Annotated in this window: 50 protein-coding genes (1 of these 50 running past the window's edge); 30 read left to right on the top strand and 20 right to left on the bottom strand. The window is 72.3% G+C overall.

Features of this window, described 5'->3' with window-relative positions; genetic code table 11:
• From ACZ6C1_RS21715 to ACZ6C1_RS21695, 5 genes are all read left to right on the top strand, one after another.
• Positions 1-870, top strand: partial view of a flavin-containing monooxygenase gene (locus ACZ6C1_RS21715; protein ID WP_469242827.1) — the 3' portion only. Its footprint begins 636 nt before the window's first position; the window shows 870 of its 1,506 coding nt (coding positions 637-1,506); its start codon lies beyond the left edge, outside the window; it ends in the stop codon at positions 868-870.
• Positions 867-1,805: an alpha/beta fold hydrolase gene (locus ACZ6C1_RS21710; RefSeq protein ID WP_469242826.1), complete on the top strand. Its 939-nt coding sequence runs from the start codon at positions 867-869 to the stop codon at positions 1,803-1,805. Before ACZ6C1_RS21715 ends, ACZ6C1_RS21710 begins: the two co-directional genes overlap by 4 nt.
• Positions 1,802-2,692 (top strand): SDR family oxidoreductase, encoded by an 891-nt coding sequence (locus ACZ6C1_RS21705; protein WP_469242825.1) that lies wholly within the window; start codon positions 1,802-1,804, stop codon positions 2,690-2,692. Before ACZ6C1_RS21710 ends, ACZ6C1_RS21705 begins: the two co-directional genes overlap by 4 nt.
• A gap of 116 nt (positions 2,693-2,808) precedes the next feature.
• Positions 2,809-3,003 (top strand): hypothetical protein, encoded by a 195-nt coding sequence (locus tag ACZ6C1_RS21700; RefSeq protein ID WP_469242824.1) that lies wholly within the window; start codon positions 2,809-2,811, stop codon positions 3,001-3,003.
• A gap of 234 nt (positions 3,004-3,237) precedes the next feature.
• Positions 3,238-4,080, top strand: coding sequence for an alpha/beta fold hydrolase (locus ACZ6C1_RS21695; RefSeq protein WP_469242823.1), 843 nt, complete (start codon positions 3,238-3,240; stop codon positions 4,078-4,080).
• A 92-nt stretch (positions 4,081-4,172) separates the two neighbouring features.
• Here ACZ6C1_RS21695 and ACZ6C1_RS21690 read toward each other — a convergent pair whose 3' ends face one another.
• Positions 4,173-7,577: a S41 family peptidase gene (locus ACZ6C1_RS21690; RefSeq protein WP_469242822.1), complete on the bottom strand. Its 3,405-nt coding sequence runs from the start codon at positions 7,575-7,577 to the stop codon at positions 4,173-4,175.
• A 141-nt stretch (positions 7,578-7,718) separates the two neighbouring features.
• Between ACZ6C1_RS21690 and ACZ6C1_RS21685 the strand changes: the two genes are divergently transcribed.
• Both ACZ6C1_RS21685 and ACZ6C1_RS21680 read left to right on the top strand, forming a co-directional pair.
• Positions 7,719-8,291, top strand: a complete 573-nt coding sequence (locus ACZ6C1_RS21685) for a TetR/AcrR family transcriptional regulator (protein ID WP_469242821.1) — start codon at positions 7,719-7,721, stop codon at positions 8,289-8,291.
• 157 nt (positions 8,292-8,448) lie between these two features.
• Positions 8,449-10,617, top strand: a complete 2,169-nt coding sequence (locus tag ACZ6C1_RS21680; protein ID WP_469242820.1) for an MMPL family transporter — start codon at positions 8,449-8,451, stop codon at positions 10,615-10,617.
• 126 nt (positions 10,618-10,743) lie between these two features.
• On the opposite strand, the gene ACZ6C1_RS21675 is transcribed toward ACZ6C1_RS21680, so the two are convergent.
• On the bottom strand, positions 10,744-11,100 hold the full coding sequence (locus ACZ6C1_RS21675; protein ID WP_469242819.1) for an SsgA family sporulation/cell division regulator: 357 nt from the start codon (positions 11,098-11,100) through the stop codon (positions 10,744-10,746).
• A 159-nt stretch (positions 11,101-11,259) separates the two neighbouring features.
• On the opposite strand from ACZ6C1_RS21675, the gene ACZ6C1_RS21670 reads away from it, so the two are divergent.
• From ACZ6C1_RS21670 to ACZ6C1_RS21655, 4 genes are read left to right on the top strand one after another with little or no spacing between them, the layout of a single operon-like run.
• The gene (locus tag ACZ6C1_RS21670) at positions 11,260-12,300 is read left to right on the top strand and encodes an energy-coupling factor ABC transporter permease (RefSeq protein WP_469242818.1); all 1,041 of its coding nucleotides are present in this window, start codon (positions 11,260-11,262) and stop codon (positions 12,298-12,300) included.
• A gap of 1 nt (position 12,301) precedes the next feature.
• A complete protein-coding gene (gene cbiQ, locus ACZ6C1_RS21665) occupies positions 12,302-13,063 on the top strand; it encodes a cobalt ECF transporter T component CbiQ (RefSeq protein ID WP_469242817.1) in 762 nt (253 codons plus the stop codon).
• Positions 13,051-13,833 (top strand): energy-coupling factor ABC transporter ATP-binding protein, encoded by a 783-nt coding sequence (locus ACZ6C1_RS21660; RefSeq protein ID WP_469242816.1) that lies wholly within the window; start codon positions 13,051-13,053, stop codon positions 13,831-13,833. The genes cbiQ and ACZ6C1_RS21660 overlap by 13 nt, the downstream gene beginning before the upstream one ends.
• A gap of 37 nt (positions 13,834-13,870) precedes the next feature.
• Positions 13,871-15,046, top strand: a complete 1,176-nt coding sequence (locus ACZ6C1_RS21655) for a serine hydrolase domain-containing protein (RefSeq protein WP_469242815.1) — start codon at positions 13,871-13,873, stop codon at positions 15,044-15,046.
• A gap of 18 nt (positions 15,047-15,064) precedes the next feature.
• Here the strand turns inward: ACZ6C1_RS21655 and ACZ6C1_RS21650 are convergent, their stop codons facing one another.
• From ACZ6C1_RS21650 to ACZ6C1_RS21600, 11 genes are all read right to left on the bottom strand, one after another.
• Complete coding sequence (locus ACZ6C1_RS21650; protein ID WP_469242814.1) at positions 15,065-15,490, bottom strand: hypothetical protein; 426 nt, start codon at positions 15,488-15,490, stop codon at positions 15,065-15,067.
• A gap of 130 nt (positions 15,491-15,620) precedes the next feature.
• A complete protein-coding gene (locus tag ACZ6C1_RS21645; RefSeq protein ID WP_469242813.1) occupies positions 15,621-16,238 on the bottom strand; it encodes a hypothetical protein in 618 nt (205 codons plus the stop codon).
• Positions 16,235-17,551, bottom strand: coding sequence for a DUF7224 domain-containing protein (locus ACZ6C1_RS21640; RefSeq protein ID WP_469242812.1), 1,317 nt, complete (start codon positions 17,549-17,551; stop codon positions 16,235-16,237). The genes ACZ6C1_RS21645 and ACZ6C1_RS21640 overlap by 4 nt, the downstream gene beginning before the upstream one ends.
• Positions 17,551-18,342, bottom strand: a complete 792-nt coding sequence (locus tag ACZ6C1_RS21635; protein ID WP_469242811.1) for an ATP-binding cassette domain-containing protein — start codon at positions 18,340-18,342, stop codon at positions 17,551-17,553. The genes ACZ6C1_RS21640 and ACZ6C1_RS21635 overlap by 1 nt, the downstream gene beginning before the upstream one ends.
• An 11-nt stretch (positions 18,343-18,353) precedes the next feature.
• Positions 18,354-18,776: a hypothetical protein gene (locus tag ACZ6C1_RS21630; protein WP_469242810.1), complete on the bottom strand. Its 423-nt coding sequence runs from the start codon at positions 18,774-18,776 to the stop codon at positions 18,354-18,356.
• Positions 18,777-18,923: 147 nt separating this feature from the next.
• A complete protein-coding gene (locus tag ACZ6C1_RS21625) occupies positions 18,924-19,775 on the bottom strand; it encodes an EamA family transporter (RefSeq protein ID WP_469242809.1) in 852 nt (283 codons plus the stop codon).
• Complete coding sequence (locus ACZ6C1_RS21620) at positions 19,772-20,290, bottom strand: YbaK/EbsC family protein (protein ID WP_469242808.1); 519 nt, start codon at positions 20,288-20,290, stop codon at positions 19,772-19,774. The genes ACZ6C1_RS21625 and ACZ6C1_RS21620 overlap by 4 nt, the downstream gene beginning before the upstream one ends.
• A 9-nt stretch (positions 20,291-20,299) precedes the next feature.
• Positions 20,300-21,937 carry a penicillin-binding transpeptidase domain-containing protein gene (locus ACZ6C1_RS21615; RefSeq protein ID WP_469242807.1) on the bottom strand — a complete coding sequence of 546 codons (1,638 nt, stop codon included), beginning with the start codon at positions 21,935-21,937 and terminating at the stop codon, positions 20,300-20,302.
• 1,182 nt (positions 21,938-23,119) lie between these two features.
• Positions 23,120-23,272 (bottom strand): hypothetical protein, encoded by a 153-nt coding sequence (locus tag ACZ6C1_RS21610; protein ID WP_469243002.1) that lies wholly within the window; start codon positions 23,270-23,272, stop codon positions 23,120-23,122.
• 38 nt (positions 23,273-23,310) lie between these two features.
• Positions 23,311-23,778, bottom strand: coding sequence for a hypothetical protein (locus ACZ6C1_RS21605; RefSeq protein WP_469242806.1), 468 nt, complete (start codon positions 23,776-23,778; stop codon positions 23,311-23,313).
• Between the two features lie 493 nt (positions 23,779-24,271).
• Positions 24,272-26,005, bottom strand: coding sequence for a dolichyl-phosphate-mannose--protein mannosyltransferase (locus ACZ6C1_RS21600; RefSeq protein ID WP_469242805.1), 1,734 nt, complete (start codon positions 26,003-26,005; stop codon positions 24,272-24,274).
• Between the two features lie 52 nt (positions 26,006-26,057).
• Between ACZ6C1_RS21600 and rsmI the strand changes: the two genes are divergently transcribed.
• The 7 genes from rsmI to ACZ6C1_RS21565 all read left to right on the top strand — a co-directional run bounded on the left by rsmI (position 26,058) and on the right by ACZ6C1_RS21565 (position 33,400).
• Positions 26,058-26,957, top strand: coding sequence for a 16S rRNA (cytidine(1402)-2'-O)-methyltransferase (rsmI, locus tag ACZ6C1_RS21595; protein WP_469242804.1), 900 nt, complete (start codon positions 26,058-26,060; stop codon positions 26,955-26,957).
• A gap of 127 nt (positions 26,958-27,084) precedes the next feature.
• Positions 27,085-27,495, top strand: a complete 411-nt coding sequence (locus ACZ6C1_RS21590) for a hypothetical protein (protein WP_469242803.1) — start codon at positions 27,085-27,087, stop codon at positions 27,493-27,495.
• Between the two features lie 28 nt (positions 27,496-27,523).
• On the top strand, positions 27,524-28,393 hold the full coding sequence (locus ACZ6C1_RS21585; protein WP_469242802.1) for a TatD family hydrolase: 870 nt from the start codon (positions 27,524-27,526) through the stop codon (positions 28,391-28,393).
• A 308-nt stretch (positions 28,394-28,701) separates the two neighbouring features.
• Positions 28,702-30,300, top strand: coding sequence for a ubiquitin-like domain-containing protein (locus ACZ6C1_RS21580; RefSeq protein WP_469242990.1), 1,599 nt, complete (start codon positions 28,702-28,704; stop codon positions 30,298-30,300).
• Positions 30,297-31,160: a 16S rRNA (adenine(1518)-N(6)/adenine(1519)-N(6))-dimethyltransferase RsmA gene (gene rsmA, locus ACZ6C1_RS21575; protein ID WP_469242801.1), complete on the top strand. Its 864-nt coding sequence runs from the start codon at positions 30,297-30,299 to the stop codon at positions 31,158-31,160. Before ACZ6C1_RS21580 ends, rsmA begins: the two co-directional genes overlap by 4 nt.
• Positions 31,157-32,062: a 4-(cytidine 5'-diphospho)-2-C-methyl-D-erythritol kinase gene (locus tag ACZ6C1_RS21570; RefSeq protein WP_469242800.1), complete on the top strand. Its 906-nt coding sequence runs from the start codon at positions 31,157-31,159 to the stop codon at positions 32,060-32,062. Before rsmA ends, ACZ6C1_RS21570 begins: the two co-directional genes overlap by 4 nt.
• 48 nt (positions 32,063-32,110) lie before the next feature.
• Positions 32,111-33,400 carry an acyltransferase family protein gene (locus ACZ6C1_RS21565; RefSeq protein WP_469242799.1) on the top strand — a complete coding sequence of 430 codons (1,290 nt, stop codon included), beginning with the start codon at positions 32,111-32,113 and terminating at the stop codon, positions 33,398-33,400.
• 247 nt (positions 33,401-33,647) lie between these two features.
• Here the strand turns inward: ACZ6C1_RS21565 and ACZ6C1_RS21560 are convergent, their stop codons facing one another.
• Entirely contained in the window at positions 33,648-34,304 is a 657-nt protein-coding gene (locus tag ACZ6C1_RS21560; protein ID WP_469242798.1) for a lipoprotein, read from the bottom strand.
• A 102-nt stretch (positions 34,305-34,406) separates the two neighbouring features.
• On the opposite strand from ACZ6C1_RS21560, the gene ACZ6C1_RS21555 reads away from it, so the two are divergent.
• The 10 genes from ACZ6C1_RS21555 to ACZ6C1_RS21510 all read left to right on the top strand — a co-directional run bounded on the left by ACZ6C1_RS21555 (position 34,407) and on the right by ACZ6C1_RS21510 (position 48,624).
• Positions 34,407-36,209 carry an ABC-F family ATP-binding cassette domain-containing protein gene (locus ACZ6C1_RS21555; protein WP_469242797.1) on the top strand — a complete coding sequence of 601 codons (1,803 nt, stop codon included), beginning with the start codon at positions 34,407-34,409 and terminating at the stop codon, positions 36,207-36,209.
• A gap of 245 nt (positions 36,210-36,454) precedes the next feature.
• Positions 36,455-38,371, top strand: coding sequence for an outer membrane protein assembly factor BamB family protein (locus tag ACZ6C1_RS21550; RefSeq protein WP_469242795.1), 1,917 nt, complete (start codon positions 36,455-36,457; stop codon positions 38,369-38,371).
• A 16-nt stretch (positions 38,372-38,387) separates the two neighbouring features.
• Positions 38,388-39,911: an outer membrane protein assembly factor BamB family protein gene (locus ACZ6C1_RS21545; RefSeq protein WP_469242793.1), complete on the top strand. Its 1,524-nt coding sequence runs from the start codon at positions 38,388-38,390 to the stop codon at positions 39,909-39,911.
• 16 nt (positions 39,912-39,927) lie between these two features.
• The gene (locus tag ACZ6C1_RS21540; RefSeq protein WP_469242791.1) at positions 39,928-41,460 is read left to right on the top strand and encodes an outer membrane protein assembly factor BamB family protein; all 1,533 of its coding nucleotides are present in this window, start codon (positions 39,928-39,930) and stop codon (positions 41,458-41,460) included.
• 56 nt (positions 41,461-41,516) lie between these two features.
• A complete protein-coding gene (locus tag ACZ6C1_RS21535) occupies positions 41,517-43,298 on the top strand; it encodes an outer membrane protein assembly factor BamB family protein (RefSeq protein ID WP_469242789.1) in 1,782 nt (593 codons plus the stop codon).
• A 240-nt stretch (positions 43,299-43,538) separates the two neighbouring features.
• Entirely contained in the window at positions 43,539-44,246 is a 708-nt protein-coding gene (locus tag ACZ6C1_RS21530; protein ID WP_469242787.1) for a response regulator transcription factor, read from the top strand.
• A 199-nt stretch (positions 44,247-44,445) separates the two neighbouring features.
• A complete protein-coding gene (galT, locus tag ACZ6C1_RS21525) occupies positions 44,446-45,489 on the top strand; it encodes a galactose-1-phosphate uridylyltransferase (RefSeq protein WP_469242989.1) in 1,044 nt (347 codons plus the stop codon).
• Complete coding sequence (gene galE, locus ACZ6C1_RS21520) at positions 45,486-46,457, top strand: UDP-glucose 4-epimerase GalE (protein ID WP_469242785.1); 972 nt, start codon at positions 45,486-45,488, stop codon at positions 46,455-46,457. The genes galT and galE overlap by 4 nt, the downstream gene beginning before the upstream one ends.
• Entirely contained in the window at positions 46,454-47,596 is a 1,143-nt protein-coding gene (gene galK, locus ACZ6C1_RS21515) for a galactokinase (protein ID WP_469242784.1), read from the top strand. Before galE ends, galK begins: the two co-directional genes overlap by 4 nt.
• A 242-nt stretch (positions 47,597-47,838) precedes the next feature.
• Positions 47,839-48,624 (top strand): LuxR C-terminal-related transcriptional regulator, encoded by a 786-nt coding sequence (locus ACZ6C1_RS21510; RefSeq protein ID WP_469242782.1) that lies wholly within the window; start codon positions 47,839-47,841, stop codon positions 48,622-48,624.
• Here the strand turns inward: ACZ6C1_RS21510 and tamR are convergent.
• Positions 48,583-49,080: a MarR family transcriptional regulator TamR gene (gene tamR, locus ACZ6C1_RS21505; RefSeq protein ID WP_073757514.1), complete on the bottom strand. Its 498-nt coding sequence runs from the start codon at positions 49,078-49,080 to the stop codon at positions 48,583-48,585. The two genes, ACZ6C1_RS21510 and tamR, sit on opposite strands and share 42 nt — an antisense overlap.
• A gap of 131 nt (positions 49,081-49,211) precedes the next feature.
• On the opposite strand from tamR, the gene ACZ6C1_RS21500 reads away from it, so the two are divergent.
• Positions 49,212-50,066, top strand: coding sequence for a trans-aconitate 2-methyltransferase (locus tag ACZ6C1_RS21500; protein WP_469242780.1), 855 nt, complete (start codon positions 49,212-49,214; stop codon positions 50,064-50,066).
• 76 nt (positions 50,067-50,142) lie between these two features.
• On the opposite strand, the gene ACZ6C1_RS21495 is transcribed toward ACZ6C1_RS21500, so the two are convergent.
• Both ACZ6C1_RS21495 and ACZ6C1_RS21490 read right to left on the bottom strand, forming a co-directional pair.
• Positions 50,143-50,820: a TetR family transcriptional regulator gene (locus tag ACZ6C1_RS21495; RefSeq protein WP_469242778.1), complete on the bottom strand. Its 678-nt coding sequence runs from the start codon at positions 50,818-50,820 to the stop codon at positions 50,143-50,145.
• A complete protein-coding gene (locus tag ACZ6C1_RS21490; protein WP_469242776.1) occupies positions 50,817-51,803 on the bottom strand; it encodes an acyl-CoA desaturase in 987 nt (328 codons plus the stop codon). The genes ACZ6C1_RS21495 and ACZ6C1_RS21490 overlap by 4 nt, the downstream gene beginning before the upstream one ends.
• A 212-nt stretch (positions 51,804-52,015) precedes the next feature.
• Here ACZ6C1_RS21490 and ppc point away from each other — a divergent pair, with 212 nt between their 5' ends.
• On the top strand, positions 52,016-54,745 hold the full coding sequence (gene ppc, locus ACZ6C1_RS21485) for a phosphoenolpyruvate carboxylase (RefSeq protein WP_469242774.1): 2,730 nt from the start codon (positions 52,016-52,018) through the stop codon (positions 54,743-54,745).
• 78 nt (positions 54,746-54,823) lie between these two features.
• Here the strand turns inward: ppc and ACZ6C1_RS21480 are convergent, their stop codons facing one another.
• The 3 genes from ACZ6C1_RS21480 to pth all read right to left on the bottom strand — a co-directional run bounded on the left by ACZ6C1_RS21480 (position 54,824) and on the right by pth (position 56,831).
• A complete protein-coding gene (locus ACZ6C1_RS21480) occupies positions 54,824-55,549 on the bottom strand; it encodes a hypothetical protein (protein ID WP_469242772.1) in 726 nt (241 codons plus the stop codon).
• 157 nt (positions 55,550-55,706) lie between these two features.
• Positions 55,707-56,174, bottom strand: a complete 468-nt coding sequence (locus tag ACZ6C1_RS21475; protein WP_469242770.1) for a hypothetical protein — start codon at positions 56,172-56,174, stop codon at positions 55,707-55,709.
• A 54-nt stretch (positions 56,175-56,228) separates the two neighbouring features.
• Positions 56,229-56,831, bottom strand: coding sequence for an aminoacyl-tRNA hydrolase (gene pth, locus ACZ6C1_RS21470; RefSeq protein ID WP_469242768.1), 603 nt, complete (start codon positions 56,829-56,831; stop codon positions 56,229-56,231).
• Between the last annotated feature and the right edge of the window lie 184 nt (positions 56,832-57,015).

Here is a 57,015-nt window from a genome sequence, read left to right as displayed (position 1 = left end):
CGGATGGACCGGCCCATCAGCGCCGCCGAGCGGTGGCTGCACCGGCAGTTGCCGTTCACCGGGACGGCTCGGCGCGGACTGCTCTGGGGAATCCGCGAGTTGCAGGTCAGCGCGTTCACCAAGCGGCCGAACGAACTGCGGCTGGTCGAGGCGATCGCGAAGGCCAACATGGCCCGGGCGATCAAGGACCCCGCCCTGCGGGCCAGGCTGACGCCCTCGTACCGCATCGGCTGCAAGCGGATCCTGCTGTCCAGCGAGTACTACCCGGCCCTGGCGAAGCCCAATGTGGACGTCGTCGCCTCCGGTCTGGCGGAGGTACGCGGATCGACCGTCGTCGCCGCCGACGGGACGCAGGCCGAGGTCGACGCGATCATCTTCGGCACCGGATTCCACGTCACCGACATGCCGATCGCCGAGCGCGTGGTGGGCGCGGAGGGCATCACGCTCGCCGAGGCGTGGAAGGACGGCATGGAGTCGCTGCGCGGCGCGACCGCCGCGGGGTTTCCCAACTGGATGACGATCATCGGGCCGAACACCGGCCTCGGCAACTCCTCCATGATCCTGATGATCGAGTCCCAGCTTAACTACCTGGCCGACTACCTTCGGCAGCTCAACCTGCTCGGCGAGCGCGCCGCCCTCGCCGCCCGGCCCTCGGCGGTCGCCGCGTGGAACCGGCGCGTACAGGCCCGGATGGAGCGGACGGTGTGGAAGGCGGGCGGCTGCGACAGCTGGTACCTGGACGCCAACGGGCGCAACACCACGCTGTGGCCCGGCACGACGTCCGAATTCCGGCGGGCGACACGGTCGGTGGACCTGTCCGAGTACGAGGTCGTCCGGGCACGCTCGCTGTCGAAGGGGGCCGCGGCATGAGGATCGTCCCCGCCGTCTCCGCCGACGGATCCACGCTGCACGTCGAGGTGTACGGGCCCGAGGGCGCCCCCGCGGTCGTCCTGGCCCATGGCTGGACCTGCTCGACGGAGTTCTGGGCCGCCCAGATACGGGACCTGTCCGCCGACCACCGGGTGATCGTCTACGACCAGCGCGGCCACGGGCGCACGCCCGCCGTGGGGCGGTCCGGGTACTCGGCGGACGCCCTCGCCGACGACCTGGAGGCCGTGCTGGCCGCCACGCTGGAGCCGGGCGAGAAGGCGGTGCTCGCCGGGCACTCCATGGGCGGGATGACCCTCATGGCGGCCGCCGGGCGGCCGGGGCTGCGCGAGCACGCGGCGGCCGTCCTGCTGTGCAGCACGGGCCCCTCCCGGCTGGTCGCCGAGTCGCTGGTGCTGCCGCTGCGGGCCGGGCGGCTGCGGACCCGGCTGACCCGTGCCGTCCTGGGTGCCCGGGCGCCCCTCGGGCCGGTGACTCCCGTGTCGAAGGCCATCCTCAAGTACGCCACCATGGGCCCCGGTTCGGCGGCCGAGCGGGTCGCGGAGTGCGCCCGGATCGTGCACGCCTGCCCGCGCGCGGTGCGCGTGGCATGGTCGCACGTGCTGGCCGGGCTCGATGTCGAGGCGGGCGTACGGGAGTTGGCCGCTCCGACGGCGGTGATCGTCGGTACGGCCGACCGGCTCACACCGCCCGTGCACGCGCGGGCGCTGGCCGCCGCCCTGCCCGACTGCGTGGGGCTGGAGGAACTGGCGGGCGTCGGACACATGACACCGGTGGAGGCGCCGGAGATCGTGACGGCCCGCATCCGCGCCCTGATGGCGGCGTACGTCCATACCGGGCAGAACACCGGGCCGAACGCCGGGCGGAAGACCGCGCGGGACACCGGGCACGTCACCGAGCAGGAGGAAGTCGCATGAGCAGGGTGAGTCTGGAGGGGCAGGTCGCCGTCATCACCGGTGGCGCGCGCGGCGTCGGCGAACTGCTCGCGCGCAAGCTGTCCGCACGCGGCGCGAAGATCGCGCTGCTGGGCCTGGAGCCGGAGCTGCTGAAGGAGGTTTCCGGGCGGCTGCACACCGAGAGCGACTGGTGGCACGTCGACGTCACGGACCACGAGGCGATGGCGCAGGTCGCCGGCGAGGTGAAGGAACGCTTCGGCAAGGTGGACATCGTCGTGGCCAACGCGGGCGTCGCGGCGGGCGGTCCGTTCGTGGACTCCGACCCGGTCGCGTGGCGGCGGGTCATCGAGGTCAACCTGATCGGCGGCGCGGTGACCGGGCGGGCGTTCCTGCCGGTGCTGACGGAGAGCCGGGGGTACTTCCTCCAGATCGCGTCGCTGGCGGCGATCACGCCCGCGCCGATGATGACCGCGTACTGCGCGTCCAAGTCGGGCGTGGAGGCGTTCGCCCACAGCCTGCGCGCCGAGGTCGGTCACAAGGGCGTCCGGGTCGGCGTGGGGTACCTGTCGTGGACCGACACCGACATGGTGCGCGGCGCCGACGAGGACGACGTGATGCGGGAGTTGCGGCAGCGGCTGCCCTGGCCGTCGAACCGTACGTATCCGCTGGGGCCGGCGGTCGACCGGATCGTCGCCGGGATCGAGCGGCGCTCGGCACACGTGTACGCGCAGTGGTGGCTGAGGGGCATGCAGTCGGTGCGCGGGTACCTGCCGGGGCTCATCGCCACCGTGGGCCGGCGCGAGATGCGGCGCTTCGAGCCCCGGCTGGCGAGTGTGCGGAAGGGCCTCGTCGGTGCGGGTGGCGCGGCCGACGAGCTGGCGCGCACGGGGAGGGTGCACACAGAGTGACTGAACCGTCACTGCTTGATCGAAATGCGCGCTATGTCCGGGCATGCCAGGCTGGTCGAGGCCGGGAGCCGATCACGGTTCCCGGAGTCCCCCACACTCTTTCAGGAGAGACTTCGATGGGTATCGCAGACCAGTTCAACGACAAGGCGCAGGAGATGAAGGACCAGGCCAAGCGCCGGGCCCAGGACGCGAAGCGCGAGGCGCAGGAGCGTACGCAGAAGGGCCAGCAGAAGGGCCGCCAGTCGCGTGACGAGCGGCGACAGGGCCTGCAGGACGAGCAGGGCGTGCCGCGGGACCCGATGGACGTCTGACGCCACGGCCACGGTGAGGGCGCACCCGGGACGCCGGGTGCGCCTTCGCGCGTTCCGCCGGTCGGGCGCCTGCTTTCGGCGCGCGGGCCTCTCCGTACGTCCCCCGTGGGTCTCCTCGCACCTTCCGGTGTATGCGGAGGGAGCCGTACCGGTGGTGCGGATGATCTTGTGCTGGGTAGGGTCCGTCACCGGGCGCCCGGCACGGGGCCGCGCACGCCGGAATGGGGAAGACCGATGCAGCCGACTTTCGTCCTGGTCCACGGGGCGTTCGCCAACTCCTTCTCGTTCGCGCCGCTCCAGGCCGAACTCGGGCTCCTCGGGCACCGTTCGGTCGCGGTCGACCTGCCGGGACACGGGTTCGGGGCGACCTACCCGCTCGCCTACCAGGCGCCGCAGGACCTGGACGGGCTCGCCACCGCCCCCGGGGCGATCAAGGGCGTCACGCTCGCGGACAACGCCGCCCACCTGATCGGAGTCCTGGAGCGGGCCAAGCGCAACGGCCCCGTGATCCTGGTGTCCCACAGCCGCGGCGGCGCCACGGCCACGGCCGCCGCCAACGCCCGCCCCGACCTGATCGACCGCCTCGTCTACGTCTCGGCCTGGTGCCCGGTCCGGCTCGACGTCGGCGACTACTACGCCGAACCGGAGATGGCCACGGTCGACGTCGCCGCCCTCGCTCCGGCGATGGCCGGCAACCCGGCCGAACTCGGCCTGCTGCGGACCAACTTCCGCACCGCCGAACCGGCCGTCCTCGCGGTGTTCAAGGAGGCGTTCTTCGCCGACGGCACCGACGACGAGTTCCTGGCCTTCCTGAACACCTTCCAGCCCGACGAGAACCTGGACGCCGGCACCTCCGCCGACCGGGCGCAGGCCGCGACCTGGGGCCGCATCCCGAGGACGTACGTCCGGCTGGCCGACGACCGGAGCCTGCCGCTCGCGCTCCAGGACCGGCTGATCCGCGAGGGCGACGAGCTGACGCCGGACAACCCGTACGACGTCCGCACCCTCGAAGGCAGCCACCTGCGGTGGCTGGTCCACCCGGAGCCGGCGGCCCGGCTCCTGGCCGACCTCGTGTAGGACGCGCGCAGACCTCGTGCAGGTGCGCGCCGACCTCGTGCAGGACGCGCGCCGGCTCGCCGGTCGCGCCTCGTGCGCGCCCCCGGCCCCCGTCAGGAGCCCGGCCGGGGTGGCAGCTTCGGGCGGGCCAGGGAGGGGACCTGGGAGTAGTCCGGGGGGCGGGAGGCGGGGTGGGTGGACAGCAGGTCGAGCGCGACCTCCACCGCGTCCGCGAGCTGGCGGTGGCGGCCCTCCGCCCAGTCGAGCGGGGTGCGGAGGATCTCGATGTCCGGGGCCACGCCGTGGTTCTCGACGGACCAGCCGTACTCGTCGAACCAGGCCGCGTTCATCGGCACCGTGATCACCGTGCCGTCGCCCAGCCGGTGGCGGCCCGTCATGCCGACGACACCGCCCCAGGTGCGCTGTCCGACCACGGGGCCGAGGCCCAGGAGTTTGAACGCGGCCGTGATCATGTCACCGTCCGACGCCGTGGCCTCGTCCGCGAGGGCGACGACCGGGCCGCGCGGGGCGTTCGAGGCGTACGAGACGGGCTGCGCGCCGCGCGTGAGGTCCCAGCCCAGGATCCGGCGGGTGAGCTTCTCCACGACGAGCTCGCTGATGTGCCCGCCCGCGTTGCCCCGGACGTCGACGATCAGGGCGGGCCGCGCCACCTCCATCCGCAGGTCCCGGTTGAACTGGGCCCAGCCCGAGCCGCCCATGTCCGGGATGTGCAGGTACCCGCACGTGCCGCCGCTGAGCTCCCGCACCACCTCCCGGCGCTTGGCGACCCAGTCCTGGTAGCGCAGCGGCCGCTCGTCGACCAGCGGCACCACGGCCACCCGCCGCGGGCGTCCCTCGCCCCCGGCGGGGCGGAACGTCAGCTCGACGGTCGTCCCGCCCGCCCCGGCCAGGAGCGGGTACGGCCCCGCCACCGGGTCCACCGGGCGGCCGTCCACATGGGTGAGGACCGCGCCCTCCCGGATGCCGGTGCCCGCCAGGGGTGAGCGCGCCTTGGAGTCGGACGACTCACCGGGCAGGATCCGCTTCACCGCCCACCCGCCGTCCCTGGGGACGAAGTTGGCGCCCAGCAGCCCCTGGGCGCGCTGGTAGTGCGGCGGGCCCTCGTTGCGGCGCGCGGGTGTGACGTAGGCGTGCGAGGTGCCCAGCTCGCCGAGCACCTCCCGCAGCAGGTCGGCGAACTCGTCGGGCGAGGCGACCCGTTCGACCAGCGGGCGGTACTGGTCGAGGACGGCGTCCCAGTCGATGCCGCTCATGCCCGGGTCCCAGAAGTAGGCGCGGATGATCCGACCTGCCTCGTCGTACGCCTGGCGCCACTCGGAGCCGGGGTCCACCTCGTGCAGGATCCGGCGGGAGTCGACGTACACCGTGGTGTCGCTGTCGCCGGTCTCGGTCGCCGGTACCGCCCGCAGGTCGCCCTCGTCGACCACGACGAGCCGTGTCCCGTCGCCGCTGACGGCGTACCAGTCCAGGTGGTCGACCAGTTCGGTCCTGCGGGCCTTGGCGAGGTTGAAGTGTTCGAGGGTGGGCCGCCCGGAGGTGTCGGCCGGGTTGACGAACGTCTCACCGAGCGCGCCCGAGATCGGCCACCGCAGCCAGACCAGTCCGCCGCCGCTCACCGGGTGCAGGGACGAGTACTTGGAGGCGGCGACCGGGAAGGGTGTCACCCGGTTCTCCAGGCCCTCGAACTCGACGACCACCGTCCCGTCGCCCTCCGCCGCCTCCTCCGCGAGGTCCAGTCCGCCCGCCGCGGGCCGCCCCTCGGGCGACAGCGCGAAGGGGGAGGGCGTGGTGGAGGCGAGGGGCACGAGGTAGGGGCGGCAGCCGAGCGGGAAGGACAGGTCGCCGGTGTGCACGTCGTACACCGGGTCGAAGCCCCGCCAGGAGAGGAAGGCGAGATAGCGGCCGTCCCGGGTGAAGACGGGGCTCTCGTCCTCGAAGCGGCCGTTGGTGACGTCCACGATCGTCCGGTCCTTGATCCGGGCGATCTTGATCTGGCGCAGCGACCGGCCGATGCCCGGGTGCGACCAGGTCAGCCAGGCGCCGTCGGGGGAGAAGGCCATGTCCCGGACGGGCCCGTTGATCGAGCGGGTCAGCTCCGTCAGCCCGCCGGTCGGCTGCGTCCCGGGTGTCTCCGGCACCTCCGGCACCTTCAGCACCTTCGGCGTCTCCGGTGTCTCTGCTGTTTCTGCAGTCTCCGGTGTCTCCGGCGCCTCCGCTGCCTCCGGCTCCTCGGGTTCCTCCGTGTCCACGGAGCCGGGCTCCTCCTCCGAGACGTCGAGGAGCAGCAGCCGTCCGTCGTTCGACGCGATCGCCAGCCGCTCGCCCTCCGGGTCGGCCACCATCTCCGTGACGTGCCCCAGTTCGCCCGCCGCGAGCCGCCTCGGCGGCCGCTCGCCGCTCGCCCGCGGCAGGTGGGCCACCTCGATGGCCTCCTCGCCCTCGGCGTCGGTGACGTACGCGATCCGTCCGCTGCTGCCGAGCATCTCCGGCAGCCGTACCCGTACGCCCGGGGTGTCGGCGATCGTCCGGGCGGGCCCGTCCCGGTGCGTGAGCCAGTACAGGCTGCCGCGTACGGAGACGGCGCTGGCCCGGCCCGTCTCGTCCACCGACACGGCGTCCACGTTGTTCGCCGCGGGCACCTGGTACGTGCGCCGCCCGGCGCGCGGGCCGCCGAGCCGCACCGCCAGCTTGCGCGGCACCGAGTCGGGGGTCAGGGCGTCCACGATCCACAGGTCGCCCGCGCACTGGTAGACCACACGGCGCCCGTCGGAGGAGGCGTGCCGGGCGTAGAAGGCGTCGTGGTCGGTGTGCCGCCGCAGGTCGGTGCCGCCCGGGAGGCACGAGTAGAGGTTGCCGACGCCCTCGTGGTCGGAGAGGAAGGCGATCCGGCCGTCCACGAACATGGCGCAGTCCAGGTGACCGCCGATGTCCGGCAGCAGCCGCTCCCCGTGCAGCCACAGCCGTCCCGTCGCCCCGCCCCGGTACCGCTTCCACGCGGCGGGCTCGTGCGGCGGCTTGCCGGTCAGCAGCAGGGTGAGGTGCTTCCCGGCGACGTCGGCGACCGCGATGTCGGAGACCGGCCCCCAGGGCAGCCGGCCGCCGGGCGAGCCGTCGACCGGGACTTTGTACGCCCACGAGTAGTGCGAGAACGGCTGACCGTGCGAGGCGACGGCCAGGATCTCGCCGTCCGGCGTCCACCCGCACACGCGCGTGTCGAGCGATCCCCAGTAGGTCAGCCGGCGGGCGGGGCCGCCGTCGACCGGCGCCAGATGGATCTCCGGGTCCAGGCTGCGCCAGGTCGTGTACGCGATGTGCCGTCCGTCCGGTGAGAAGCGCGGGTGTCCGACGCGTGTCCGGTCGACCGTCACGCGCCAGGCCCGCCCGGGCGGGTCGCCCTCCGCGACCAGGGGGGCGACCCACAGGTCGTCCTCGGCCGCGAAGCACAGCAGGCCGTCGTGGAGGTGGGGATAGCGGAGGTATGCGCCGTCGCTGCTCACACAGTCATGCTTTCCGCGCCGAGGGGGCCCGGCAACCCGATCACGTGACCCAACCCACGTACGAAACGGTTTCGTTTCGCAGTGCCCCTGCCCTACGCTGTCGGTGTACGAAACCGTTTCGTCTCGATGGGAGGGGGAGGCATGGCACGCGGCAGGCTCACCCCGGAGCGCGAGGCCGAGCTGTACGAAGCCGTGCTCGACCTGCTCCGCGAGGTCGGTTACGACGCCCTCACCATGGACGCCGTCGCCGCCCGCACCCACTCCAGCAAGGCCACCCTCTACCGCCAGTGGGGGAGCAAGCCCGAGCTGGTCGCCCACGCCCTGCGGCACAACAAGCCGGTCGACATCGCCGCGATCGACACCGGCTCACTGCGCGGCGACTTCCACGAGATCCTCGCGCGTTCCGACGACTGCCAGATGGAGCGGGACTCCGCGCTCATGCGGGGCCTCGCCCATGCCGTCCACGACAACCCCGACCTGCTCCAGGCCCTGCGCGACCTGCTCGTCGAACCCGAGATGACCGGGCTCGGCGAGGTGCTGGGCCGCGCCGTGCGGCGCGGTGAGGTCGCCGTGGACAACCCGGCGCTGAGGCTCGTCCCGCACATGTTCATCGGCGCCTTCGTCGCCCGGCCCCTCATCGAGGACCGGCCGGTCGACCAGGCCTTCCTCACCGAATACGTCGACGCCGTGGTCCTCCCCGCCCTGGGCGTCTGACTCTCCACCGCACCACCAGTGCCACCCGGTACACCACGTACCACCGCGTACCACCGCGTACCACCACGCACGACCCAGCACCACCTGACACGTACCGCTCACGCTGTCGGGCCGACTCCCCATGTCCTTGTCCCACCCATCACCGGGAGACGCCCCCGTGGCAACGTTCCTCTACCGACTCGGCAGATCCGCCTTCCGGCGCCGCCATCTCGTGGCCCTCATATGGGTCGCGCTGCTGGTGCTCGCCGGTGTCGGCGCCGCCTCCGCGCCCGTCGCGACGTCCAGCTCCTTCTCCATACCGGGTACGGAGGCCCAGAAGGCCTTCGACCTGCTGGAGGACCGCTTCCCGGCCGCCGGGGCCGACGGTGCCACCGCCCGCGTCGTCTTCAAGGCCCCCGCGGGCCAGAAGATGACCGACCCGGCCAACAAGGCCACGGTCGGCAAGGCCGTCGGTGAGCTGAAGAGCGGCTCCGACCAGGTCGCGAACGTCACCGACCCGTACACCGTCCAGGCGGTCTCGCGGGACGGCAGCACCGCCTACGTACAGGTGTCCTACAAGGTCAACGGCATGGAGCTGACCGACGCGACACGCGAGGCGCTGAAGGAGACCGGCGAGGAGGCCCGCGGGAGCGGGCTCACCGTGGAGATCGGCGGTGACGCGCTCCAGACGGTCCCGGAGACCGGGGCGGGCGAGATCATCGGTGTGATCGTCGCGGGCATCGTCCTCGTCATCACCTTCGGTTCCCTGGTCGCGGCCGGACTGCCGCTGCTGACCGCGATCATCGGCGTCGGCATCGGCGTCTCCACGATCGCGGCGCTGGCCTCCGCCCTGGACCTCGGCTCCACCACCTCCACCCTCGCGATGATGATCGGCCTCGCGGTCGGCATCGACTACGCGCTGTTCATCGTCTCCCGCTACCGCGCCGAGCTGGCCGAGGGCCGCGAGCGGGAGGAAGCGGCCGGACGGGCCGTCGGCACGGCCGGCTCCGCCGTCGTCTTCGCCGGCCTCACCGTGGTCATCGCCCTGGTGGGTCTCGCCGTCGTCAACATTCCGATGCTGACGAAGATGGGTGTCGCGGCGGCCGGTACGGTCCTGATCGCCGTCCTCATCGCCCTCACCCTCATCCCGGCGCTCCTCGGCTACGCGGGCAAGCGCGTCATCGGCCGCAAGGCCCGCAAGAACCCGCAGCCCGCGGGTGAGGCCAAGCCCAACATGGGCACCCGCTGGGCTCGCTTCGTGCTGCGGCGCCCGGTCGCCGTGCTGCTCGTCGGCGTCCTCGGTCTCGGGGCGATCGCCGTCCCGGCGGCGTCGCTGGAGATGGGCCTGCCCGACGACGGCGCCCAGCCGACCTCCACCACCCAGCGCCGCGCCTACGACCTGCTGTCGGACGGTTTCGGACCGGGCTCCAACGGCCCGCTGATGGTGGTCGTGGACGGCGACAAGGCCGCCGCGGACCGTACCGTCACCGACATCAAGGGCCTGGACGGGGTCGCCGCCGTCACCCCGCCCACCCCCAACAAGGCGGGCGACACCTCGATCATCACCGTCGTGCCGAAGGACCGCCCCTCCTCCGTGGAGACGGAGAACCTGGTCCACTCGATCCGGGACACCACCGGTGACGACGTGCTGGTCACCGGCGCCACCGCGATGAACATCGACTTCTCGCAGAAGATGAACGACGCGCTGCTGCCCTACCTGGCGCTCGTCGTCGGCCTCGCCTTCCTGCTGCTGATGGTGGTCTTCCGGTCGGTGCTGGTGCCGCTCAAGGCCGCGCTCGGCTTCCTGCTGTCGGTGGTCGCCGCGCTCGGCGCGGTCGTGGCCGTCTTCCAGTGGGGCTGGCTCGGCTCGCTGTTCGGCGTCGAGCAGACCGGCCCGATCATGAGCATGATGCCGATCTTCATGGTGGGAGTCGTCTTCGGCCTCGCGATGGACTACGAGGTCTTCCTCGTCACCCGGATGCGTGAGGCGTACGTCCACGGAGAGCGGCCCGGCGAAGCGATCGTGACCGGTTTCCGGCACGGGGCCCGGGTCGTCACGGCCGCCGCGGTGATCATGATCGCGGTGTTCGCGGGCTTCATCGGCTCCAGCGAGCAGATGGTGAAGATGATCGGCTTCGGACTCGCGGTCGCCGTCTTCTTCGACGCGTTCGTCGTCCGCATGGCGATCGTCCCGGCCGTGCTCGCCCTGCTGGGCGGCAAGGCCTGGTGGCTGCCGCGCTGGCTGGACCGCGCGCTGCCGAACGTGGACGTCGAGGGCGAGGGCCTGCGCAAGGAACTGGCGACCGACGCCCCTGAGGGCGGTGAGCGGGAGCTCGTCCGCGTCTGATCACAGCGGACCCCGGGGCGGCCCCTTGAGCGGAGGGGCCGCCCCGGTCACGTTTCCCGGCCGGATGCCGTCCCGCGAAAGGCCGCCGTCGCGCCACGCCGCCGCTGCGGCGCGCCCCACCCGGCCTCACCCGGTGACGGTCGACGAGGCGGCGGTGTACGTACGCCGGAGGAAACGCACGAGCGCCGAGGAGTCGAACTGCACCACGGCCACGCCTTCCGGCGCGTGGAACTCCACGATCGTCTGCACGCGGCCGCACGGCCAGACGCCGATGTCACCGTCACGGGCGGGGACGCGCAGGCCCGTCTCCAGCAGGGCGCGCGGGAAGCTCCACTCGGTGCCGCCCGGGAAGCAGAGCTGTACGACGGGCTCCGGGGCGGCGGGCTGGTAGCGGATCGCGACGGGGACGGGGCGGGAGAGAGGACCGTCGGTCACGATCAGGGCCTTGGTGTGGACTACGACACCTTCCTCAGCGGGGTACATGGCCGACTCCTCACGCTCGCCTCATTTGTCTCTAATGTCCCACCATTCCGCGGTGTGCGCCCCCGCCCTCTTCTGTGATGTGGACGCTCTTGCAAGTCGTTCGCAAAAGGACCCATCATCGAAGCCGTTCCTGTCCGCCTGTCCGAAAGCGGTCCCCGCATGCATGTCCCCGACGGATTCATCAACGCGCCGGTCTCCGCGGCCGCCGGTCTCGTCGCCGCCGGCGCCGTCGCGGCCGGCCTGCGAGGGGCGCGGCGGGAGCTGGACGAGAGGACCGCGCCGCTCGCCGGGCTGGTCGCGGCGTTCATCTTCGCCGTGCAGATGCTGAACTTCCCGGTGGCGGCCGGAACCAGCGGCCACCTCCTCGGCGGCGCGCTCGCCGCGATACTCGTCGGGCCCCACACGGGGGTGCTGTGCATCGCGGTGGTCCTGCTGATGCAGGGCGTCCTGTTCGCGGACGGCGGGCTCACCGCGCTCGGCGTCAACATCACCGTCATGGGCGCGGTCACCGTCCTGGTGGCGTACGGGCTCTTCCGCGGCCTGGTGAAGGTCCTGCCGCGCACCCGCCGGTCGGTGACCGTCGCGTCGTTCGTCGCCTCGCTGGTGTCCGTACCGGCCGCGGCCGCCGCGTTCACGGCGATCTACGCGATCGGCGGCACCACCGACGTACCCCTTCCCAAGGTCCTCACCGCCATGGTGGGCGTGCACGTCCTGATCGGCATCGGCGAGGCGGTGATCACCACGGCGACCGTCGGCGCCGTCATCGCCGTCCGGCCCGACCTGGTGTACGGGGCACGCGGCCTGACCGCGCCGCTCAAGCTGCGGGTGGGCGGCGAGCTGGTCGACGCGGCCCCGGCGCCCGTGGCACCGGTCGCCGCGCGGTCCACCACGAAGGTCTGGGCCACCGGCCTCGCCGCCGCGCTCGTCCTGGCCGGATTCGTCTCCTTCTACGCCTCCGCGAGCCCCGACGGCCTGGAGAAGGTCGCCGCCGACCAGGGCATCGACAAGAAGGTCGAGGAGCACGCCACCGCCGACTCGCCGCTCGCCGACTACGGCGTCAGCGGCCTCACCGACGCCCGCCTGTCCGGGGGGCTGGCGGGCACCATCGGCGTGGGTGCGACGGTCCTGGCCGGCACGGGCGTCTTCTGGGCGGTACGCCGACGCCGTACGGACGACGTCCGTACGGAGGAAACCGTCTGACATGGGCGCCGGTCACGCGCACAAGCTCTACCGGCACGGGCACTCGCCCGTGCACCGGCTGCCACCGCACTGCAAGCTCGCCGCCGTCTTCTGCTTCGTCGTGGTCGTCGTCTCCACGCCCCGCGAGGCGGTGTGGGCCTTCGCCGCCTACGCCGTGCTCCTCGGCGCGGTCGCGGCGGTGGCGCGGGTGTCGCCGGGCTTCGTGCTGCGGCGCCTGGTGATCGAGGTGCCGTTCGTCGCGTTCGCGTTCCTCATGCCGTTCGTCGTGCCGGGCGAGCAGACCCAGGTCCTCGGCGTCTCCGTCTCGGTGCCCGGCCTGTGGGACGCCTGGAACGTGCTGGCCAAGGGCACCCTGGGCGTGGCCGCGTCCGTGCTGCTCGCCGCCACCACCGAGCTGCGCGCCCTGCTGCTGGGCCTGCAGCGGCTGAAACTGCCGCCCCTCCTCGTCCAGATCGCCTCGTTCATGATCCGGTACGGCGACGTCATCACCGACGAGATGCGGCGCATGTCGATCGCCCGGCGCTCGCGCGGCTTCGAGGCGAGGGGCGTACGGCACTGGGGGGTGCTCGCGAAGTCGGCGGGCGCCCTGTTCATCCGCTCCTACGAGCGCGGCGAGCGCGTCCACCTGGCGATGGTGAGCCGTGGGTACGCCGGAACCATGCCGGTCTTCGAGGAGGCCACCGCGTCCCGGGCGCAGTGGTCCTCGGCCGCCGCCCTCCCGCTCACCGCCCTGCTCATCTGTCTCCTGGGATGGACCCTATGAGTCTCAGTTTCGTTCCGTCGCTCGACGTCCGCGGCCTCGCGTACGCCTACCCCGACGGCCACCAGGCGCTGTTCGGTGTCGACCTGACCGTCGAGCGTGGTGAACGGGTCGCGCTGCTCGGCCCCAACGGCGCCGGGAAGACCACCCTGGTGCTCCACCTCAACGGCATCCTCACCGGCGGCGCCGGGACGGTGACCGTCGCCGGGCTGCCCGTCGCCAAGGCCAACCTTGCGGAGATCCGCCGCCGCGTCGGCATCGTCTTCCAGGACCCGGACGACCAGCTGTTCATGCCGACCGTCCGCGAGGACGTCGCCTTCGGCCCGGCGGCGGCAGGGCTGCGCGGGCCCGAGCTGGAGGCGGTCGTGCACAAGGCCCTCGCCCGGGTCGGCATGGAGGGTTACGCCGACCGGCCCCCGCACCACCTGTCCTTCGGCCAGCGGCGGCGGGTCGCGGTGGCGACCGTCCTCGCGATGGAGCCCGAGATCCTCGTCCTCGACGAGCCCTCGTCCAACCTCGACCCCGCCTCGCGCCGCGAACTCGCCGACATCCTCCGCTCGCTGGACGTCACCGTCCTGATGGTCACCCACGACCTGCCGTACGCCCTCGAACTGTGCCCGCGCGCGGTGGTGCTCAGCGAGGGCGTCATCACGGCGGACGGCCCCACCGGTGATCTCCTCGCGGACGAGGACCTGATGCGCGGGCACCGCCTGGAGCTGCCCTTCGGTTTCGACCCCACCGCAAGGCCCACCCGGAAGCCGGTCACGCGGTAGCGCGTTGCACCATGGGGTGAACGATCGGGTGAGGAGCGTGGGAGCGGTGGACGTCGAGGGCATCCAGGGCACGGTGCAGGCGGGTTTCGAGCCGGTCAGGGACGCGTTCCTGCGCAACTTCCAGCAGCGGGGCGAGCGGGGCGCGGCGGTGGCCGTCTACCGGGACGGCCGCAAGGTCGTCGACCTGTGGGCGGGCACGCGTGACGTGGACGGCACCGCCCCGTGGGCCGTGGACACCGCCCAGGTGGTCCGCTCGGCCACGAAGGGCGTCGCCGCCGCCGTACCGCTGCTGCTGCACCAGCGCGGGCAGCTCGACCTGGACGCCCCGGTCGGCACGTACTGGCCGGAGTTCAAGGCGGCGGGCAAGGAACGGGCGCTGGTGCGCCACCTGCTGTCGCACCAGGCGGGCGTCCCGGCCCTGGACCGCCCGCTGACCCTCGCGGAGGCCACCGACCTCACCGTGGCGTCGGACGCCGTCGCCGCCCAGGCCCCCGCGTGGGAGCCGGGCACCGACCACGGCTACCACGCGCACACCTACGGTTTCCTGCTGAGCGCCCTCGTCCAGCGCGTCACCGGCCGCTCCATGGGCCGCTGGGTCGCCGAGGAGATCGCCCGCCCGCTCGGCCTCGACCTGTGGGTCGGCCTCCCGGACGACGAGGCCCACCGGGTCGGCCGCATCGGACCGGTCGAGGAACCGGCGGACGGCGGGGCGCTCAGGCTCCGCCCCAAGCGCTCGGTCGCCGACGCCTACGCCGACCCCGGCTCGCTCACCCGCCGCGCCTTCGGCGTCATCGACCCGGCCCCCGACGAGAACGACCCGGCCTACCGCGCCGCCGAACTCCCCGCCTCCGCGGGCATATCCACCGCCCGCGCCCTCGCCCGCTTCTACGCGGCGACGCTCGGACCCGTGGACGGGCACCGCCTGTTCGCACCGGCCACCCTCGCGATGGCCCGCACCGACGAGTCCGTCGGCCCCGACCGGATCCTGGTGGTCGGCACCCGCTTCGGCCTCGGCTACATGCTGCACGGGCCGGCGTCCCCGCTGCTCGGTCCCGGCTCCTTCGGTCACCCCGGCCGGGGCGGCTCGCTCGGCTTCGCCGACCCGGAGTCGGGCATCGCCCTGGGGTACGTCACCAACGGCATGCGCAAGGGCGTCACGGCGGACCCCCGGGCCCAGGCGCTGGTGCGGGCGGTCAAGTCGGCTGTCGCGTAGACCTCTGTCGCGTGGGCGTCACCGCACCGGCGTCTGCTGACCCGTCAGCAGACCGAGCAGGTGGTCCATCTCGCCGCGCCAGATGCGGTGCACGTTCATCCGCGTCGGCTGCTGCTGCCCCGGCAGCAGGACGCGGAAGGAGCTCCACACGGCGTTGCGCCGCACGTCGCCGATCATCGCGCCCACCTGGGCGTGGGGCAGCGCGAACGCTATCTCCCGCGGGCGGTTGCTCATCCGGCTCGCCTTGTGGAAGACGACCGCCTGCTCGGTCACGGTGATGAAGTAGTAGGTCAGGAACGCCTGCCCGATCAGTCCCAGCATGCTCATCAGCCAGACACTGGGCCCCGCGACGGCCTGGATGGTGACGATCGGCCGGTCGGTCGGATTGGCCTCGGCCAGGGCCTGGGCCACTTGCTGCTGGATGGTCGCCTTCTTGATGGCCATGGGCCCTCCCCTGGATGCGGAATGCATGCCCCCGCTTCTCGGGGGCACCGCAGGATACCCAGGCCCGGGCGGGGCGGTTCCTCCGGTCACACCCGGCCCGGACTCCGGCGGTCCGCGCCCGCCCCGGACCTCACCGCTGCTCCGCCCGCTCCGTCCGGCGCGGCGCCCCGGTCGTGGCCGCCACCGCGCCGAGGAGCCACAGGGCCACGGCCACGGCGGCGGCCGACGCGTTGGCTCCGGGCTGGAGGGACCAGGCCCACGGTTCGGGAGTGTTGTCGAACCGCACGCCCAGCAGGAGCGTGGGGCCCAGCATGCCCAGGGGGAGCAACCAGGACAGGCCGCTGCCGAAGAGGCGGGCGCTGACCATGGCCAGACCGAGGTACCCGACGACATTGCGCACGGACGCGCCGAACACCGCGCCGGTCGCGCCGCCCAGCAGCGGGAGGGCGCTCAGGGCGACGGCCAGGCCGAGCAGCACGGTCAGGTGGACGGCGCGGTAACGGCGCATCGGCTGGGCGGCGGTCCGTTCCAGATCGCTCATGGGCGAGAACAGGGTCGTGCCGAGGACCACCGCGTACGCCACCGGCGCGATCTCGGCGACCGGGACACTGAAGTCGACGAGGTAGCGGAACTCCGGTACGGCGACGCGCTGCTGCGCCAGCAGGGCCGTCGCCGAGGCGATGACCGTGCCGATGGCGGCGGCACGCGGCAGGCCGCGGCTGCGTGCGTAGGCGAGGGCGGCGTTCACGGGCGGGGCCCGGGCGCCCGCGGGAGCGCGGGGACGGGGCGGCAGGCCCGGATGTGGTCGGCCGAAGCCTCGATCCAGCGGTCCTGTTCGGCGCGCGGGGCGGTGGTGACGCGTTCGAGGGCCGCGCCGAAATCGTCCCCGTAGTACTCGACGGGCGCACCGAGCCGGTGACGCACCACGGCCTCGAAGAGGAAGGTGTCCGGGTACCCGCCGGTCTCCTTCAGCAGGTGGGGCTCGCACTCCGACGGAGGCTGGGGCAGCGAGGCCGTGAACATGGCGTCGGTCAGCTCCTCCTCGCTCATGTCGGGGGACGTCAGCGGCAGTTCGGCGGTATGCCCCCGTGGAAGCTCCAGGCCCGTGGCGTAGAAGCCGCGGTTGAAGCCCGACAGGGTGCCCAGGCCCGTGTCGACGTGCCGGACGGCGGCCTTGGCTCGGGGCAGCAGGTGGCGGTCCTCCGGCCACAGGCAGGCCGTCGTACGGCCACTGGTGGCGCAGGCCGCCTGGGCGGGCTGCGCCTTGCGCACGGCCCAGTACGAGTCCGGTACCGGGGTGCGGAAGGCGACGAGCGTGCCGCCGGCCGTCAGGGCGACGAGCCCGAGCGCCACGAGGGGCAGCGGCCGGGGCCGCACGGTGGCGCTCCGCCACAGCGCCGGAAGGGCCGGCAGCACCAGTCCCAGCGCCAGGCACCACGCCATGGCGACCAGCATGCGCGTCGTGTTCGGCTCGAACAGGGTGTCCCAGTGCTCGTCGACCGCGGGGAAGAGCTTGTTGAGCGGACTCGTCGGTACGAACGCGAGGGCGACGAAGAGGCCGTACCAGAGGACTCCGGCGAAGGGCGCGCAGACCCGGGACGGCAGGGCGGTGCCCAAAGCCACGCCCACGCCGGTCTGGAGGGCAAGCATCGAGGCGCCGAGCAGCAGGGGCGTCCAGACCGGTCCGCCGACCTCGCTCACCTGGGCCGTCCGTGCGAACGCCACGGCGACGAGGACAGCGTAGGCGATCAGGGACCACAGCCAGGCGGCGAGCCACAGCACGAGCGACTGCGTCCAGCCGCTGCGGGCGGCCGTGTCGGACCAGGTCCGAACCTGGTGGCGGTAGGCGCGCCCGGCGGCCCACGCGGCGGCGCTGCTCATCAGCGAGCCCATCACGATGACCCCGAAGAGCTGGACCCGCAGGCTGGTCTGCGTCCACCAGCCGATCCAGTCGCTCTGGGCGGGGCTTTCGGACAGGAAGTAGTAGCAGCCGATCGCGCCCATGAGCCCGGCGACCCACTTGGCCTCGCCGCGGCGCATCTCGGTCAGCAGTACGCGCATCAGCTCGTCACCGCTTCCGACCCGGCCAGATGGAGATATCCGGCCTCCACGGACGCTCCGCCCACTTCGGGGCTCTCCCCGGGCAGGGCGCACAGCTCGGCGACCGTACCGGTGAAGCGGACCTTTCCCTGGAGGAGGACGGACACCCGGTCGCACACGTGCGCCACGTCCTCGGCCAGGTGCGTGCTCATCACGACGGCGCACCGTTCGCCCAGGCCCTGGATGAGGGTGCGGAAACCGACGCGCTGCGCGGGGTCGAGCCCGACCGTCGGCTCGTCGAGGAGGACGAGGGCCGGCTCGTTGACCATGGCCTGGGCGATGCCCACCCGCCGGAGCATCCCGCCGGACAGCGCCCCCATTTTCCGGTCCGCGTACTGCTCCATCTCCACCAGGCGCAGAGCCTCACGAGCCCGCTGGCGGCGCCGGGCCGACGGCACCTTGCGCAGCCAGGCCGCGTACTCGGTGAACTCCAGCACGGTGAAGGCGGGATAGAAGCCGAAGGACTGCGGCAGTACCCCGATACGCTGCCGCAGCCGCCGCACGGCGGCTCCGTTCGGTGCCTGCTCGCCGAGGACGGTGAGCGTGCCGGACCCGGGTCTGCGGGCCGTGCTCAGTACGGACAACAGGGTGCTCTTCCCCGCCCCGTTGGGCCCCAGGAGGCCGGTGACCCCTGCGGAGAACGCGAGTGTGACGTCATCGAGGGCGGTCGTCGAGCCGTAACGGATCGAAACGCCGGTGACCGCCGCCACCGGCTCGGTGCCGGTGGCGGCGGTGCTGTTGCGAGGTGACACGGTTTTCCTGATCAGTTCTGGGCGTTCACGTAACCGGTCGCGCGGCTCCCGGGAATGCCCGCCCAGGTGGCCTTGGTGTAGTACTTGCTGCCGGTGCTGGTGTCCTTGTAGGCACCGCAGCCGTAGCCGGAGCGGTAGCTCCGCGACGTGCTGGCGATCTGCGGGTCGGGGCGGAAGCTCCGGTCCTCGTAAATGTAGGCGCTGAACGTCCGCGTGTCGTTGACCGGCACATCGCCACAGGCCTTGGCGTGGCCGCTTCCGGCGCCCCGCCAGCGGTCGCCGTCCTCACGGCTTCCCGCGGTGGCGACGCTGAAGGGCAGTCGGCTGCCGCTGATCTCGGCAGCCACAGCACTCACGGCGGGCACGCCGACGGCCAGTGCCGTCAGCGTACCGACGAGCGCGCGCGTACGCCGCTTGGTCATGGTGGCACGCATGCAATCCCCCTTTGGATGAAGCGAGTTGGTCGTCAATCACGCTATGCGACACCGGCCGGGAGCGCAGATAATTAGATCAAGTGTGCGACTGATCACAGCGTGCGGGAGGTGCCCGTCGAACGCGGACGCGCGGGTCGCCGCGACGGCTCACCCCACGTGCAGCATCAGCCCGATGCCCACCACCATCACGCCCGCCGCCGCGATCCTGGGGGCGCCGAAGCGTTCCTTGAAGAACAGGGCGCCGATGGCCGCGCCGACGATGATGGACGATTCGCGCAGGGCGGCGATCGGCGCCAGCGGCGCGCGGGTCTGCGCCCAGAGCACCAGCGCGTAGGCCGAGATGGCGAGCGCCGCGCCGAGGACCCCGAGGGCCGCGTGCGGGCGGAGCTGGGCGGCCAGGGCGGTGCCGCGGCGGTGGAGGGTGTACGCCGGGATCGCGAGGCCCTGGAGGGCCATCAGCCACGCGATGTAGCCGAGCGGGGTGCCCGAGGCGCGGACGCCGACGCCGTCCACCACCGTGTAGCCGGCGATCACCAGGCCGGTGGCGAGGGCGGCGAGTATCGCGGGCCAGTGGGGACGGCCACCCGCGCCGCGGATGCCCCACAGCGCCAGGCCCACCAGGCCCGCGCAGGCGACCGCCACACCGGTGAGCTGCCGGCCGTCGGGGAGCTCGTCGACGAGCACGGCCGCGAGGAGGGTGACGACCAGCGGGGCCGTGCCCCGCGCGATCGGGTACATCTGCCCGAAGTCGCCGAGCGTGAACGAACGCATCAGCAGGGCCATGTAACCGATGTGCAGGACCGCGGACAGCAACAGGTACGGCCAGGCGGCGGCGGCCGGCAGCGGGGTGAAGCAGGCCATGACCGCGCCGAACAGCGCCCCGCCACCGGATATGAGCGTGAAGGACAGCAACTGGTCCCGGATGTGGTGGGCCATCGCGTTCCAGCCGGCGTGGGTCACCGCCGCCAGCAGTACGGCGGCGGCCACCAGCGGCGTCACGCCGGGCGCTCGCGCACGTCGACCAGGGTGCCCCCCGCGTGGGCGATCAGCGCCCCGGGGGCGAGCGGGAACACCGTGTGCGGCGTCCCGGCCGCCGCCCACACCACGTCGTGGTCGAGCAGCCCCCGGTCGGCCAGCACCCGTGTGCGTGTCACGTGCCCGAAAGGCGGCACTCCGCCGATCGCGTAACCCGTCGTCTCCCGTACGAGGTCCGCGTCCGCCCGCGTCACGGCGCCGGCGCCCAGCTCCTGCCGTACCCGCTCGACGTCGACCCGCGACGAGCCGTCCATCAGGACCAGGACCGGTACCCCGTCCGCGGCGAAGACCAGTGACTTGACGATCTCGGACGGGTCGCAGCCGATCGCGGCGGCGGCCTGGGCGGCGGTGCGGGTGGCGTCGGGGAAGCGGCGGACCTCGACGTCGTGCAGACCGAGTGCGCTCAGGGCCTCGGCGAAACGGGGGTGGGCGAGTGAAGCGCTCATGGCCCGCACGCTAGCGGTAGCTGTACGGGCCATGCGAGCGGGTTACCGGGCGTTCAGCACGGAGGCCACGAGCGGTCCCGCCGCGTCCCCGCCGTGGCCGCCGGACTGGACGACCGCGGCGGCCGCGAGGTCACCGGCGAAGGCGGCGAACCAGCTGTTGGGGTCCGCCTGGTCACCGACCTCGGCCGAGCCGGTCTTGGCGCCCTTGTCCCCGCCGACCCCGGCCATGGCCCGGGCGGCCGTCCCGCTGGTCGCCGTGGCGCGCATCATCTCGCGCAGTTGCTGGGCCGCGGCGGGCTCCAGGCTCCGGGAGGCGGTGGCGACCGGCCGGTCGTCCAGGCCGCGCGGCACGATGACCGGCTGTTTGAAGCTGCCGTGCTTCGCGGTCGCGGTGATCGACGCGACGTTGAGGACGTTCATCTGGATGGTGCCCTGCCCGATGTACTGGGCGGCCGCCTCCCCGCCCGTCGCCTCCGGCACGGAACCGTCCTCGGTGGCGACGCCCGTCTGCCAGTTCAGGCCGATGCCGAAGACGTCCCTGGCCGTCCTGCCCAGCGCCGCGTCGTCGCCGACGTCGTCGATCAGCTTGATGAAGGCCGTGTTGCAGGACCTCTTGAAGCTCTCCTTGAAGGTGCTTCCCTCCGGGAGGTCGAAGTGGTCCAGGTTGTGGAAGGTCCGGCCCTGGTACATCACGTCCTTCGGGCAGGGGGCCGGGCGGTCCGCGCTCACCAGGCCCTTCTCCAGCAGCATGGCCGCCGTCACGATTTTCATCGTCGAGCCGGGCGCCTGCCGGCCCTTGAACGCCGCGTTGAACGCGTCCTTGCGGTTGTTGGCGACCGCCCGTATCTCCCCGGTGCTCGGCTTGACGGCCACGACCGACGACTCGGCGTACCGTTTCACCGCCCGCTCGGCCGCCGCCTGCACGTCCGCGTCCAGCGTCGTCCGCAACTTGCCCGGCACGCCCTTGGCGAGCGTCAGCAGCGTCTGGTCCGCCCCGCCCTCGTCCGTGGCCTCGATCCACGTCTCGATGCCGGGCTTCCCGCCCGCGTCGGAGCCGTACTTCTCGCGCAGCTGGTCGAGGACCGGCACGAGCGACGGGTACTTCTCCGCCGTCAGCTCCACCCCGTTGCGGTCGACGGCCTCGAGCGGCGGGTTGGGTGCCTCGCCCGTGCGCAGCACGGACTGGCCGGTCAGCTTCGGGTGGATCACCGACGGCTGCCAGTCGACCAGCGGCTTGCCGGTGGTGACACCCCGGACGACGGTGAGCTCCGAGGCGTACCGCAGAGGCTTGGACCGCCCCTCGTACGTCACCGTCGCGTCGACCGTGAACGGCACCTTCGAACCCACCGGCGTACCCGGGGTGATGACCGCCTTCGACACATGGGCCTTCTCCCGGAAGCCCGCGACGGCCGGGGTGGCGGTGCCGGCGTCATTGGTCAGGTCCCCGGCCGTCGCGTGGTCCCCCTTCGCCCACGCCGCGAGGAAGTCCCCGGCCGTCCGCTCGACCTCCTCGGCGGTCACCGGCCCGCTGCCCGCCTTCAACGGCGCCGCGGCCGACGTGGTGGTGCCGTCCGCCCCGCCCGTGATCCCGTTCCAGAGGTTGTACGCCCCGTACCCCACACCACCCGCCACGACGGTGAACACCCCGCCGACGATGGCGACCTTCGCTCCACTGCGCATCGTGCAGTCCCCCTCCCCAGGAGCCCGCTTGAACACGTTCAAGCGCGTAACTGGAGTCACCCTACGGGACGGTACTGACGCCACGGGGCGGTTGTTACCCGACCGGAACGTGGGGGAGGTCACTGCGCCCGGGCGGGTACCGCGCGTGGCGGAGGCGGGAGTTGAGAGTGGCGAACCCTGGCGAAAAGCGTGCGCGGTCGTATGCGGTCCCGGCGGACCGGTAAGTTGCCGGACGTCCGATTGTGTCTCTCCTCCGAACGCCTGCCGACTGCCGGCAGGTCCCAACGCCGTTGGGAAGGCCGAGAGACGGGAGACCGGACGAGATGGTGCGATCGACGAGGCGGAGGCGCGGCACACGGCGGCGGCGGTCCGACTGGGTGCAATTGGCGGCTCTGTTCCTCACCACGGTCACTGCCATCGCGGGATGCGTCGAACGTTGGGGATGACGCATGAGGGGTGAGCCGGACGGCTGGTCAGGGTGAGTGAGCCCGACCGCTGCATGCTCGGCCGGACCCACCCTGTCCCGCGCACCGGCCTGGTTCCGGGGTGCCACCCGGAACCAGGCCTTTCGCGCGTGCGCGGGGAGTCCGCGGCGCCGGGCGATCCCGCCGCCCGACGTCACTGGAGAGATAACCGCAAGTCAGCGGGATCCCTCAAGCATGGCCGAGCGATCCAGGAGCGGATTGCCCCGGTTTCGGTGGCGAAACGGCCTTGCGACGTGGTGGCGTATCGGGGTGGCGAAATCTGAAGGCGCAGTTGGCGGGCGCGCGGGGGTGGCGAAACCTGGCGTATGGGCATCCACGCCGTAGTCGAGTTCATCGACAGCCAGACCGAAGATCTCGCCCGGTCGAAGCCCGCATCCTGCCCCGGCGTCCACAGCGGCCTGGTAGCGCCGGAGAGGGCAGCGCGTACGCCGAAGACCTGTCTGCCGTCCACGGGACGACGCGCGGCGTGCCCGGCCTCGGTAGCTGCACCGTGCGGGCGCGGCACGGGTTCTCGCTGAGGAGCCCGTCGTCCACCGCCGCGCTCGGCGCCGCGGAGACTGTGCCGATGATGCGGCGGTGCGGCTCCGCCGGCACGGTGGCCTCCAGCGCGGCGATCCAGGCTCGGATGCGCTCCGGCTCGAAGGAGCCGAGCGGGCGGGGAGCCGATGTGGGGATAGGCGTGCAGACGGAGACGACGCTACGCGGCCTCGCGGCTGTTGATCTTGCCCGTGTGCGTCTTGCCCCCTCGTTCCGCGTACTGCCGGAACGTGGTCCGCGCGGCGCGCGGGTCGATGTACTGGCCGCGCGCGGCCTGGCCGTCCAGCTCGACGGTGATCGTCGTGTCCGACACGTGCACGGTCTGACCTGCGTAGGGACGGCCGAGGGCGCTCACCCTCGCCGGGCAGCCGCCGCGCTCTCCTCCTCCTCTTGCCAGTACAGCACGAGGAAGAGCGCGAGGAGGAGATCGTCAGGCAGCAACTCACCCTCGCCGGGCAGCCGCACTCGATTGGGGCGTGTGCCGAGTCGGTCGTAGAAGATCTCGAGGGGGCCAATGGCACGCACACGGCTGCCGAGTCGGTCATATCTCAGTTCATGAGGGCCGATGCTCAGCAGGCGGGAGGCGAACTTGCTGTGTGTGCAGCTCCACTGGCCGACTTTGCGCGGCAGGTTGGCCCACCGACTGTAGGTGATCTCGGCGGCGCCCACGGCGCGCAGGCGTGAACCAAGTAGGTCGTATTCGAGTGTCCGTGGGCCGAGGGTGCGGGGTCGGCTGCCCAGCTGGTCGTAAGTGATCGGCACACCGCCGATTCCGCGCAAACGGTTTCCGAGCATGTCATAAGTCAGCTCGAAGTCCATGCGTTGCCTCACTTCCGGGAAGGGCGCCGCGCTGGTCGGTCTGGTGGTGCGGGGCGGACTCCACGAGCACACCCTGGCCGCCGGAGCGTTCAGCCCGTGACTGAGCCGCGAGCCACGAGGGTCAGCAGCTTCTCCGTAAGGCCAGATCCAGCTTCGCACTTCCGGCAAACCTTCGCAGCACGGCGATTTGGGCCCTCGCGGGCGGGCCACGGGCGGAGTTGTGCTCGACCTCTCCAGGGCGCATGCGGTGCCAGCGGAGCGGAGCATCAGCGTCCCGTACCGCTGGTGACCAGTGAGGACGTGTCCGGGAGGGGCGCCAGGCTTACAAAGCAGCGCTGAGCCCCGTAGCTTTGACCAGTCTCTGACCAGGTGTACCTGTGCTGGAGCCGGGCCGTCCCCGGGCCGTCCGAGGGGGCCAACGGCAGCCACCGGCAACCCACAACGACCACGAGGGCGCGGCCGGCCGCCGCGCCCTCGTGGTGTGTCTGCCCCGCTACACCCAGGTGTCCAGCCACATCCGGTCGCGCCAGTCGCCCATCGGGATCGACTCGCCCGTGTAGAGGGGCCAGAAGTAGATGAAGTTCCAGACGATGAGCAGCACCAGCACCCCCGCGCCGACCGCGCCGATCGTGCGTCGGCGTTCGGCCGCCTCGTTCGTGCCCGGGGGGCCCAGCATCGCGCCGATCATCATCGCCACCGCCAGGCACAGGAACGGCACGAAGACCACCGCGTAGAAGAGGAAGATGGTGCGCTCCTGGTAGTGGAACCACGGCACCCAGCCCGCCGCGATCGCGCAGGCGATCGCGCCCGCCCGCCAGTCGCGCCGGAAGAACCAGCGCCACAGGATGTACAGGACCGCGAAGCACGCCGCCCACCACAGCAGTGGGGTACCGATGGCCAGCACTTCGCGCGCGCACTTCTCCGTGGCGTTCGCCGGGCAGCCGTCCCGGCCGGCCGCCGGGTCCTCGTAGAAGTACGAGACGGGCCGGCCGAGGACGATCCAGCTCCACGGGTTCGACTCGTACGTGTGGCCCGACGTCAGGTTGACGTGGAAGCCGTAGACCTCGGACTCGTAGTGCCACAGGCTGCGCCACCAGTCGGGGAACAGCCACGACCACGAACTGCCCTTGCCCTCGGTGGCGGCCCAGTTCCGGAAGTAGCCCTTGTCCGTGAAGATCCAGCCCGACCACGACACGATGTACGTCACGATCGCCACCGGCACCGTCGAGACGAACGCGGGCAGCAGGTCCCGCTTCAGGACGCTCTCGTACGGCCGGAAGGCACCGGCGGTGCGGCGGGCGCCCACGTCCCACAGGACCGTCATCACCCCGAACGCGGCCATGATGTACAGGCCGTTCCACTTGGTGGCCGCCGCCAGGCCCAGCATCACGCCCGCCGCGATCCGCCACGGCCGCCACCCCAGGCGCAGCGTGCCGGCGATCCACGCGTCCGGCCGCAGCAGCCCGTCCTCGTCCACCGGCAGCGCGGCGGCGAGCCTCGACCGGGCCCGGTCCCGGTCCGCCAGCAGACACCCGAACGCGGCCAGGACGAAGAACATCAGCACCTGGTCGAGCAGCGCCGTGCGGCTCATCACGAAGTGCAGTCCGTCCACGGCCAGAAGCGCGCCCGCCAGGCAGCCCAGGAACGTGGACCGGAACAGCCGCCGCCCGATCCGGCACAGCATCAGCACCGACAGCGTGCCCAGCACCGCCACCATGAAGCGCCAGCCGAACGGGGTGAACCCGAAGAGGTGCTCACCCAGTCCGATGACCCACTTGCCGACCGGCGGGTGCACCACGTACCCCGGGTCCGTCGGGACGGCCACCGCGTCGGGGTTCTTCAGGATCGACGCGTCGACGTCCTTCGGCCACGACCCCTCGTACCCCTGGTTGATCAGCGCCCAGGCGTCCTTGGCGTAGTACGTCTCGTCGAATATCACCGCGTGGGGCTGCCCCAGGTTCCAGAACCGCAGCAGCCCCGCGACGAGCGCCACCAGCAGCGGCCCTCCCCACGCCGCCAGCCGCCACAGCCCCTCGGCCACCCCGGGCGGGGCGCCGAGCACCGTCCACACCCGGTCCGAGGGACGGGCGTACGGCGGCACCAACCGCTCGCGCAGGCCCGTCACCGGCCTCGGCACGTAGCCGAAACGGCGCAGGCGCTGCTGCCACGGAGGCGGCTCTTTCCCGGCGTCCTGCCCGTGCAGGGCCCTATGAGCAGTACTGGTCACCGCGCCATCGTAGGGAACGCGCCTGTGCGCGTCGCCCGTCCGGGCTGCGAGGATGACCCCTGTGACAGGAACGGTGACCGGAACGCTCGTACTCGCAGGGACCCCGATCGGAGACGTCGCGGACGCCCCGCCCCGCCTCGCCGCCGAGTTGGAGACGGCCGACATCGTCGCCGCGGAGGACACCCGGCGGCTGCGCCGGCTGACCCAGGCGCTCGGTGTGCACACCACAGGGCGGGTCGTGTCGTACTTCGAGGGCAACGAGTCCGCCCGGACACCCGAACTGGTCGAGGCCCTCGCGGGCGGCGCACGGGTGCTGCTGGTCACCGACGCGGGCATGCCGTCCGTCTCGGACCCCGGCTACCGGCTGGTCGCCGCCGCCGTCGAGCGGGACATCAAGGTCACCGCCGTACCCGGCCCGTCGGCCGTCCTGACCGCGCTCGCGCTGTCCGGGCTGCCCGTCGACCGGTTCTGCTTCGAGGGCTTCCTGCCCCGCAAGGCCGGCGAGCGCCTGTCCCGTCTCCGCGAGGTCGCCGCCGAGCGGCGCACGCTCGTCTACTTCGAGGCCCCGCACCGCCTCGACGACACGCTCGCCGCGATGGCCGAGGTGTTCGGCGCCGACCGGCGGGCCGCGGTCTGCCGGGAGCTGACCAAGACGTACGAGGAGGTCAAGCGCGGCGGCGTCGGCGAGCTGGCGGCGTGGGCGGCCGAAGGTGTACGCGGTGAGATCACCGTCGTCGTCGAGGGCGCCCCCGAGACCGGACCCGCCGAACTGGACGCGGCCGAGCTGGTGCGCCGGGTGCAGGTACGTGAGGAGGCGGGGGAGCGTCGCAAGGAAGCCATCGCCGCGGTCGCCGCCGAGGCGGGCCTGCCCAAGCGCGAGGTCTTCGACGCCGTCGTCGCCGCGAAGAACGCCTCTCGCGGGCGCTCGTCGGACGGTAAAGGACTATCGTAAGAGCAAAGACCAGACCGTGCGGCAGGCCTTTCGGCATAGGAAGCCCAAAAACCGGTCCAACATTCGGCAGGTGCCTACGCACTCCCGCCCGTAAAGGCGTCCACTGGTGCAGTGGAAAGGAGCTGGCATGAGCGAGACCACAAGCACTCCGGTCGGCCATGAGGCATACGCCTTCGCCTGCATGAACTGCGGGTACGGCTGGGAGCAGGCGTACGACATCGAGCACCACACCGACATCAGCGGCCATGAGTTCGTCGTCTACAAGGCGGACGGCCGCCGGGTGCCGTCACCGCTCTCCAACCCCACCTGCCTGAACTGCGGACGGCACCGCGTCCGGATCATGCGGGCCGGCCAGGTCTCCTCGGTGCTCGATCTGCTCGCCCAGCATCAGGCCGAGCCGTCGAAGGGCTCCGTCGGGTCCGCCGGGCCGTCCCTCGGCCAAGAGCGGACCGCGGCCGAGGCCGCGGAAGCGCCGCCGGCCAAGGAGCCGCACCACTGGCACCTGTCGGACCTGCTGCACGCCTTCCACCGCAAGTAGCGTCCGGCCTCTTCCGTACGATCGGGGCATGAGTTCCAAGGACGCCCCGCCGCCGCTGCCCGAGCCCCTCGGGGTGCCGGTCGCCGATTCCCACACCCACCTGGACATGCAGTCCGGCACCGTCGAGGAGGCCCTCGCCAGGGCCGCCGCCGTCGGCGTCGACACGGTGGTCCAGGTGGGTTGCGACCTCAAGGGCTCCCGCTGGGCCGCGGAGACGGCCGCCGCGCACCCCCAGGTGCACGCGGCGGTCGCCCTGCACCCCAACGAAGCCCCGCGGATCGTGTTCGGGGACCCCGACGGCTGGTCCCGGCAGGGCGCCCGCGAGGCCGGCGGCGACGCGGCGCTCGACGACGCGCTCGCCGAGATCGACCGGCTCGCCGCGCTGCCGGAGGTCAAGGCGGTCGGGGAGACCGGGCTCGACTTCTTCCGCACCGGCCCCGAGGGCACGGCCGCCCAGGAACGCTCCTTCCGGGCCCACATCGAGATCGCCAAGCGTCACGGAAAGGCGCTCGTCATCCACGACCGCGACGCCCACGACGACGTCCTGCGGATCCTCGCCGAGGAGGGCGCACCGGAGCGGACCGTCTTCCACTGCTACTCCGGCGACGCCGACATGGCGCGGATCTGCGCGGAGGCCGGGTACTTCATGTCCTTCGCCGGGAACGTCACCTTCAAGAACGCCCAGCCGCTGCGCGACGCGCTCGCCGTCGCCCCGCTGGAGCTGGTCCTCGTCGAGACCGACGCCCCGTTCCTGACGCCCGTGCCGTACCGCGGACGGCCCAACGCCCCGTATCTCGTTCCGATCACGGTCCGCGCGATGGCGCGGGTGCGGGGGATCGACGAGGAGGCCATGTCGACCGCGATCGCCGTCAACACCGCGCGTGCCTTTGATTACTGACCGATAACGGGCTCGTCGGCCGCTCAGCGTAGCGACGCGACACAGCGTAGTCGAATCGCTTTGGAGAGTGACTCCCCCTCCGCTAGGGTCCCGGCCTCGTGAGCAACTCCCAGGGCAGTCACCGCGCCGCCGCCCCGGTGGCGGCGGGGCACGAGGCGGGGTACGGGGTCGGGTACGAGGCGTGGGACCTGCCACGGACGTCGACCGCGCCCGGTTTCCCCCTGCCGACTCCGGCGCCCCCGGCCGCCCCGGCACCGGACGGCTCCGATTCTCCGGCCGACCCCTCGCCGGTCGCCGTCTACCGGGCGCTGCCACGCCAGGGCGCCGGAACCGGCGACGACCCGGGAGCCGGGGCCGGGTTCGGTCCGGGAGCGGGATACGGGGACGGAGCGGGATACGGGCCCGGAGCGGGATACGGGTACGAGGACGCGCCAGGCGCCTGGTACGGCGGAGGTACGGGAGCCGAGTACGGGCCGGGTGCCCGACGCGCTGCCGGGTCGGCCGGGCAGGGCGCCGGTCACGGGCCAGGCTCCGAGTTCTACGGGCAGGGCGCCGGATACGGGCAGGGCGCCGGGTACGGGCAGGGCGCCGGGTACGGGCCGGCCCCCGACCACTACGCGCAGGGCTCCGGGTACGGGCCGGGTTCCGGGGCCGGGTACGGGCCGGGTTCCGGCCACGGGCAGGGCGGGGGACACGGGCAGGAGCCCGGACACGGGGTCGATCCCGAGGCGCCCACCCTCACGGCCGTGGCCCCCGGCGGCCGCGCCCGGGCCCGCCGCGCCGCGCGCCGCCGCAGGGCGACCGGGACCGGTGGCCCCGAAGGGCTGCGGCGGCTGGTCCCGAAGGCCCTCGTCGTGGCGTTCCTCGCCGGCGGCACCAGCGCGTTCGTCGCCGACGACAAGGCCGTACGGCTCAGCGTCGACGGAGTGCCCCGCACCATGCACACCTTCGCCGACGACGTCTCCGAGCTCCTCGCCGACGAGGGCCTCGCCATCGGCGAGCACGACCTCGTCGCCCCCGGTCCCGGCCAGGCCCTCGCCAGCGGTGACGAGGTCGTCCTCCGCTACGGCCGCCCCGTCACCCTCACCCTCGACGGCCAGCGCCGCCAGATCTGGACCACGGCCCGGACCGTCGAGGAGGCGCTGCGCGCGCTCGGCGTCCGCGCCGAGGGCGCGTACCTGTCGGTCTCCCGCTCCGCCGCCATCTCGCGGCGCGGCCTCGCCCTCGACGTACGCACCGAACGCACCGTGACCTTCATGGCCGACGGGCGCGAGCGCACCATCCGCACCAACGCCGCCACCGTCCGCGAGGCCGTCGCACAGGCGGGGCTCACCCTCAGCGGCCGGGACACCACCTCCGTACCGCCCTCCAGCTTCCCGCGGGACGGACAGACGATCACCATCATGCGGATCACCGACACCAGGGAGGTCCGCGAGGAGCCCATCCCCTACGACGTCGAACGTGTCGAGGACCCCTCCCTCTACAAGGGCACCGAAGTCGTCGAACGACAGGGGCGGCAGGGTTCGCGCCGGGTGACGTACTCCCTGCGCACGGTCAACGGCGTCCAGCTCAGGCCCCGCAGGATCGCCGAGGAGGTCGTACGGGATCCGGTCGACCGGCGCGTGCTGGTCGGCACCAAGCCCCAGCCCACCTCCGTCGCCGGCGCCGACCACCTGAACTGGGGCGCCCTCGCCCAGTGCGAGTCCGGCGGCCGGCCCGACGCCGTGGACGCCTCCGGCACCTACGGCGGGCTGTACCAGTTCGACCCCGGCACCTGGCGCTCCCTCGGCGGCAGCGGCGTCGCCCAGGACGCCCCCGCGTCCGAACAGACATACCGGGCGAAGAAGCTCTACGTGCAGCGGGGGGCGAGCCCGTGGCCGCACTGCGGCCGTAGGCTGTATCGGTGAGCACCACTGATCCCGACGCCCTCCTCGGCCCCGCCGACATCCGTGAACTGGCCGCCGCGCTGGGTGTACGCCCCACCAAGCAGCGCGGCCAGAACTTCGTCATCGACGCCAACACCGTCCGGCGCATCGTCCGCACGGCGGAGGTCCGTCCCGAGGACGTCGTCGTGGAGGTCGGGCCCGGGCTCGGGTCGCTGACCCTGGCGCTGCTGGAGGCGGCGGACCGGGTGATCGCCGTCGAGATCGACGACGTTCTGGCGGGCGCCCTGCCCGCCACGATCGCCGCCCGCATGCCGGCGAAGAAGGACCGTTTCGCGCTCGTCCACTCCGACGCGATGCACGTCGAGGAGCTGCCCGGCCCGCCGCCGACCGCGCTCGTGGCGAACCTCCCGTACAACGTCGCCGTGCCCGTCCTGCTGCACATGCTCGACCGCTTCCCGACCATCGAGCGCACCCTCGTCATGGTCCAGGCCGAGGTCGCCGACCGGCTCGCGGCCCGGCCCGGCAACAAGGTCTACGGCGTCCCGTCGGTCAAGGCCAACTGGTACGCGGAGGTCAAGCGGGCCGGCGCCATCGGCCGCAACGTCTTCTGGCCCGCGCCCAACGTCGACTCGGGCCTGGTGTCCCTGGTCCGGCGCTCCGAGCCGCTGAGGACCACGGCGTCGAAGCGGGAGGTCTTCGCCGTCGTCGACGCCGCCTTCGCCCAGCGCCGCAAGACACTGCGCGCCGCCCTGGCAGGCTGGGCCGGCTCCCCGGCCGCCGCCGAGGCGGCACTGGTCGCCGCCGGCGTCTCGCCGCAGGCGCGGGGCGAGTCCCTCACCGTCGAAGAGTTCGCACGCATCGCGGAGGCCAAGTCAGCGTGACCGAGAGCATCACCGTACGAGTTCCGGCGAAGGTCAACGTCCAGCTCGCGGTCGGCGCGGCACGACCGGACGGCTTCCACGACCTGGCCAACGTCTTCCTCGCCGTCTCGCTGTACGACGAGGTGACGGTGACCCCCGCCGACGGGCTGCGGATCACCTGCTCGGGCCCCGACGCGGACCAGGTGCCGCTGGACACCACGAACCTCGCGGCCCGGGCGGCGATCGCCCTCGCCGCGCGGCACGGCATCTCCCCGGACGTCCACATCCACATCGCCAAGGACATCCCCGTCGCCGGTGGCATGGCGGGCGGCAGCGCGGACGGCGCGGGCGCGCTCCTCGCGTGCGACGCCCTGTGGGGCACGGGCGCGTCCCGCGACGAACTCCTCGACATCTGCGCCGAGCTCGGCAGCGACGTGCCGTTCAGCCTCGTCGGCGGGGCGGCTCTCGGCACCGGGCGCGGCGAACGGCTGACGCCGCTGGAGGTGGGCGGCACCTTCCACTGGGTGTTCGCGGTCGCGGACGGCGGCCTGTCGACGCCCGCGGTGTACGGGGAGTTCGACCGGCTCGTGGACGGCACGGACGTCCCCGCCCCGGCCGCCTCGCCCGCCCTGCTGGAGGCGCTGCGCACCGGTGACACCGCGCTGCTGGCCGGCGCCCTCGTCAACGACCTCCAGCCCGCCGCCCTCTCCCTGCGCCCGTCCCTCGCCGGCACGCTGGCCGCCGGCACCGCCGCGGGCGCCCTGGCGGGCCTGGTCTCCGGTTCCGGGCCGACGACCGCGTTCCTGGTCAAGGACGGGGAGGCGGCCCGCACGGTCGCCGACGCCCTGCTCGCCTCCGGCACCTGCCGCACCGCCCGGGTCGCGACCTCCCCGGCACCGGGAGCTACTCAGATCCGCACCTGAGTACGAGAGCGCTGATGACGGTACGGCCCCGTCCGGGACCGTACCGGCATGGCAATCAGCGTCGCGGAGCTAGCCGCCCGCACCCCCGACACCCGCGACCGGTACATCGACCTGCTGCGGGTCGCGTCCCTCGCGACCGTGGTGCTCGGCCACTGGCTGATGGCCGCCGTCACCGCCGACGGCTCCATCGGCAACCTGCTGGCCGTCGTCCCCGAGCTGCAACTGCTCACCTGGGGGCTTCAGATCATGCCGGTGTTCTTCTTCGTCGGGGGCTTCTCCCACGCCCTGTCGTACCGCTCGCGCCCCGGCTACGCCACGTTCCTGCGGTCCCGGCTGCAGCGCCTGCTCCGGCCGACGATGGTGTTCATCGGGGTGTGGACGGCCGCCGCGCTCGTCGTCCAACTGCTGGGCGGTGACGGCGGCCTGACCGGAGTGGCGCTGCGCCTGGTCGCCCAGCCGCTGTGGTTCATCGGCATCTACCTCGCGATGGTGGCGTTCACCCCGCCGCTGCTGAGGCTGCACGAGCGGTACGGGTGGGGCGCGTTCGGCGCGCTGGTCGCGGGCGCGGCCCTGGTGGACGTCCTGCGGTTCGCGGCTGGCGTGCCGTACGTCGAGTTCCTGAACTTCGCCTTCGTGTGGCTGGCCGTGCACCAGCTCGGCTTCCTGCGGGCGGACGGCCGCATCCGGATGCCGTCGCTGCTCGCCGTGACCGGCCTGGTGGGCGCGGCGGCCCTGGTGGCCCTGGGGCCGTACCCGCTGTCCATGGTCGGCATGCCGGGCGAGAAGGTCTCCAACATGGCGCCGCCGACGCTCGCCCTGCTGTGCCACGGCCTGTGGCTGGTCGGCGCGGTGGAACTGCTGCGGGCCCCGGGTGCGCGCCTGGCGGGGCGCCCCGCCGTGTGGCGGGCGGTCGTCGCGGCGAACGGCGTCGCCATGACGGCGTTCCTGTGGCACCTGACGGCGATGCTCGGCGTGTACGGCGCGATGCTCGCGCTGGACGTGCCGCTGCCGGAACCGGCGTCCGCCGCGTGGTGGGCGCAGGTGCCGGTGCGGCTGGCGGTCGCGGCGGCGGTGACGGCCCTGCTGGTCGCCGCGTTCCGGGCCTTCGAGCGGCCCGGGGCCCGCCCGTCCGCCGCGGGGGGCTCGTCACCCATGGCGGCGCTCGGCATCACGCTGTGCCTGCTCGGTGTGCTCGGCCTGTCGATGGTCGGCTTCGGCGGCCTGCTGGAGGGCCGCTCGGCACTCCTGATCGCCGTCCCCGTCACCGCCCCGGTCGCGGTCGGTATGGCCCTGGCGGGCTGGCTCCTGGTGGAACGCGCGGGCCGCACCCCGTCCTGACCGACGCCCCGTCGTGTCCGGCGCGTACGGAGGACGGGCCGTGCGCGCCCGGGCGGCGGCGCACCGCGGCGCCGAGCCGGACCGCCCCCACGGTGGCCCGGCCCGGGGGCGGCGGGTCCGGGAGAGGCCGCGTCGCGTGGGGGCACCGCCGGGCGGGGGACGTCCGCCGCCCGCCCGGCTCGCGCGGCCGGGCCGGGGCGGGCCGACCGTGAGGTGCGGCCGGGCCGGACTACGAGGGGCGGCCGGGTCAGCCCGACAGCGCGGTCGTACGCTTCGCCAGCTCGTACGCCGGGAGCATCGCCTTGTGCTCCTCGGCGTCCAGCCCGCCCAGGTGCACCACGACCACGCCGCGCGGCGTGGCGACGGCGTAGGCGCGTTCGGGCTTGGGCCCGTCGGTGAACTCGCTGCTGACCGTGAAGGTCACCTCGGTGGCCGGCAGCGTGCCCGCCTTCGTCTCCGTGTACGCGGCCTTCGAGGCGTTCTTCTCGGCGCCCACGAACCCCTCGAGCACCGTGCGCGGCGTCGCCTTGGCGTCGTCGCCCGTCCAGACACGGATGAAGCCGATGTTCCCGGCCGGCTTGGCGTCCACCTCGCAGACGACGGTGACCGGGCCCTGCTCGGCCAGCTCGGCGAAGTCAGGGTCCTCGGACACCGTCACCTTCTCGGCGGTCCACTTGGGCGCCGTCTCGAACGTCACGGGCAGCGGGCACGGTGTCCCCTTGCCGCCGATCGCGACGCCCTTCAGCGGCTCGGGCCCGCCCTCCGTCGCCGCGGTCGCGCCGGGTGCCTTGGCGGAGGGCTTCGCCTCCGGCGCCTCCGGCGGGGACGAGCACCCCGTCAGCACCGCTCCCGCCACCGCCGCCGCAGCGACGCCCCGCAGCATCCCGTACCGCCCCATGACCATCCCCACCCCTGTGCCTGACCGATCGATCGAACGCCGCACGCTAGCGCACCGCCCGCGGCGGCTACCCTGGTAGGTCGGCCCGTCCCCCTGCACAGGAGTGAAATGGCAGTCAACCTCGTCAATGTCGAGGCAGTCAGCAAGGTGTACGGCACCCGTGCCCTGCTCGACGGTGTCTCCCTCGGCGTCTCGGAGGGGGACCGGATCGGTGTCGTCGGGCGCAACGGGGACGGCAAGACCACCCTCATCCGGATGATCGCCAAGCTGGAGGAGGCCGACTCCGGGCGGGTCACACACAGCGGCGGGCTGCGCACCGGTGTGCTCACGCAGCACGACTCGCTCGACCCGGCCGCCACCGTCCGGCACGAGGTCATCGGCGACCTCGCCGACCACGAGTGGGCCGGTAGCGCCAAGATCCGGGACGTGCTGACCGGGCTGTTCGGCGGGCTGGACCTGCCGGGCTTCCCCCAGGGCCTCGACACCGTGATCGGTCCGCTGTCCGGTGGTGAGCGGCGCCGTATCGCGCTCGCGAAGCTGCTGATCGCCGAGCAGGACCTGATCGTCCTCGACGAGCCGACGAACCACCTCGACGTCGAGGGCATCGCCTGGCTGGCCCGCCACCTCCAGGCGCGGCGCTCCGCGCTCGTCTGCGTCACCCACGACCGCTGGTTCCTCGACCAGGTCTGTACGCGGATGTGGGACGTCCAGCGCGGCGCGGTCCACGAGTACGAGGGCGGCTACTCCGACTACGTCTTCGCCCGTGCCGAGCGTGAGCGCATCGCCGCCACCGAGGAGGCCAAGCGGCAGAACCTGATGCGCAAGGAGCTGGCCTGGCTGCGGCGCGGCGCCCCCGCCCGTACCTCCAAGCCGCGCTACCGCATCGAGGCCGCCAACGAGCTGATCGCCGACGTACCGCCGCCGCGTGACACCAGCGAGCTGATGAAGTTCGCCAACGCCCGGCTCGGCAGGACCGTCTTCGACCTGGAGGACGTGACCGTCACCGCCGGGCCGAAGGTGCTGCTGAAGCACCTCACCTGGCAGCTCGGCCCCGGCGACCGCATCGGCCTGGTCGGCGTCAACGGCGCGGGCAAGACCTCGTTGCTGCGGGCCCTCGCCGACGCGGCCACCTCGCAGGGCGAGCAGCAGCCGGCGGGCGGGCGGATCGTCGTCGGCAAGACGGTCCGCCTGGCCTACCTGTCGCAGGACGTCGCCGAACTCCCGGCGACGCTGCGGGTGCTGGAGGCCGTCCAGCAGGTGCGCGACCGGGTCGACCTCGGCAAGGGCCGGGAGATGACGGCGGGGCAGCTGTGCGAGCAGTTCGGCTTCACCAAGGAGAAGCAGTGGACGCCCGTCGGTGACCTGTCCGGCGGTGAGCGGCGCCGGCTGCAGCTCCTGCGGCTGCTGATGGACGAGCCGAACGTCCTCTTCCTGGACGAGCCGACCAACGACCTGGACATCGAGACCCTCACGCAACTGGAGGACCTCCTCGACGGCTGGCCCGGTTCGATGGTCGTCATCTCCCACGACCGGTTCTTCATCGAGCGGACGACGGACAAGACGTACGCGCTCCTCGGTGACGCCACTCTGCGGATGCTGCCGCGCGGGATCGACGAGTACCTGGAGCGGCGCCAGAGGATGATCGAGACGGCCGCCCCCGTACCGGCCGTGGCGTCCGTGCCCGCCAAGGAGAAGTCGGCCGGCGACGCCCGGGCCGCGAAGAAGGAGCTGCAGAAGATCGAGCGCCAGCTCGACAAGGTCTCCGAGAAGGAGGCCAAACTGCACACCCAAATCGCCGATAACGCCACGGACTTCGAGAAGGTGGCGAAGCTGGACGCCGAGCTCCGGGAACTGGCCGCGCAGCGCGAGGACTTGGAGATGCGCTGGCTGGAACTCGCCGAAGACGCCTGACCCTCAGGGGGAGGTGGCGAAGGCGTGGAGAGCCGGTAACGAGGGCATCACGGGCCGGTCCTCCCTTGGGAACAGGGGCGGACCGGCCCCTTTTGTGTCGGAGCCGAGTGATAGAAAGAAGCCCCGCTCGACTCATGTGACACCGCGGGATCCATGTCCGATTCGCTCCTTTCCGGTGGTACCTGCGCGCCGGAATCGCGGGGGAGGCCGGTCGGACAGCGGACCGCACGAAGGGGGAAGCGCTGATGACTCAGCCGCCCAGCCAGCAACCGCCGCAGGGGGGCTTCGGGTCTCCGCAGGACCCGCACCAGCAGCCTCCCCAGGCACCGCAGCCACCGGCCGGCCAACCACCGGCCGCCGCGCCCGGTTTCGGCGCCCCGCAGGACCCGTCCGCGCAGCCGGCCCCGCCGCCGGTACCGCCGCAGGCACCGCCGGCCCAGCCGCCCGCGCCCGCCTACGGGGCCCCGCAGCCGCCCGCCGGTCAGCCTCCGGTGCCCCCGCAGGCGCCGCCGGCCCAGCCGCCGGCCCCGCCCGGTTACGGCTACCCCCAGACCCCTCCCGGCCAGCCCGGCTACGGCTACCCGCAGCAGCCCGGCCAGCAGCCCGGCCCGTACGGCCAGCAGCCCGGGCCCTACGGCCAGCCGGGTCCCTACGGCGGCCACCCCACCCAGCCGCAGTACCCCGGTGCGCCCACCCCGCCCCCCACCGGCACGGGCGGACCCTTCAAGGGCAAGCCCGCCGCCATCATCGGCGCGGCCGTCGCCGCCCTGCTCGTCATAGGTGGCGGCACCTGGTTCGCCCTCAGCGGGGACGACACCGACACCAAGAAGTCCGACGGCAAGGGCTCCAGCGCCGCGCCCGACCCGACCGGCTCGTCCTCCGTCGACCAGGGCGACGGCAGCGGCGGTGACCGCGAGGCCAATGACGACCTGAACGCCGGGCGCAAGCCGGGCGAGGCCAAGGTCGAGTGGCTGGCGACCAATGACGTCGACCTGCCGCGCAACGGCGCGGACGTGTACGGGCCGTGGGTCGTCGGCGACACCATCGTCAAGGCCATGTACAAGAGCGTCGTGGGCTACTCGGTGACCGACGGCAAGAAGAAGTGGGAGGTGCCGCTCCCCACCGAGGTGTGCGCGGCACCGGTCGCGCCCGCCGCCGACGGGACGATCGCCATCGGCGTCAACGACAAGGCCGGTGAGAAGGCCGACTGCGTCGTCCTCCAGCAGATCGACCTGAAGACCGGCAAGGCGGGGTGGAAGAAGCCCGTCCCGCAGGGGACCGGCTTCAACGCGCTGTCCGACATGACCCTCGCCATCAGCGGCTCCACCGTGACGGCCGCCGGTACCAACAACTCCCACGGCTTCTCCCTCGCCGACGGCAAGCAGCTCTTCGGCACGCCGGACGCCGACTGCAAGCCGTTCGCCTTCGCGGGCGGGCCCAAGCTGATCGCCGCGGCCCAGTGCCGCACGGGTGACTACAACAAGACGCAGCACGAGGTCAGCGAGGTCGACCCGGCGACCGGCAAGCCGAAGTGGACGTACAAGCTGCCGGCCAACTGGGAAGTCACCAAGGTCTTCTCGGTCAGCCCCCTCGTCATCTCCACCGAGGAGCCCGACAGCAAGAAGTGGAGCATCGTCGCGCTGACGGACACGGGCAAGCTCCGCTCGACGCTGGACGGCGGCAAGGACAAGTTCAACCCCAGGTGCGGCGGCAGCTTCGTCGTCTTCGGTGAGAACCTCCAGGGCTGCATCGGTGTCGCCGCCGACGCGAGCACCTTCTACATGTCGACGGAGCCGACCCAGCTCACCAACGGCACCAACGACGTCGTGGCGTTCAGCCTCGACACCGGCAAGCCCAAGTGGCGTGCCGCCGCGGGCCCGCAGCGGACGATGACCCCGCTGCGCATGGAGGGCAGTGACGTCCTGCTCTACATGGAGGGCTCCTGGGACCGCGGTGGCGCCGTCGCGACCCTCTCTCCCGCGGGCGGCACCCCGAAGGTGCTGCTCCAGCACCCGGCCTCGACGGCCGAGATGGAGAGCGACTTCTACTCGCCGAAGTACGCCTACGCCGACGGACGTTTCTTCATCGCCAGCGGCCGCGTCAGCGCCCGTAACGACACCGAGGAGAAGCAGACGAAGACGATGATGGCCTTCGGCAAGTGACGGCGGGGGCCGCTCGATGAATCAGCCGAACCCGCCGTCGTCCGGCCCGGCCGGGCCGTACGCCTCGCTCAATCCGCACGGGGGCGGCCACCAGCCGTCCCCGCCCCCGCCTCCGGCACGCCGCCGCAACGCCCGGGCGCTGCTCGCCGCCGTCGCGGCCCTGGCCGTCCTCGGCGGCGGCGGGGCCTGGTACGCCACGTCCGGCGACGGCGGCGGCGACGAGCGGCCCGCCGCGGCCGGCTCCGCCCCGGCACCCGCCGCGACGCCGTCCGGCCCCGCCTCCGCCGCCCGGTCCGGTCTGGACCCGGCGGCGGCGGACCGGGTCAACGCCGGCCGCAAGCCGGACGAGGCGAAGCTGCTCTACCTGCGCAGGAACGTGGTGGACGTCCCCAGCTCGGGTGTCGACATCCACGGCCCCTGGCAGGTGGGCGACACCGTCGTCACCGCCATGTACCGCACGGTCACGGCCTATTCGGCCGCCGACGGCCGGGAGAAGTGGAGCCTGCCCCTCGACGGTGACCTCTGTTCCGCGTCGACCCGGATGACGGCGGACCAGCGCATCGCCGTGGTGACCAAGGACGGCCCCGGCAAGAAGGGGGACTGCCGCAGGCTGCGGACGATCGACCTCAAGACCGGCCGGGCGGGCTGGGAACAGAGGATCGCCAAGGAGAACGGGTCGGACGTCGGCGAGACGCACTCCATCGCCTTCACCGGCGACACGGTGGCCGTCGGCCGCCTGGGCGCCTCCAGCGCGTACCGCCTGAGCGACGGCAAGAAGCTGTTCGGCTCGCCGCCGGTCACGGGGTGCGTGCCCTACGCCTTCGCCGGCGGACCGAAGCTCATCGCGGCGGCCTCCTGCGTCAGGAACGACGGAGTCGCCGAGGAGGAGGTCCAGGAGCTCGACCCGGTCACCGGCAAGGCACGGTGGAGATATCCCGTCCCGCGCGGTTCCCGGGTGCAGTCCGTCTACTCGGTCAAGCCGTTGGTCGTGGCCGTGGGCGACGACATGGGCGGGACGACCGGCGTGTTCGCCCTCACGGACGGCGGTGCCTGGCGTTCCACGCTCAGCGGTGCCACCGGGTTCGACGCGCGCTGTGGAGAGCCTGGCAAGAGCGACCTGCTCAGCTGTCGGACCGTCGTGGACGCCGACACGCTGTACGTGCCCACGGCACCCGCGCCGGACGGGAGCGAGGGCAACGAGATCGTGGCCGTCGACCTCGCGACCGGCAGGACCGTGCGCCGTATCGCCCCGCCCTTGAAGGGGTCCGTCTTCCCCCTGGGCCTGTCCGGGCGTGACCTGCTGGTCAGCGCTCACACCCTGGACGGGGAGCGGGACGCGGTCGCGACCGTCGCCCCCGGGGCCACGGAGCCGCGCGTCCTGATGTGGGCCCCGGTGCACCGCGCCCAGAAGGAAGGGCGCCTGTTCGGCCCGAAGCCCCTCTACTCCGACGGCCGTTACATCGTCGTCAACGGCACGGTCAACGGCTGGAGCGACGACCAGGAGCGCGAAATGGCGATCATGATGGCCTTCGGCACGTGACGGCAGGATCTGTCCGATGACGCAGCAATCTTCACCGCCGTACGACCGCTCCGGGCCGTACGCCTCGCTCAATCCGCACGGGGGCGGCCACCAGCCGCCCCCGCCCCCGGCACGCCGTCGCAACGTCCGGGCGCTGCTCGCCGCCGTCGCGGCCCTGGCCGTCCTCGGCGGCGGCGGGATCTGGTACGCCGCCACGTCCGGCGACGGCGACCGGGACGACAAGCCGTCCGCCGCCCCGACGAAGCCCGCGGCGAAGCCCCCGGCGCAGCCCGCGGCGAACGACCCGTCCCGCCTCGACCCCACCGAGGCCGATCGGATCAACAAGGGACGCAAGGCCGGTGACGCCAAGGCGCTGTGGGTGCGCAAGAACGGCGTGGACCTGGCCGGCACGGGGATGGACGTACTCGGTCCGTGGACCGTGGAGGACACCATCGTCACGGCCGGCCGCCGGACGGTGTCGGCCTACTCGACCACCGACGGCCGGCACCTGTGGAGCCTGCCGCTGGGCCGCGATCTGTGCCGTGCGACGCCCCAGGCGTCGGCCGACGGCAAGATCGTCGTGCTCACCCGGGTCGGCACGGGCGAGAAGAGCGAGTGCCGCTCACTGCGGATGATCGACCTGCGCACCGGCAAGCAGGGCTGGGAGCAGAAGGTCACCCAGAACGGCATCTATGACGCCTGGACCGACTACTCCATGGCGATCAGCGGTGACACGGTCACCGCGGGCCGGGTCAGCTTCTCCACCGCCTACCGGCTCAGTGACGGCAAGAAGCTCTTCGCCCAGGCCCCGGGCCCGTGCACGGCGCAGGCGTTCGCCGGCGGCCCCAAGCTGATCGCTTCCGTCATGTGCGAGGACGGCACGGCCGACGTGCCGCACGAACAGGTCCAGGAAGTCGACCCGGTCACCGGCAAGGCCCGGTGGACGTACGACATCAAGCGCGGCTACCACATCGACCACATCTACTCGGTCCAGCCGCTGGTGGTCTCCCTCTACGACCGGGCGAAGAACAAGCGGGCCGTACTCGCCCTCACCGACAAGGGCACCAAGCGGTCCGCGCTCGTCGGCCCGGACCAGTACGCCCCGGCGTGCGGCCGGAACGTCGTCGACACCAACAACCTCCAGACCTGCCGGACGGTCGTCCACGGCACCACCTTCTACATGGCGACCGTACCGGCCGGCGCGCAGGCCGGGGCGACCAACCAGATCGTCGGCTTCGACCTGGACACCGGCAAGGTCGTCCGCCGGATCGCGGCACCGCCCGAGCGCAGTGTCGTGCCGCTGGGCATGTCGGGATCCGACCTGCTGGCCGAGATCGAACCGTCCCTCGGCACGTCCCGTGCCGGTGGGCTCGCCTCCGCGGCGCCGGGCGCGACGGTCTTCCGGCCGCTGCTGCGACTGCCCGAGACCAGCGCCGAACTCCACCACCGGCTGGACCAGCCGCGCGGGGTGTACGTGGACGGCCGTTACCTCATCCTGCCCAGCAGCATCGTCGGAGGCGACGACGCCCGGGAGAAGGAGAGTGCCATCCTCATGGCCTTCGGCCCGTGACCGCGCCCCCCCCGCCCAACGCATCGACCCCTTTCCCTTCCAGAGGTACGCACACCATGACGCAGCCACCACCACCGCCGAACCAGCCGCCTAACCAGCCGCCGAACCAGCCCCCGCAGGGAGGCTTCGGCGCGCCGCAGGACCCCGCCCCCGGGGGCTTCGGCGCTCCGACCCCGCCGCAGGGTCCCGCGTACGGATACCCGCAGGCACCCCAGACGCCTCCGCCCGCCCAGCCGCCCGGCTACGGGTACCCGCAGGCACCGGGACAGGTTCCCGGCCAGCCGCCCACGCAGCCGCCCGGCGGCTACGGCTACCAGCAGCCGGGGTACGGCTACCCCACCGCTCCGATGCAGCAGCCGACGGCGCCTCAGGGCGGGTCCGGCGGCAAGAAGCTGTCCACCCAGATGCAGATCATCATCGCCGCGGCCGTCGCCGTGGCCCTGATCGTCGTCGGTGGCGTCTGGTACGCGAGCTCGGGCGAGGACGACCCCGTGAACGACGCCAAGGGGTCCTCCGGCGCCACCGGAGGCGGCGGCGGTGACGGCGGCGGCGGGGCCCCGGACGGTGGCGGCAAGGAGAAGGCGCCCGCCAACACCAAGGCCAAGGTGGCGTTCCAGCTGCCGCTGCCCAAGGTCAACGACATCACCGGTGTGAACGGCTCCTGGGTCACCGACAAGGCCTATGTGAAGACCGGCATCGAGTCCGTCGTCGGCTACGACATCGCCAAGGGCACCCCCCTGTGGACGACACCGCTCCCCGGCCAGGTCTGCGCGGCCTCCCGGCACGTCAAGGACAACAAGACCGCCATCGTCTTCGAGGCCGCCAAGCGCGTGCCGCCGAAGAACTTCCAGCCCTGCACCGAGGTCGGCGTCCTCGACCTGGTCACCGGCAAGCTGCTGTGGCGCAAGTCGGTCACGAGCCCCGACTCCGGTGACGAGAAGGCCTCGTTCGACGAGGTGACCATCGGCGCGGCCACCGTCGCGGCCGGCGGCCTGGACGGCGGCGCCGCCTGGGACCTGACCACCGGCAAGGAGCTGTGGAAGCCCCAGGTCGACGCCGAGGACTGCGAGGACCGCGGCTACGGTGGCGGTGAGGCCCTCGTGGCGGCCCGGCTCTGCGGTTCCATCGACGCCCCGACCCTGCTCATCCAGAACCTGGACCCGAAGACCGGCGCGCCCCTGTCGTCGTTCAAGATGCCGCCCGGCGTCGAGGACGCGGGCATCGTCTCCACCAAGCCGCTGGTGGTCGCCGCCGACGTCGGTGACACCGCCGGTGACGGCTCCGGCATCTCGGACTTCTTCTCCATCGACGAGAAGACCGGCAAGCTCAAGGTGAAGATCGCGGCGAACGCCGAGCGGTACTCGGCCGAGTGCGACTCGACCGGCGTGGAGGTCTGCCACCGGGTGGTCGTCGGCAACAACAAGCTCTACCTGCCCACCGAGGACCACGAGGGCGGCGGCGAGTACGGCGACACCAACGAGATCGTCTCCTTCGACCTCACCACCGGCAAGCCCACCGCCGACAAGGCCGACGCGGGCGACCGGTACTCGATGTTCCCGCTGCGGATGGACGGCGGCAACATCATCGCGTACAAGAAGCCGCCCTACGACAAGGGCGGTCAGGTCGTGAGCATCGACGGCGCGACGTTCAAGCAGACCGTTCTGCTGGAGAACCCGTCCGACGAGTCCGTGCGGGACGCGGAGTCGTCCTTCGTCCTGGACTCCGCCGAGATCCGGTACACCGATGGCCGGCTGTTCATCGCGGACAACATGTTCGACGCGCCGAGCGGCTCGTCGGACCGCAAGGAGTACCTGGCGATCGCGTTCTCCACGCACTGACCCGCGCCGTACGCACCACGCGCGGCCCCGGGACCACGGCCCGGCACCACGGACTTCGTTCGTGGTGCCGGGCCGTCCACATGGTGAGGCTCATGTAGCCCTGTTTGGCGAAGAATTCGACATTCTGGGGGGCTTCTGACCGGTAGGGGGCGCGCGACGTCGAACAAGCGTGTAGCTTGCCGGGTCAACAGTGCTGGGGGCGGCGGGGGGTCGGCTCCAGGGGGATGGGGGGAAGCTCGAATGGGCGTGCGGCTCATGGTGGTCGACGAGCACCGGCTGCTCGCCGAGGCGCTCGCCTCGGCGCTCAAACTGCGCGGGCACCGGGTGCTCGCGGCCGCCGCCCCCACGGCGGGCGCGGCCGAGCTGGTGGTGAGCAGGGCGCCCGAGGTCTGCCTGCTGGGGACGGCGGCACCGGCCGAGCCGGGGGTCTTCGACCCGATCACCACGATCAAGCGGGAGCGCCCGCAGATTGCCGTGGTGGTCCTCGGGCCGGTGCCCTCCCCGCGCGGGATCGCGGCGGCGTTCGCGGCCGGCGCTTCCGGTTACGTACGCCATGACGAGCGCATCGAGGGCGTGGAGCGCGCCATGCTGAAGGCCAGGGCGGGCGAGGCGGCGGTGGCGCCGCAGCTCCTGCAGGGCGCCTTCACCGAGCTGCTCAACCCGGCCGCGCAGCCGGACGACGAGGGGCAGCGGCTGCTGAGGCTCCTCACACCGCGCGAGGTGGAGGTGCTGGTGCGGGTCGCGGAGGGCGAGGACACGCGCCTGATCGCGGCCGGGATGAGGATCGCGCCCAGCACCGCGCGTACGCATGTGCAGCGGGTGCTGATGAAGCTGGGTGTCGGGTCGCGGCTGGAGGCCGCCGCGCTGGCCGCCCGTACGGGGCTGCTGGACCGGGCGGCGTCGTCGGGCGCGGCGGCGGGACTGCCGAAGGGCCCGGACATCCTCTGACGGCCATGGTCCGGCTCGCGGGGGAGTGCGCGCGACGGGGTCGGACCTGACGGCTTCTGTTGGTTTTCCTTTGTTCACCCGCTGCATGGCTCACTCCTTGGTCGGCGCGCGTTGACGGACGTTGTTGAGGCATGATTGATTATGTTGAGGCATGGTGAATTCAGTGGATGCCTCAAGGAGTCCGCGGGTGAAGAAGACGGTGAAGAAGACGTCGACTCGCCTGGCCGATGGCCGTGAGCTGGTCTATTACGACTCCAGGGACGACCTCGTACGCGACGCCGTCGACCGCCGGCCCCTCGACCCGATCCACACCACCGCGGAGATCCGCCACGACCCGCTGCTGGGCGATCGTGTCGCCATCGCCTCGCACCGCCAGGGCCGCACCTACCACCCGCCGGCCGACGAGTGCCCCCTGTGCCCCTCCCGCGACGGCCGCCACAGCGAGATCCCGGACAGCGACTACGACGTTGTGGTCTTCGAGAACCGCTTTCCCTCCCTCGCCGGCGACTCCGGCCGCTGCGAGGTCGTCTGCTTCACCTCCGACCACGACGCCTCGTTCGCCGGCCTCACCGAGGAACGGGCCGCTCTCGTCCTCGAGGCCTGGGCCGACCGCACCGCCGAACTCGCCGGACTCCCGGGCGTGAAGCAGGTGTTCTGCTTCGAGAACCGGGGCGCCGAGATCGGCGTCACCCTCGGCCACCCGCACGGCCAGATCTACGCGTACCCCTTTACCACCCCGCGCACGGCCCTGATGCAGCGTTCGGCCGCCGCCCACCGCGCCGCCACCGGCCGCAACCTCTTCGACGACCTCGTCGAGCGCGAGCGCGCCGACGCCGAACGGGTGATCCTGGAAACCCCCGAGTGGATCGCCTTCGTGCCGTACGCCGCGCACTGGCCCTACGAGGTGCACCTCTACCCCAGGCGCCGTGTGCCCGACCTCAGGGCGCTGGACGAGGCCGCGCGCTCCGGGTTTCCCCCGGTCTACCTGGAGCTCTTGAGGCGATTCGACCGGATTTTCGGGGACGGTGAACCGCCGACGCCGTACGTCTCGGCCTGGCACCAGGCGCCGTTCGACGACCGTGGGCGGGACGACTTCGCCCTGCATCTCGAGCTTTTCACCATCCGCCGTACTTCCGGCAAGCTGAAGTTCCTCGCGGGCTCCGAGTCCGGCATGAGTGTGTTCGTCAACGACGTGCCGCCGGAAGCCGCGGCCCGCCGACTGCGAGAGGTGGCGACCGAGTGAGCAACACGTACCTGGTGACGGGCGGGGCCGGCTACGTCGGCAGTGTGGTCGCCGCGCACCTGCTGGAGGCCGGCCACGAGGTCACGGTCCTCGACGACCTGTCGACCGGCTTCCGCGAGGGCGTCCCGGCGGGCGCGCACTTCATCGAGGGCCGTGTCCAGGACGCCGCCCGGTACCTGGACGCCTCCTACGACGGTGTCCTGCACTTCGCCGCGTTCTCCCAGGTCGGAGAGTCCGTCACCGACCCCGAGAAGTACTGGCTGAACAACGTCGGCGGCACCATGGCGCTGCTGGCCGCGATGCGGGACGCGGGCGTGCGCCGCCTCGTCTTCTCCTCCACCGCCGCGACGTACGGCGAGCCGGTCTCCACCCCCCTCACCGAGACCGACCCCACCGCCCCCACCAGCCCCTACGGCGCCTCCAAGCTCGCCGTCGACCACATGCTCACCGGTGAGGCCGCCGCCCACGGCCTGGCCGCCGCCTCGCTGCGGTACTTCAACGTCGCCGGTGCGTACGGGAAGTACGGCGAGCGCCACGACCCCGAGTCCCACCTCATCCCGCTCGTCCTCCGGGTCGCGCTCGGCAGGCGCGCGTCGATCTCCGTGTACGGCGACGACTACCCGACGCCCGACGGCACCTGCGTCCGCGACTACATCCACGTCGCCGACCTCGCCGAGGCGCACCTGCTCGCCATGGACGCGGTCACCCCGGGCGAGCACCTCGTCTGCAACCTGGGAAACGGCAGCGGCTTCTCGGTCCGCGAGGTCATCGAGACCGTCCGCGAGGTCACCGGCCACCCGGTGCCGGAGGTCGTCACCGCCCGCCGCGGCGGCGACCCGGCGGTGCTGGTCGCCTCGGCCGCCACCGCCCGCGACCGGCTCGGCTGGAAGCCGTCCCGGCCGGACCTGGCGGACATCGTGGCGGACGCGTGGGAGTTCGCCAGGACACGGGAGACGGCCGGGGCATGAGCGTCGCGGAGGACTTCCGGAGGCTCTACGGGACCGCACCCGAAGGGGTGTGGGAGGCACCCGGCCGCGTCAACCTGATCGGTGAGTACACCGACGTCAACGACGGGTTCGTGATGCCGCTGGCGCTCCCGCGCACCGCCGTGGCCGCCGTGTCGCGGCGGACCGACGGCCGGCTGCGGGTGCACTCGGCCGACACCGGCGAGGGCGTGATCCAGCTCCGCGTCGACGCCCTGGAGCCGCTCGCCGGCACCGGCTGGGCCGCCTACCCGGCCGGTGTGGTGTGGGCGCTGCGGGAGGCGGGGCACCGCGTCACGGGTGCCGACGTCCACCTCGCGTCCACCGTTCCGACGGGCGCCGGGCTGTCGTCGTCGGCCGCCCTGGAGGTCGTCACCGCGCTCGCGCTGAACGATCTGTACGGGCTCGGGCTGACCGCCCGCGAGGTGGCCCTCGTCGGGCAGCGCGCCGAGAACGCCTTCGTGGGTGTCCCGTGCGGAGTGATGGACCAGATGGCGTCGGCGTGCTGCGTCGAGGGGCACGCCCTGCACCTCGACACCCGTGACCTCACGGCCCGCCAGGTCCCGTTCGACCTCGCCGCGCGGGGGCTGAAACTGCTGGTCGTGGACACCCGGGTGAAACACTCGCTCGGCGACGGCGCGTACGCCGAGCGGCGCGCCGGGTGCGAGGCCGGTGCGCGGGCGCTCGGTGTGCGCACGCTGCGCGAGATCGACTACGTGCAACTGTCCGACGCCATGGGGCGGTTGCGTGACGAAACGATCCGTTCGTACGTCCGCCACGTCGTGTCCGAGAACCACCGCGTCGAGCGGACGGTCGCCCTCCTGGACGCGGGCGACGTGCGGGCGGTCGGCCCGGTCCTCAGCGAGGGGCACGTCTCCCTGCGCGACGATCTCCGGGTCTCCTGCCCGGAGCTGGACCTGGTGGTCTCGGTGGCGACCACGGCCGGGGCGCTCGGCGCCCGGATGACGGGCGGCGGCTTCGGCGGCTCGGCGATCGTGCTGGTCGAGGCGGCGGACGAGGACGCGGTGACCAAGGCGGTCACGGAGGCGTTCACGGCGGCCGGACACACCGCGCCGCGGGTGTTCCCGGCGGTGCCCTCGGCGGGGGCGCGCCGCGCCGGCTGAGCGGACGGGCTCCTTCGACTGCCCCCGGGTGGGCCTGAGTTTGCGGAAGTCGCCTCCCGCGGGGCCGCGCCGCCGTACTCTGATGCACAGCACCGGTGGGGGCCGGTGCTGATCAGGGGGCGAGACAGCCGGGTACGACGCCCGGGGCGGGGGTAACAGTCACTGCACGGCGGCGGCCGTGCGACCACTGGGTACCTCGGGCTCCGGGCGCCGTACCCGCAGCTGCTCCGTTTCCTCGACGCATGGGGGTGTCAGTGGTCCGTATCCGGGTTCTGGTGGTGGACGACCACCGCATCTTCGCCGAGTCGCTCGCCGCAGCTCTGGCGGCCGAGCCCGACGTGGACGTCGCGGCGGCCGGCAGTGGTCCCGCCGCGCTGCGGTGCCTGGACCGGGCGGCGGCCGAGGGCCGCAGGTTCGATGTGCTGCTCGTCGACGCCGACCTGGGCGCCGCCGCCGCGCCGACGGTCGCCCGCGCCGTGCCGGACAACGGCGAGGGGGTCGTGGACGGCATCTCGCTGGTCGCCGGGGTCCGTGAGGGCCGTCCCGATGTGCGTACGGTCGTGCTGGCCGAGAAGGACGACCCGGGCCGGGCCGCGCTCGCCCTGCAGGCCGGCGCGTCCGGCTGGGTCGCCAAGGACTGCTCGCTGCAGCGGCTGCTGACGGTGATACGGGGCGTGCTGCGCGACGAGACGCACCTGCCGCCCGCGCTCCTCACCGGGGTGCTGCGGGAGCTGACGGCCGCGCGCAAGCACCGCACCGAGAGCGAGCGGCTGGTGGAGTCGCTGACGCCGCGCGAGCGTGAGGTGCTGCGCTGCATGGTGGCGGGTCTGGGCCGCAAGGCCGTCGCGGAGCGCCTGTTCCTGTCCCCGCACACGGTGCGTACGCATATGCAGAACGTGCTGGGGAAGCTGGGCGTGCACTCCACGCTGGCGGCCGTCGCGCTGGCCCGCCGGGCGGGCGTGGGACCCGCCGAACTGGGACCCGCCTTAGCCGGGGATGTTGTCGAACGGGGCGGTCAGCTGGCGTAGCAGCGCGGCCAGTTCGGCCCGCTGGGCGCGGGACAGTTCCGCGAGGATGGCCCGCTCCTGCGCGAGGAGTCCGGCGAGCGCCTGGTCGGCGCGGTCGCGGCCCTCGGGGGTGAGGCGGACCAGGACGCCCCGGCGGTCGCTGGGGTCGGGCAGCCGCTCGACGAGGCCCTTCTTGGCGAGCCGGTCGATGCGGTTGGTCATGGTGCCGGAGGTGACCAGCGTCTGGGTGAGCAGCTGGCCGGGGGAGAGCTGGTACGGGGCTCCGGCGCGGCGCAGCGACGTCAGGACGTCGAACTCCCAGGGCTCCAGGTTGTGCTCCGAGAAGGCGAGCCTGCGGGCACGGTCGAGGTGGCGGGCCAGCCTGGAGACGCGGCTGAGCACCTCGAGCGGTTCCACGTCGAGGTCGGGGCGCTCGCGGCGCCATGCAGCGACCAGTCGGTCGACCTCGTCCTCCATGACGATCAGTGTAGGGGATCTGTCGATGTGAAGTCTCTTGACGTCAAGAAATATTCGGCTGGACCATTGGGCATGACGGGGCCGGGACTCTGTTCCGCTTCGGCACTTCGTTCCAGCAAGGGGGCTCGAACATGTATTCCGCACCGATCTGGGATCCACAGCAGTACCTGCGCCACTCCTCCCACCGCACACGACCGTTCCTCGACCTGCTCGCCCGGATACCCGAACTGCCCGCCGTCACCGAGGGCCGCTCACCCCGCATCGCCGACCTCGGCTGCGGGCCCGGCAACGTCACCGCGCTGCTCGCCGACCGCTGGCCCGGAGCGTGCATCACCGGCTTCGACCTTTCGCCCGAGATGCTGGAACAGGCGAAGAAGCACTACGCCGGCACCACCGACGGCGGCGGCTGGCTCGACTTCCGCCCCGCCGACGCCGCGCACTGGACGCCCGACGAACCGTACGACCTGATCATTTCCAACGCGGCGCTCCAGTGGGTGCCCAACCACCCCGAGTCCTTTCCCGTCTGGACCGAAGGCCTCGTCCCCGGCGGCACCCTCGCCTTCCAGGTGCCCGCCAACTTCACCTCGCCCAGCCACGCCCTCCTGGGCGAACTGTGCGAGACCCCGCAGTGGCGTGCCCGCCTCACCGGCCACGGCCGCCGCTTCGTCCACATCCTCGACGCCGCCGACTACCTCACGCGCCTGGCCGACCTGGGGCTGGCCGTGGACGTCTGGGAGACGGTCTACTCCCAGCTCCTGGAGGGCGAGGACCCCGTCCTCGACTGGGTGAAGGGCACCGCCCTGCGGCCCGTCCTCACCGCTCTGGACGGCGACGGCGAGGCGGTCACCGAATTCCTGGCCCAGTACCGCGACCTGCTGCGCAAGGCCTACCCGCCCGGCCCGCACGGAACGGTCTTCCCGTTCCGCCGGGTCTTCGCGGTGGCCACCAGGAGCGTCGCCGCCGCGGGCCAGGAGTCCAGGGGGTGACGCCCCACTTAACGGTGACCCCTGCCATACGCCCGCGTCGGGGCGCGGCACGCATACGCGCCACGCCCCGACGCGGTCAGCTCTTGCGGTGGCCTATCAGCCGGGGTTTCTGCTCCAGCCCGTCCAGCCCGTGCCAGGCCAGGTTCACCAGATGGGCCGCCACCTCCGCCTTCTTCGGCTTGCGGGCGTCCAGCCACCACTGGCCGGTCAGGGCCACCATCCCCACCAGCGCCTGCGCGTAGAGCGGCGCCAGCTTCGGATCGAAGCCCCGGGCCTTGAACTCCAGGCCCAGGATGTCCTCCACCTGTGTGGCGATGTCCGAGATCAGCGACGCGAACGTACCCGTCGACTGCGCGACCGGCGAGTCCCGCACCAGGATGCGGAAGCCGTCCGTGTACGTCTCGATGTAGTCGAGCAGCGCGAACGCCGCCTGCTCCAGCAGCTCACGCGGATGCCCCGCCGTCAGGGCCCCGGTCACCATGTCCAGCAGCTGGCGCATCTCGCGGTCCACGACGACCGCGTACAGGCCCTCCTTGCCGCCGAAGTGCTCGTACACCACCGGCTTGGAGACCCCGGCCTTCGCGGCGATCTCCTCCACCGAGGTGCCCTCGAAGCCCCGCTCGGCGAAGAGCGTGCGGCCGATGTCGAGCAGCTGCTGCCGACGCTCGGCGCCCGTCATCCGGACCCGGCGCCCCCGCCTGGGTTTGTCAGTACTGCCGCTGCTACTGCCGTCGATCGCCACACCGTCCATCATGCCGCGTTCGCGGCGCTGTCCTGGCGTCGGGCTTCGATCCGCTCGGCGGTTGGCCAGCGCACGTCGTACGCCCAGCCCAGCTTCTCGAACCAGCGGATCAGCCGGGCGCTGGAGTCGATCTGGCCCCGCATCACGCCGTGACGTGCGCACGTCGGGTCGGCGTGGTGCAGGTTGTGCCACGACTCACCGCACGACAGCACGGCCAGCCACCACACGTTCCCGCTCCGGTCCCGCGACTTGAACGGCCGCTTGCCCACCGCGTGACAGATCGAGTTGATCGACCACGTGACGTGGTGCAGCAACGCCACCCGTACCAGAGAACCCCAGAAGAACGCCGTGAACGCGCCCCACCACGACATCGTCACCAGACCGCCCACCAGCGGCGGGATCGCCAGCGACAGGACCGTCCAGCCGATGAACTGCCGCGAGATCCGGCGGATCGCCGGGTCCTTGATCAGATCCGGCGCGTACTTGGCCTGCGGCGTGCGCTCCTCGTCGAACATCCAGCCGATGTGCGCCCACCACAGGCCCTTCATCAGCGCCGGGACGGTCTCACCGAACCGCCACGGCGAGTGCGGGTCGCCCTCCGCGTCCGAGAACTTGTGGTGCTTGCGGTGGTCCGCCACCCAGCGCACCAGCGGTCCCTCCACCGCCAGTGACCCCATGACCGCCAGCGCGATCCTCAGCGGCCGCTTCGCCTTGAACGAGCCGTGCGTGAAGTAGCGGTGGAAGCCGATCGTGATGCCGTGGCAGCCGATGTAGTACATCGCCACCAGCAGCCCCAGATCCAGCCAGCTCACCCCCCAGCCCCACGCCAGCGGCACCGCCGCGAGCAGGGCCAGGAAGGGCACCGTGATGAACAGCAGCAGCGTGATCTGCTCGATCGAACGCTTGCTGTCCCCGCCGAGCGTGGCGAGGGGCAGGTCCGGAGAAGGGGAAGCGGACGGGTCCGAGGTCTCGAGCACGTCGGAGCTTGTGGTCATGGGGTCCCCTGGGGGTGAGGGATACAACGGAAGCTGTGGCTACGGTTCCGTAACCTACGGCGACGTAAGTATGGCAGCGGTTCGGCGCGCGGCAAGAGGGCTGGGGGCAGCGCCGCCGGAAGCGACACCTATCCTGGGTGTCGTCGGACAGCGCGGTCCGCAGCCTCCAGTACCCCTCCAGACGTGCTCAAACACTGCAAGGAGCCGCACCTGTGAGCAGTGCCGACCAGACCCCCTCCGCCAGCGCCGAGCTGCGCGCCGACATCCGCCGACTGGGCGACCTGCTGGGCGAGACCCTCGTACGGCAGGAAGGACCCGAGCTCCTCGACCTCGTCGAGAAGGTCCGCCGCCTCACGCGCGAGAACGGCGAGGCCGCCGCCGAGCTGCTGGGCGACACCGACCTGGAGACCGCCGCCAAGCTGGTGCGCGCCTTCTCCACCTACTTCCACCTCGCCAACGTCACCGAGCAGGTGCACCGTGGCAAGGAACTGCGCGAGAGGCGCGCCGCCGAGGGCGGCCTCCTCGCCCGCACCGCCGACATGCTCAAGGACGGCGACCCCGAGCACGTACGCGAGACGGTCAAGCACCTCAACGTGCGCCCCGTCTTCACCGCGCACCCCACCGAGGCCGCGCGGCGCTCCGTCCTCAACAAGCTCCGCCGCGTCGCCGAGCTGCTGGAAACCCCGGTCATCGCCTCCGACCGGCGCCGCCACGACCTGCGCCTGGCCGAGTCGATCGACCTCATCTGGCAGACGGACGAGCTCCGCGTCGTACGCCCGGAGCCGACCGACGAGGCCCGCAACGCCATCTACTACCTGGACGAGCTGCACGCGGGCGCCGTCGGCGACGTCCTGGAGGACCTCGCCGCCGAGCTGGAGCGCGTCGGCGTCGAGCTGCCGCCCGGCACCCGCCCGCTCACCTTCGGCACCTGGATCGGCGGCGACCGGGACGGCAACCCCAACGTCACCCCCGCCGTGACCTGGGACGTCCTGATCCTCCAGCACGAGCACGGCATCACCGACGCCATCGAGCTGATCGACCACCTGCGCAGCCAGCTCTCGAACTCGATCCGGTACGCCGGCGCCACCCAGGAGCTGCTGGACTCCCTCCACAAGGACCTGGAGAGCCTCCCCGAGATCAGCCCCCGCTACAAGCGCCTCAACGCGGAGGAGCCCTACCGGCTCAAGGCCACCTGCATCCGCCAGAAGCTGATCAACACCCGCGAGCGCCTCGCCAAGGGCACCCCGCACCAGGAAGGCCGTGACTACCTCGGCACCGCCGAGCTGATCAGCGACCTCACCCTGATCCAGACGTCCCTGCGCGAGCACCGCGGCGGCCTGTTCGCCGACGGCCGTATGGATCGCACCATCCGCACGCTGGCCGCCTTCGGCCTCCAGCTCGCCACCATGGACGTCCGCGAGCACGCCGACGCGCACCACCACGCCCTCGGTCAGCTCTTCGACCGCCTCGGCGAGGAATCCTGGCGGTACGCGGACATGCCGCGCGACTACCGGCAGAAGCTGCTCGCCAAGGAGCTCCGCTCCCGCCGCCCGCTCGCCCCCACACCCGCCCCGCTCGACGCGGCCGGAACCAAGACCCTCGGTGTCTTCCACACGGTCAAGGAAGCCTTCGAGCGCTTCGGCCCCGAGGTCATCGAGTCCTACATCATCTCGATGTGCCAGGGCGCCGACGACGTCTTCGCTGCCGCCGTCCTCGCCCGCGAGGCCGGGCTCATCGACCTGCACGCCGGCTGGGCCAAGATCGGCATCGTGCCGCTGCTGGAGACCACCGAGGAGCTCAAGGCCGCCGACGTCATCCTCGACGACATGCTCGCCGACCCGTCCTACCGGCGCCTCGTCTCGCTGCGCGGCGACGTCCAGGAGGTCATGCTCGGCTACTCGGACTCCTCCAAGTTCGGCGGCATCACCACCAGCCAGTGGGAAATCCACCGCGCCCAGCGCCGGCTGCGTGACGTCGCCCACCGCTACGGCGTCCGTCTGAGGCTGTTCCACGGCCGCGGCGGCACCGTCGGCCGTGGCGGCGGCCCCTCGCACGACGCGATCCTCGCCCAGCCCTGGGGCACCCTGGAGGGCGAGATCAAGGTCACCGAGCAGGGCGAGGTCATCTCCGACAAGTACCTCATCCCGTCGCTGGCCCGGGAGAACCTGGAGCTGACGGTCGCCGCCACCCTCCAGGCGTCCGCCCTGCACACCGCGCCCCGCCAGTCCGACGAGGCACTCGCCCGCTGGGACGCGGCCATGGACACCGTCTCCGACGCCGCCCACACGGCCTACCGGAGGCTCGTCGAGGACCCCGACCTGCCGACGTACTTCCTGGCCTCCACCCCCGTCGACCAGCTCGCCGACCTGCACCTGGGCTCGCGGCCCTCCCGCCGCCCCGGCTCGGGCGTCTCGCTCGACGGACTGCGCGCCATCCCGTGGGTCTTCGGCTGGACCCAGTCGCGGCAGATCGTCCCCGGCTGGTTCGGCGTCGGCTCCGGGCTCAAGGCCCTGCGCGAGGCCGGCCTCGACGCCGTGCTCGACGAGATGTACGAGCAGTGGCACTTCTTCCGCAACTTCCTGTCCAACGTCGAGATGACCCTCGCCAAGACGGACCTGCGGATCGCCCGCCACTACGTCGAGACCCTTGTGCCCGAGAACCTGCGGCACGTGTTCGACGACATCGAGGCGGAGCACGCGCTGACGGTCAGCGAGGTGCTGCGCGTCACGGGCGGCAAGGAACTGCTCGACTCCAACCCGGTGCTCCAGCAGACCTTCGCCATCCGCGACGCCTACCTGGACCCGATCTCCTACCTCCAGGTCGCGCTGCTCGCCCGCCAGCGGGCCGCCGCCGAGCGCGGCGAGGACCCCGACCCGCTGCTCGCGCGGGCGCTGCTGCTGACGGTGAACGGCGTGGCGGCCGGTCTGCGCAACACCGGCTGACGCCCGCGGAACGCGTGCGGAACGACATGAGGGGCGCCCGGTGAGGACCGGGCGCCCCTCATCGTGTCGTCGCCGTGGTCAGGGCTGCTTCCTGACCCTGCCGAGGCGGGCCACCAGATAGGCGCCGCCCGCGAGGAGCACGGCCGCGACGGTGGCCAGGAGGCCGACCGGGGCGGAGCTGCCGGTCTCGGCGAGGTCGTCCGCCGAGCCGGAGCCGTTCGCGGCGGGAGCGTTCCCGGGGCTTCGGGGGGCGTCTCCCGGGCTGTCGCCGGGGGCGTTCCCGACCGGTGACGCCTCGGTGGAGGGCCGTTCGCCCGGCTCCGAGTCACCGGGCTCCGTGCCGCCCGGCTCGGTGTCGCCCGGTTCCGAGCCGCCGGGCTGCGAGCCGCCCGGTTCCGCGTCGCACGCCGACCAGAACACCTTGTGCTTGGCGCGCCCGTGCTCGCCGTCGAAGGTCCAGAACAGCTTGTAGTGACCGTCCGGCAGGGACAGGTCCTCGCTCCGTCCATGACCCGAGCCGTCGAGCGTCAGGGAACCGGACTCGGCGGTCTCGCCCTTCGTGCCGGCGGTCGGCGCCCAGGACTCGATACGCCACTCCACCTGCTGCCCGGCGTCGAAACCGAAGGCGTCGAGGTAGAAGGTGCAGACGTGCGGTTCGTTCTTACGGAGCTCCTCACCGGTCGCGGCATCGTGGATCTTGACGGTGCCGTTGTCGCCGGGAGGGGTGGCCGAGGCGGTGTGGGGGAACAGCAGGGAACAGGCCGCGGCCGTCACCAGCAGGACGCTGGGCGTGAGCATGCGCATGGGCAGTCCAACGTGAGAAGAGGGGGCCGTGGGGGGCGGCTGAAGCCTCTTGTGACTGCCGAACCCCGTCAAGACACCGGGCACCACCTCCCGGGCCATCCGCATAACGATTGAGTGAATGAGTCATTCCGCTACTGCGGCGAGCCCGCCCACCGGCTCACAACGCGAAGAACGTCCCCACCAACAACGCACCGCCCACCGACGCCGACACCCACGCCAGCCGCGGCAACCGCATCCCCCCGCCGATCACCAGCGCCGCCAGCAGCAACGCCCCGCCCAACGGCAACCACGCGTGCAACCCACCCGGCCATCCGGCGCGCACCAGCTCCGTCGTGTCCGGCTTCACCACCACCGGATAACGGCCGCCCTTCTCCACCGCCACCGAGTGGCCGATCGTCATGTCCGTACGCGTTCCCGCCGGTCCCTCCGGGTCGTACCGCCCCGTACAGACGTCCGCCGAACACCCGGTGACCGTCAATATGCCGTGCTCACGACCCTTCGACAGCAGCACATGCTGCGCCGTGCCCCAGGACGCCCACACACCCGCCACCACCAGCAACAGCGCGACCAGCGCCATGGCGGCACCACGGGCATACGGGAGGGCTGAAGTCCGCTTCTTGCTCATGGGGCGCGATCCTCTGGCACATGACCGCGCCCGGTCAATCCCGGTCGGGACCGGTCAGGCGTTGTACGCCGACTGCGCCCGCTCCAGACCCTCCGTCACCAGGCACTCCACCGCGTCCGCCGCCCGGTCCACGAAGTAGTCCAGCTCCTTGCGCTCCGCCGACGAGAAGTCCTTCAGCACGAAATCGGCGACCTGCATCCGGCCCGGCGGACGCCCGATCCCGAAGCGAACCCGGTGGTAGTCCGCACCCATCGCCTTCGTCATCGACTTCAGACCGTTGTGCCCGTTGTCCCCGCCGCCCAGCTTCAGCCGCAGCATCCCGTAGTCGATGTCCAGCTCGTCATGGACCGCCACGATGTGCTCCGTCGGCACCTTGTAGAAGTCCCGCAGCGCCGTCACCGGACCGCCCGACAGATTCATGTACGACATCGGCTTCGCCAGGATCACCCGGCGGCTCCCGGGACCCGCCGGACCGATACGGCCCTCAACGACCTGTGCCTGCGCCTTGCCCGCCCGCTTGAACTTCCCGCCGATCCGCCCCGCGAGGAGATCGGCCACCATGAACCCGACATTGTGCCGGTTCGCGGCATACTCCGACCCCGGGTTTCCCAGGCCCACGATCAGCCAGGGAGCGCCGGCATCCGTCGCCGTCGTCATGTCGTCAGTCTCCTCGCACGCGTACACGGACACAGAACAGGGAAACGGGGTGGGGGGGCGCCGCCCCCCCCCCCCCCCCCCCCCCCCCCCCCCCCCCCCCGGCTCGGCGGGGGCCTCCCTTCCCCCGGGACCCCCCGAGGAAGGGCTCCCTGGATTCGCTGGCGCGGGCTCTAGGGAGAAGGTG

The organism is Streptomyces sp. NPDC041796, assembly GCF_055590785.1.
This window is presented reverse-complemented; position numbering and strand designations above follow the sequence as displayed.

What these genes read in the sequence shown, in the direction of transcription:
- ACZ6C1_RS21710 (WP_469242826.1), top strand. Translation starts at nt 867, where the DNA reads ATGAGGATCGTCCCCGCCGTCTCCGCCGACGGATCCACGCTGCACGTC.
- ACZ6C1_RS21705 (WP_469242825.1), top strand. Translation starts at nt 1,802, where the DNA reads ATGAGCAGGGTGAGTCTGGAGGGGCAGGTCGCCGTCATCACCGGTGGC.
- ACZ6C1_RS21700 (WP_469242824.1), top strand. Translation starts at nt 2,809, where the DNA reads ATGGGTATCGCAGACCAGTTCAACGACAAGGCGCAGGAGATGAAGGAC.
- ACZ6C1_RS21695 (WP_469242823.1), top strand. Translation starts at nt 3,238, where the DNA reads ATGCAGCCGACTTTCGTCCTGGTCCACGGGGCGTTCGCCAACTCCTTC.
- ACZ6C1_RS21685 (WP_469242821.1), top strand. Translation starts at nt 7,719, where the DNA reads ATGGCACGCGGCAGGCTCACCCCGGAGCGCGAGGCCGAGCTGTACGAA.
- ACZ6C1_RS21675 (WP_469242819.1), bottom strand. Translation starts at nt 11,100, where the DNA reads ATGTACCCCGCTGAGGAAGGTGTCGTAGTCCACACCAAGGCCCTGATC.
- ACZ6C1_RS21670 (WP_469242818.1), top strand. Translation starts at nt 11,260, where the DNA reads ATGCATGTCCCCGACGGATTCATCAACGCGCCGGTCTCCGCGGCCGCC.
- cbiQ (WP_469242817.1), top strand. Translation starts at nt 12,302, where the DNA reads ATGGGCGCCGGTCACGCGCACAAGCTCTACCGGCACGGGCACTCGCCC.
- ACZ6C1_RS21660 (WP_469242816.1), top strand. Translation starts at nt 13,051, where the DNA reads ATGGACCCTATGAGTCTCAGTTTCGTTCCGTCGCTCGACGTCCGCGGC.
- ACZ6C1_RS21650 (WP_469242814.1), bottom strand. Translation starts at nt 15,490, where the DNA reads ATGGCCATCAAGAAGGCGACCATCCAGCAGCAAGTGGCCCAGGCCCTG.
- ACZ6C1_RS21640 (WP_469242812.1), bottom strand. Translation starts at nt 17,551, where the DNA reads ATGCGCGTACTGCTGACCGAGATGCGCCGCGGCGAGGCCAAGTGGGTC.
- ACZ6C1_RS21630 (WP_469242810.1), bottom strand. Translation starts at nt 18,776, where the DNA reads ATGCGTGCCACCATGACCAAGCGGCGTACGCGCGCGCTCGTCGGTACG.
- ACZ6C1_RS21620 (WP_469242808.1), bottom strand. Translation starts at nt 20,290, where the DNA reads ATGGCCCGTACAGCTACCGCTAGCGTGCGGGCCATGAGCGCTTCACTC.
- ACZ6C1_RS21615 (WP_469242807.1), bottom strand. Translation starts at nt 21,937, where the DNA reads ATGCGCAGTGGAGCGAAGGTCGCCATCGTCGGCGGGGTGTTCACCGTC.
- ACZ6C1_RS21605 (WP_469242806.1), bottom strand. Translation starts at nt 23,778, where the DNA reads ATGGACTTCGAGCTGACTTATGACATGCTCGGAAACCGTTTGCGCGGA.
- rsmI (WP_469242804.1), top strand. Translation starts at nt 26,058, where the DNA reads ATGACCCCTGTGACAGGAACGGTGACCGGAACGCTCGTACTCGCAGGG.
- ACZ6C1_RS21590 (WP_469242803.1), top strand. Translation starts at nt 27,085, where the DNA reads ATGAGCGAGACCACAAGCACTCCGGTCGGCCATGAGGCATACGCCTTC.
- ACZ6C1_RS21585 (WP_469242802.1), top strand. Translation starts at nt 27,524, where the DNA reads ATGAGTTCCAAGGACGCCCCGCCGCCGCTGCCCGAGCCCCTCGGGGTG.
- ACZ6C1_RS21565 (WP_469242799.1), top strand. Translation starts at nt 32,111, where the DNA reads ATGGCAATCAGCGTCGCGGAGCTAGCCGCCCGCACCCCCGACACCCGC.
- ACZ6C1_RS21560 (WP_469242798.1), bottom strand. Translation starts at nt 34,304, where the DNA reads ATGGTCATGGGGCGGTACGGGATGCTGCGGGGCGTCGCTGCGGCGGCG.
- ACZ6C1_RS21555 (WP_469242797.1), top strand. Translation starts at nt 34,407, where the DNA reads ATGGCAGTCAACCTCGTCAATGTCGAGGCAGTCAGCAAGGTGTACGGC.
- ACZ6C1_RS21550 (WP_469242795.1), top strand. Translation starts at nt 36,455, where the DNA reads ATGACTCAGCCGCCCAGCCAGCAACCGCCGCAGGGGGGCTTCGGGTCT.
- ACZ6C1_RS21545 (WP_469242793.1), top strand. Translation starts at nt 38,388, where the DNA reads ATGAATCAGCCGAACCCGCCGTCGTCCGGCCCGGCCGGGCCGTACGCC.
- ACZ6C1_RS21540 (WP_469242791.1), top strand. Translation starts at nt 39,928, where the DNA reads ATGACGCAGCAATCTTCACCGCCGTACGACCGCTCCGGGCCGTACGCC.
- ACZ6C1_RS21535 (WP_469242789.1), top strand. Translation starts at nt 41,517, where the DNA reads ATGACGCAGCCACCACCACCGCCGAACCAGCCGCCTAACCAGCCGCCG.
- ACZ6C1_RS21530 (WP_469242787.1), top strand. Translation starts at nt 43,539, where the DNA reads ATGGGCGTGCGGCTCATGGTGGTCGACGAGCACCGGCTGCTCGCCGAG.
- galK (WP_469242784.1), top strand. Translation starts at nt 46,454, where the DNA reads ATGAGCGTCGCGGAGGACTTCCGGAGGCTCTACGGGACCGCACCCGAA.
- ACZ6C1_RS21510 (WP_469242782.1), top strand. Translation starts at nt 47,839, where the DNA reads ATGGGGGTGTCAGTGGTCCGTATCCGGGTTCTGGTGGTGGACGACCAC.
- tamR (WP_073757514.1), bottom strand. Translation starts at nt 49,080, where the DNA reads ATGGAGGACGAGGTCGACCGACTGGTCGCTGCATGGCGCCGCGAGCGC.
- ACZ6C1_RS21500 (WP_469242780.1), top strand. Translation starts at nt 49,212, where the DNA reads ATGTATTCCGCACCGATCTGGGATCCACAGCAGTACCTGCGCCACTCC.
- ACZ6C1_RS21495 (WP_469242778.1), bottom strand. Translation starts at nt 50,820, where the DNA reads ATGATGGACGGTGTGGCGATCGACGGCAGTAGCAGCGGCAGTACTGAC.
- ACZ6C1_RS21490 (WP_469242776.1), bottom strand. Translation starts at nt 51,803, where the DNA reads ATGACCACAAGCTCCGACGTGCTCGAGACCTCGGACCCGTCCGCTTCC.
- ACZ6C1_RS21480 (WP_469242772.1), bottom strand. Translation starts at nt 55,549, where the DNA reads ATGCGCATGCTCACGCCCAGCGTCCTGCTGGTGACGGCCGCGGCCTGT.
- ACZ6C1_RS21475 (WP_469242770.1), bottom strand. Translation starts at nt 56,174, where the DNA reads ATGAGCAAGAAGCGGACTTCAGCCCTCCCGTATGCCCGTGGTGCCGCC.
- pth (WP_469242768.1), bottom strand. Translation starts at nt 56,831, where the DNA reads ATGACGACGGCGACGGATGCCGGCGCTCCCTGGCTGATCGTGGGCCTG.